General features: G+C 66.4%; 58 protein-coding genes (1 of these 58 running past the window's edge). 15 read left to right on the top strand and 43 right to left on the bottom strand.

The features are described 5' to 3' along the window. The 9 genes from BLW02_RS11360 to BLW02_RS11310 all read right to left on the bottom strand — a co-directional run. Nucleotides 1–1716 carry the 5' portion of a relaxase/mobilization nuclease domain-containing protein gene (locus tag BLW02_RS11360; RefSeq protein ID WP_092698639.1) on the bottom strand. It extends 270 nt beyond the left edge of the window, so the window shows 1716 of its 1986 coding nt (coding positions 1–1716); its start codon is at nt 1714–1716; its stop codon lies beyond the left edge, outside the window. 448 nt (nt 1717–2164) lie between these two features. Continuing rightward, nucleotides 2165–2764, bottom strand: a complete 600-nt coding sequence (locus BLW02_RS11350; RefSeq protein ID WP_092698635.1) for a S26 family signal peptidase — start codon at nt 2762–2764, stop codon at nt 2165–2167. After that, complete coding sequence (locus BLW02_RS11345; RefSeq protein ID WP_092698633.1) at nt 2761–3285, bottom strand: DUF2840 domain-containing protein; 525 nt, start codon at nt 3283–3285, stop codon at nt 2761–2763. Before BLW02_RS11345 ends, BLW02_RS11350 begins: the two co-directional genes overlap by 4 nt. Further along, complete coding sequence (locus BLW02_RS11340) at nt 3282–3566, bottom strand: chromosome partitioning protein ParB (RefSeq protein ID WP_092698631.1); 285 nt, start codon at nt 3564–3566, stop codon at nt 3282–3284. The genes BLW02_RS11345 and BLW02_RS11340 overlap by 4 nt, the downstream gene beginning before the upstream one ends. Further along, nucleotides 3563–4201 (bottom strand): ParA family partition ATPase, encoded by a 639-nt coding sequence (gene parA, locus BLW02_RS11335; RefSeq protein ID WP_092698629.1) that lies wholly within the window; start codon nt 4199–4201, stop codon nt 3563–3565. Before parA ends, BLW02_RS11340 begins: the two co-directional genes overlap by 4 nt. Nucleotides 4202–4454: 253 nt before the next feature. Then, a complete protein-coding gene (locus tag BLW02_RS11325) occupies nt 4455–5312 on the bottom strand; it encodes a replication initiator protein A (protein ID WP_092698625.1) in 858 nt (285 codons plus the stop codon). A gap of 26 nt (nt 5313–5338) precedes the next feature. After that, nucleotides 5339–5620: a helix-turn-helix transcriptional regulator gene (locus BLW02_RS11320; RefSeq protein ID WP_092698702.1), complete on the bottom strand. Its 282-nt coding sequence runs from the start codon at nt 5618–5620 to the stop codon at nt 5339–5341. Nucleotides 5621–5703: 83 nt separating this feature from the next. After that, nucleotides 5704–6462, bottom strand: coding sequence for a DUF2285 domain-containing protein (locus tag BLW02_RS11315; RefSeq protein WP_092698623.1), 759 nt, complete (start codon nt 6460–6462; stop codon nt 5704–5706). Nucleotides 6463–6791: 329 nt separating this feature from the next. Beyond that, a complete protein-coding gene (locus BLW02_RS11310) occupies nt 6792–7142 on the bottom strand; it encodes a DUF2958 domain-containing protein (RefSeq protein WP_092698621.1) in 351 nt (116 codons plus the stop codon). 257 nt (nt 7143–7399) lie between these two features. Between BLW02_RS11310 and BLW02_RS11305 the strand changes: the two genes are divergently transcribed. Continuing rightward, entirely contained in the window at nt 7400–7690 is a 291-nt protein-coding gene (locus tag BLW02_RS11305; RefSeq protein ID WP_009523267.1) for a helix-turn-helix domain-containing protein, read from the top strand. A gap of 390 nt (nt 7691–8080) precedes the next feature. Here the strand turns inward: BLW02_RS11305 and BLW02_RS11300 are convergent, their stop codons facing one another. The 5 genes from BLW02_RS11300 to BLW02_RS11270 form a co-directional block, all read right to left on the bottom strand. After that, the gene (locus BLW02_RS11300) at nt 8081–8395 is read right to left on the bottom strand and encodes a DUF736 domain-containing protein (RefSeq protein WP_092698619.1); all 315 of its coding nucleotides are present in this window, start codon (nt 8393–8395) and stop codon (nt 8081–8083) included. An 870-nt stretch (nt 8396–9265) separates the two neighbouring features. Beyond that, complete coding sequence (locus BLW02_RS11290; protein WP_009523265.1) at nt 9266–9478, bottom strand: hypothetical protein; 213 nt, start codon at nt 9476–9478, stop codon at nt 9266–9268. A 61-nt stretch (nt 9479–9539) separates the two neighbouring features. Further along, a complete protein-coding gene (locus BLW02_RS11285; RefSeq protein WP_092698617.1) occupies nt 9540–11582 on the bottom strand; it encodes a ParB/RepB/Spo0J family partition protein in 2043 nt (680 codons plus the stop codon). A 65-nt stretch (nt 11583–11647) separates the two neighbouring features. Then, nucleotides 11648–12478 carry a DUF932 domain-containing protein gene (locus tag BLW02_RS11280; RefSeq protein WP_092698615.1) on the bottom strand — a complete coding sequence of 277 codons (831 nt, stop codon included), beginning with the start codon at nt 12476–12478 and terminating at the stop codon, nt 11648–11650. 741 nt (nt 12479–13219) lie between these two features. Further along, nucleotides 13220–13570, bottom strand: a complete 351-nt coding sequence (locus tag BLW02_RS11270; protein WP_092698611.1) for a DUF2958 domain-containing protein — start codon at nt 13568–13570, stop codon at nt 13220–13222. 445 nt (nt 13571–14015) lie between these two features. On the opposite strand from BLW02_RS11270, the gene BLW02_RS11260 reads away from it, so the two are divergent. Beyond that, on the top strand, nt 14016–14447 hold the full coding sequence (locus tag BLW02_RS11260) for a hypothetical protein (RefSeq protein WP_092698607.1): 432 nt from the start codon (nt 14016–14018) through the stop codon (nt 14445–14447). An 88-nt stretch (nt 14448–14535) separates the two neighbouring features. Here BLW02_RS11260 and BLW02_RS11255 read toward each other — a convergent pair whose 3' ends face one another. From BLW02_RS11255 to BLW02_RS11245, 3 genes are all read right to left on the bottom strand, one after another. Beyond that, nucleotides 14536–14853: a helix-turn-helix domain-containing transcriptional regulator gene (locus BLW02_RS11255; protein ID WP_092698605.1), complete on the bottom strand. Its 318-nt coding sequence runs from the start codon at nt 14851–14853 to the stop codon at nt 14536–14538. Next, nucleotides 14834–15178, bottom strand: coding sequence for a type II toxin-antitoxin system RelE/ParE family toxin (locus tag BLW02_RS11250; RefSeq protein ID WP_208859725.1), 345 nt, complete (start codon nt 15176–15178; stop codon nt 14834–14836). The genes BLW02_RS11255 and BLW02_RS11250 overlap by 20 nt, the downstream gene beginning before the upstream one ends. Before the next feature lie 105 nt (nt 15179–15283). Further along, nucleotides 15284–16648, bottom strand: a complete 1365-nt coding sequence (locus BLW02_RS11245) for a tyrosine-type recombinase/integrase (protein ID WP_092698601.1) — start codon at nt 16646–16648, stop codon at nt 15284–15286. 486 nt (nt 16649–17134) lie between these two features. Between BLW02_RS11245 and BLW02_RS11240 the strand changes: the two genes are divergently transcribed. Beyond that, complete coding sequence (locus BLW02_RS11240; RefSeq protein ID WP_092698700.1) at nt 17135–17449, top strand: hypothetical protein; 315 nt, start codon at nt 17135–17137, stop codon at nt 17447–17449. Nucleotides 17450–17511: 62 nt separating this feature from the next. Here BLW02_RS11240 and BLW02_RS19660 read toward each other — a convergent pair whose 3' ends face one another. The 12 genes from BLW02_RS19660 to BLW02_RS11185 all read right to left on the bottom strand — a co-directional run bounded on the left by BLW02_RS19660 (nt 17512) and on the right by BLW02_RS11185 (nt 28409). Further along, nucleotides 17512–17766 (bottom strand): restriction endonuclease subunit S domain-containing protein, encoded by a 255-nt coding sequence (locus BLW02_RS19660; RefSeq protein WP_139285363.1) that lies wholly within the window; start codon nt 17764–17766, stop codon nt 17512–17514. 17 nt (nt 17767–17783) lie between these two features. Beyond that, on the bottom strand, nt 17784–18200 hold the full coding sequence (locus BLW02_RS11235) for a hypothetical protein (protein WP_092698599.1): 417 nt from the start codon (nt 18198–18200) through the stop codon (nt 17784–17786). Nucleotides 18201–18214: 14 nt separating this feature from the next. Next, entirely contained in the window at nt 18215–18784 is a 570-nt protein-coding gene (locus tag BLW02_RS11230; protein ID WP_092698597.1) for a type II toxin-antitoxin system MqsA family antitoxin, read from the bottom strand. 13 nt (nt 18785–18797) lie between these two features. Beyond that, a complete protein-coding gene (locus BLW02_RS11225) occupies nt 18798–19211 on the bottom strand; it encodes a hypothetical protein (RefSeq protein ID WP_092698595.1) in 414 nt (137 codons plus the stop codon). Between the two features lie 29 nt (nt 19212–19240). Beyond that, nucleotides 19241–20899, bottom strand: a complete 1659-nt coding sequence (locus BLW02_RS11220; RefSeq protein ID WP_092698593.1) for a restriction endonuclease subunit S — start codon at nt 20897–20899, stop codon at nt 19241–19243. A gap of 11 nt (nt 20900–20910) precedes the next feature. Beyond that, nucleotides 20911–21369, bottom strand: a complete 459-nt coding sequence (locus tag BLW02_RS11215; RefSeq protein ID WP_092698591.1) for a hypothetical protein — start codon at nt 21367–21369, stop codon at nt 20911–20913. Further along, complete coding sequence (locus BLW02_RS11210; RefSeq protein ID WP_092698589.1) at nt 21362–21949, bottom strand: nucleotidyltransferase domain-containing protein; 588 nt, start codon at nt 21947–21949, stop codon at nt 21362–21364. The genes BLW02_RS11215 and BLW02_RS11210 overlap by 8 nt, the downstream gene beginning before the upstream one ends. A gap of 129 nt (nt 21950–22078) precedes the next feature. Continuing rightward, complete coding sequence (locus tag BLW02_RS11205) at nt 22079–23563, bottom strand: type I restriction-modification system subunit M (RefSeq protein ID WP_092698587.1); 1485 nt, start codon at nt 23561–23563, stop codon at nt 22079–22081. 87 nt (nt 23564–23650) lie between these two features. Beyond that, nucleotides 23651–26116, bottom strand: coding sequence for an EcoAI/FtnUII family type I restriction enzme subunit R (hsdR, locus tag BLW02_RS11200; protein ID WP_092698585.1), 2466 nt, complete (start codon nt 26114–26116; stop codon nt 23651–23653). 110 nt (nt 26117–26226) lie between these two features. Beyond that, nucleotides 26227–26832, bottom strand: a complete 606-nt coding sequence (gene gstA, locus BLW02_RS11195) for a glutathione transferase GstA (RefSeq protein ID WP_092698583.1) — start codon at nt 26830–26832, stop codon at nt 26227–26229. A gap of 266 nt (nt 26833–27098) precedes the next feature. Next, nucleotides 27099–27317 (bottom strand): hypothetical protein, encoded by a 219-nt coding sequence (locus BLW02_RS11190; RefSeq protein WP_026434562.1) that lies wholly within the window; start codon nt 27315–27317, stop codon nt 27099–27101. A 141-nt stretch (nt 27318–27458) separates the two neighbouring features. Next, the gene (locus BLW02_RS11185) at nt 27459–28409 is read right to left on the bottom strand and encodes a LysR substrate-binding domain-containing protein (protein WP_092698698.1); all 951 of its coding nucleotides are present in this window, start codon (nt 28407–28409) and stop codon (nt 27459–27461) included. A gap of 187 nt (nt 28410–28596) precedes the next feature. Here BLW02_RS11185 and BLW02_RS11180 point away from each other — a divergent pair, with 187 nt between their 5' ends. From BLW02_RS11180 to BLW02_RS11170, 3 genes are all read left to right on the top strand, one after another. Continuing rightward, nucleotides 28597–29793 carry an acyl-CoA dehydrogenase gene (locus BLW02_RS11180; RefSeq protein ID WP_092698581.1) on the top strand — a complete coding sequence of 399 codons (1197 nt, stop codon included), beginning with the start codon at nt 28597–28599 and terminating at the stop codon, nt 29791–29793. A 104-nt stretch (nt 29794–29897) separates the two neighbouring features. Further along, a complete protein-coding gene (locus BLW02_RS11175; RefSeq protein ID WP_092698579.1) occupies nt 29898–31157 on the top strand; it encodes a CaiB/BaiF CoA transferase family protein in 1260 nt (419 codons plus the stop codon). A 71-nt stretch (nt 31158–31228) separates the two neighbouring features. Then, nucleotides 31229–32194 carry a tripartite tricarboxylate transporter substrate binding protein BugE gene (locus BLW02_RS11170; RefSeq protein WP_092698577.1) on the top strand — a complete coding sequence of 322 codons (966 nt, stop codon included), beginning with the start codon at nt 31229–31231 and terminating at the stop codon, nt 32192–32194. A 194-nt stretch (nt 32195–32388) separates the two neighbouring features. Here BLW02_RS11170 and BLW02_RS11165 read toward each other — a convergent pair whose 3' ends face one another. After that, nucleotides 32389–32871 carry a hypothetical protein gene (locus BLW02_RS11165; protein ID WP_092698575.1) on the bottom strand — a complete coding sequence of 161 codons (483 nt, stop codon included), beginning with the start codon at nt 32869–32871 and terminating at the stop codon, nt 32389–32391. A gap of 512 nt (nt 32872–33383) precedes the next feature. Here BLW02_RS11165 and BLW02_RS11160 point away from each other — a divergent pair. Together BLW02_RS11160 and BLW02_RS11155 are read left to right on the top strand one after the other, a co-directional pair. Next, nucleotides 33384–33911 (top strand): hypothetical protein, encoded by a 528-nt coding sequence (locus BLW02_RS11160; protein WP_092698573.1) that lies wholly within the window; start codon nt 33384–33386, stop codon nt 33909–33911. 13 nt (nt 33912–33924) lie between these two features. Further along, on the top strand, nt 33925–34590 hold the full coding sequence (locus BLW02_RS11155) for a DUF4124 domain-containing protein (RefSeq protein ID WP_342029667.1): 666 nt from the start codon (nt 33925–33927) through the stop codon (nt 34588–34590). Between the two features lie 18 nt (nt 34591–34608). Here the strand turns inward: BLW02_RS11155 and BLW02_RS11150 are convergent, their stop codons facing one another. Beyond that, nucleotides 34609–35559: an NAD-dependent epimerase/dehydratase family protein gene (locus tag BLW02_RS11150; RefSeq protein WP_092698568.1), complete on the bottom strand. Its 951-nt coding sequence runs from the start codon at nt 35557–35559 to the stop codon at nt 34609–34611. A 172-nt stretch (nt 35560–35731) separates the two neighbouring features. Here BLW02_RS11150 and BLW02_RS11145 point away from each other — a divergent pair, with 172 nt between their 5' ends. Both BLW02_RS11145 and BLW02_RS11140 read left to right on the top strand, forming a co-directional pair. Continuing rightward, nucleotides 35732–36790, top strand: coding sequence for a CDP-6-deoxy-delta-3,4-glucoseen reductase (locus BLW02_RS11145; RefSeq protein ID WP_092698566.1), 1059 nt, complete (start codon nt 35732–35734; stop codon nt 36788–36790). A gap of 105 nt (nt 36791–36895) precedes the next feature. Beyond that, nucleotides 36896–37873 (top strand): tripartite tricarboxylate transporter substrate binding protein, encoded by a 978-nt coding sequence (locus BLW02_RS11140; RefSeq protein ID WP_092698564.1) that lies wholly within the window; start codon nt 36896–36898, stop codon nt 37871–37873. A 111-nt stretch (nt 37874–37984) separates the two neighbouring features. On the opposite strand, the gene BLW02_RS11135 is transcribed toward BLW02_RS11140, so the two are convergent. Further along, nucleotides 37985–38785 (bottom strand): ChbG/HpnK family deacetylase, encoded by an 801-nt coding sequence (locus tag BLW02_RS11135; RefSeq protein ID WP_244273676.1) that lies wholly within the window; start codon nt 38783–38785, stop codon nt 37985–37987. A gap of 42 nt (nt 38786–38827) precedes the next feature. Between BLW02_RS11135 and BLW02_RS11130 the strand changes: the two genes are divergently transcribed. Further along, nucleotides 38828–39262, top strand: coding sequence for a GtrA family protein (locus BLW02_RS11130; protein ID WP_092698561.1), 435 nt, complete (start codon nt 38828–38830; stop codon nt 39260–39262). On the opposite strand, the gene BLW02_RS11125 is transcribed toward BLW02_RS11130, so the two are convergent. The 6 genes from BLW02_RS11125 to hda all read right to left on the bottom strand — a co-directional run bounded on the left by BLW02_RS11125 (nt 39222) and on the right by hda (nt 45586). Continuing rightward, the gene (locus BLW02_RS11125) at nt 39222–40787 is read right to left on the bottom strand and encodes an ArnT family glycosyltransferase (protein ID WP_092698559.1); all 1566 of its coding nucleotides are present in this window, start codon (nt 40785–40787) and stop codon (nt 39222–39224) included. The genes BLW02_RS11130 and BLW02_RS11125 overlap by 41 nt on opposite strands. Next, complete coding sequence (locus tag BLW02_RS11120; protein ID WP_425285660.1) at nt 40784–41818, bottom strand: glycosyltransferase family 2 protein; 1035 nt, start codon at nt 41816–41818, stop codon at nt 40784–40786. Before BLW02_RS11120 ends, BLW02_RS11125 begins: the two co-directional genes overlap by 4 nt. A gap of 147 nt (nt 41819–41965) precedes the next feature. Next, nucleotides 41966–42493, bottom strand: a complete 528-nt coding sequence (gene folK / locus BLW02_RS11115; RefSeq protein WP_092698555.1) for a 2-amino-4-hydroxy-6-hydroxymethyldihydropteridine diphosphokinase — start codon at nt 42491–42493, stop codon at nt 41966–41968. 9 nt (nt 42494–42502) lie between these two features. After that, entirely contained in the window at nt 42503–44092 is a 1590-nt protein-coding gene (gene pcnB / locus BLW02_RS11110) for a polynucleotide adenylyltransferase PcnB (RefSeq protein ID WP_092698553.1), read from the bottom strand. A gap of 37 nt (nt 44093–44129) precedes the next feature. Continuing rightward, a complete protein-coding gene (locus BLW02_RS11105) occupies nt 44130–44840 on the bottom strand; it encodes a histidinol-phosphatase (RefSeq protein ID WP_092698551.1) in 711 nt (236 codons plus the stop codon). Nucleotides 44841–44887: 47 nt separating this feature from the next. Further along, nucleotides 44888–45586 (bottom strand): DnaA regulatory inactivator Hda, encoded by a 699-nt coding sequence (hda, locus tag BLW02_RS11100; RefSeq protein WP_092698549.1) that lies wholly within the window; start codon nt 45584–45586, stop codon nt 44888–44890. A 175-nt stretch (nt 45587–45761) separates the two neighbouring features. On the opposite strand from hda, the gene purM reads away from it, so the two are divergent. Then, nucleotides 45762–46808, top strand: coding sequence for a phosphoribosylformylglycinamidine cyclo-ligase (gene purM, locus BLW02_RS11095; RefSeq protein ID WP_092698547.1), 1047 nt, complete (start codon nt 45762–45764; stop codon nt 46806–46808). Between the two features lie 34 nt (nt 46809–46842). Continuing rightward, nucleotides 46843–47949, top strand: coding sequence for an AI-2E family transporter (locus tag BLW02_RS11090; protein WP_092698545.1), 1107 nt, complete (start codon nt 46843–46845; stop codon nt 47947–47949). A 98-nt stretch (nt 47950–48047) separates the two neighbouring features. Here the strand turns inward: BLW02_RS11090 and BLW02_RS11085 are convergent, their stop codons facing one another. From BLW02_RS11085 to BLW02_RS11075, 3 genes are all read right to left on the bottom strand, one after another. Next, nucleotides 48048–49103 (bottom strand): extracellular catalytic domain type 1 short-chain-length polyhydroxyalkanoate depolymerase, encoded by a 1056-nt coding sequence (locus tag BLW02_RS11085; RefSeq protein ID WP_092698696.1) that lies wholly within the window; start codon nt 49101–49103, stop codon nt 48048–48050. A 273-nt stretch (nt 49104–49376) separates the two neighbouring features. Continuing rightward, on the bottom strand, nt 49377–50327 hold the full coding sequence (locus tag BLW02_RS11080; protein WP_092698544.1) for a PA2778 family cysteine peptidase: 951 nt from the start codon (nt 50325–50327) through the stop codon (nt 49377–49379). Next, nucleotides 50327–50716, bottom strand: a complete 390-nt coding sequence (locus BLW02_RS11075; RefSeq protein ID WP_092698542.1) for a PA2779 family protein — start codon at nt 50714–50716, stop codon at nt 50327–50329. The genes BLW02_RS11080 and BLW02_RS11075 overlap by 1 nt, the downstream gene beginning before the upstream one ends. Nucleotides 50717–51075: 359 nt before the next feature. Here BLW02_RS11075 and BLW02_RS11070 point away from each other — a divergent pair, with 359 nt between their 5' ends. Continuing rightward, nucleotides 51076–51474 carry a universal stress protein gene (locus BLW02_RS11070; RefSeq protein ID WP_026434586.1) on the top strand — a complete coding sequence of 133 codons (399 nt, stop codon included), beginning with the start codon at nt 51076–51078 and terminating at the stop codon, nt 51472–51474. Nucleotides 51475–51649: 175 nt separating this feature from the next. Here the strand turns inward: BLW02_RS11070 and BLW02_RS11065 are convergent, their stop codons facing one another. Then, the gene (locus BLW02_RS11065; RefSeq protein ID WP_092698540.1) at nt 51650–52501 is read right to left on the bottom strand and encodes a SirB1 family protein; all 852 of its coding nucleotides are present in this window, start codon (nt 52499–52501) and stop codon (nt 51650–51652) included. A 90-nt stretch (nt 52502–52591) separates the two neighbouring features. Then, entirely contained in the window at nt 52592–54157 is a 1566-nt protein-coding gene (murJ, locus tag BLW02_RS11060; protein WP_092698538.1) for a murein biosynthesis integral membrane protein MurJ, read from the bottom strand. Between the two features lie 199 nt (nt 54158–54356). Here murJ and rpsT point away from each other — a divergent pair, with 199 nt between their 5' ends. Continuing rightward, nucleotides 54357–54659: a 30S ribosomal protein S20 gene (gene rpsT / locus BLW02_RS11055; protein ID WP_015015385.1), complete on the top strand. Its 303-nt coding sequence runs from the start codon at nt 54357–54359 to the stop codon at nt 54657–54659. The last annotated feature ends 195 nt before the right edge of the window (nt 54660–54854 follow it).

Genomic DNA, 54854 nt, shown 5'->3' with positions numbered 1-54854 from the left:
ACGGCCGCGCAGCGTGCCCAGCAGGTTGCGCGCCAGGATCACGCGCGGCCCGCGCCGCTCAGCCAATCCCTGCTCGGCCAGGAAGTCGGCGCGCTGCTGCATCGCCTGCTTGGCCTCGCTGCCAAAGCCCAGGTCGCCCAGGCCCTTGCCGCCGCCGATGAGCTGCTGGTCGAGCCAGGTAGCACCGACCACGCGCGCCTGCCGCTCGATGGGCAGGTGTGATTTCAGCTCCACCGCCACGCCGCCCAGGCGCTGCGCGTCGTATTGGCGGCCTTGCTCGGGCAGGTCGGCCGGCACCTTCCATAGCCCCTCGGCCACGCGCTCCACGATGCCCGCGCGACGCAAGGCTTCGAGGCGGCGAACGTGAGTCGCTACCACCTCTTGCGGATCGCGGCCGGGCACGGCCTGGCCCTGCGCCACGGCAAGGTGATGGTCGGTGCGGTACAGGCCACCGCTCGCCAGCGCGGCGATATTGCGGTCGGCGGCGCGCACCTCGGCCGAACCCTTCACCTCCACCACGGCACCGGTCGGATAGTTCGCCAGCTCGTCGCGGGCATTGAGCGCGACGTAGTGGGCCTTGCCGTCCACGCCGTCGATGACCAGATAGCCGCGGTCGCGCAGCTCGTCGGCCAGTCCTTTCGCAGCGACACGCCCGATGATCGTGCGGCCGTCGTCCCCTGGCTCGAACACCGCCAACTCGCGCGGTTCGCCACGCATGGCCCACTGCATGGTGCGGATGATGTCGCCACGCTCGCCCAGGGCGCGCAAGGTCTTCTCCGCATCGGCATGAACGGCCCAGGTGCCGGGCTGCACCTCGTCGGCCAGTCCAAGGTGCTGCAAGTGCTGCAGGCGGCCGATCAGCAGCAGGCGCTGGCGTTGCAGCTTCGGCTCATTGAAGCGCTCGATCCGCACCCGGTCATCGTCGCCGGCCTCGCGCTTCAGCGTGCGATCCAGGCTCGTCCACCGTTCCTGCTCCACCTCGCGCCGCAAGGTCTGCTGGATCTCCAGCTCGGTGCGCGGCCCCAGCCATTCGGTCGCCAGCTCTGCCGCGCGATGCCGGAAGCCATCGGCGATGTAGTCGCCCGCGATGATGAGGTCTTTGCCGGTGTCGTCGCGCCCGCGCACGATCAGGTGGGTGTGCGGGTTGTCGGTGTTCCAGTGATCGACCGCCACCCATTCCAGCCGCGTGCCCAGGTCGGCTTCCATCCGATTCATCAGGTGCCGCGTGTAGGTGCGCAGGTCTTCCAACTCGGCGCCATCCTCGGGCGAGACGATAAAGCGGAAATGGTGCCGGTCGTCAGCGCAGCGTTCCTTGAAGGCGTCAAGGTCGGCGTCGTCGATCTGCGGCCCATAGGCCCGGCCAGGCTCACCATCACGGCCCACGCCATCGCGCTCGATGTAGCGCAGGTGCTTGGCGAGCGACTGCGGGCTAGACCGCTGCTGGTTGACCAGCAAGGTCTTGATGGTCGCGCGCCGCGACATGGGCGTGAGCTTTGCACCCGCGAAGCGCGCCGCCGTATGGCCCCGCCCCAGGCGTGAGCCGGGCCGCTGGCCGGTGCTGCCAGCCGACCCAGGACGGCGCACCGAGGATTTGCCGCTGCTGGCTTTGCCCGCCTGCTTGAGTACCTTGGAAACGAAGCTCTGGCCTTGGCCCTTGCCCCGGTTCTTCGTGGCGCTGGGACGGATGCGGAAATCGTCATCGCGGCGATTGGTCATGACGGCTCTCCCTGAAAGCTCCAGCGTGTCCGGTCGTGCAAAGCACGCGGACATGCCCGTATCGGCGCGGGCCACGCACCCCCAGCGGCACGGCGGCGAAGCCGCTGCGTGCCGCGCCACCCCCACGTGCAGACTGGCTTGGCGGGCCGACAGGTGCCGCCCCCTTTTGTCTTGCCTTCCGCCTTTGCCCCTCGCTGACGCTCCGGGCAGCGGCGGCCCGGCGGCGCTGCTGCGCGAGCAGTCAGCGCGCTGGCGAACACGGCGATGGCCACAGGCCAGCCGCGTTCGAGGCAAGACGCCTGCACGTGGGACGGCTGCGCCGAAGGCCGCGCGAAGTGCGGCGCGGATGCGCTCGCACTGCACGCGCGACGACACGGCGATGGGCAGCAGCACGACACGCCCGATGGCACGATGAGATGCACGGCAGCGTGCAGCGAATCGGCGGCCATCATGGGCGTGACTCCAGCCAGACCGGGCGCGCAACGCCGATCACGGCGGCGGCGCTGATCGGCCCGAAATACCGGCTGTCGAATGACGCCGGATTGGTGACGCTGAGCAGGAACAGCTCGCCAGGCCGAAGCTGCCGGCACTGCTGCCAGGACGGCAGTGGCCGGCCCAGCCGATCAGCGGGCAGCACGGCGGCCGAAGGCACGCCGTCGATGCGGACTTTGCCGTCCGCGACGCACACCTCTTGCGGCGCCACCGCGCCTACGCGCTTGAGCAACGGGATGCGCGTCGGCAGGTAGCCGCGCTGCGCAGCGAGCGCGGCTGCCTCGGCGGGCAGCGGCACCAGCACAATGCTGCCCACGGACAACGGACGTGGCAGCGAGCTGGCGCGCTGGTAGAGCGGATCGACGCGATACCAGCCGACCGCCACGCTGTCGGACGGGTTGTAGGTCAGGCGCGGCAGCGGATGCACGAAAGACGCCCAGGCCAGCGCAGCGAGGCCGCAGGCGGACAGGCCCGCCAGCACGAGGCGAGCGCGCAGGCGCGAACGAGAACGCGGCGGGATGCAGGTTGCGCTGGCGACAGTGGATGGGAGCGTCATGGCAACGCCCTCCCGGCCAGCCAGGCGGCGTGCCGCTCGGCGCTGTATTCGGGCAGTGGCAGGCGCGCAGCGAGCCGGTTGGCGAGCGTGCGCCAGTACGCGGGCGAGACGCCGACCGGCGCGATGCCCAGTGCCTCGATGTCGTCGATGCGTTCCAGCACGGCGCGCACCTGGTTTTCCCCCTCGGCGTGCAGCAACAGGCGCGCGCCCGGCTGCACGCCGGGGATGCGCTGTGCCGCGTCCAGCGGCGTGCAAGCCTGCATCACCATGAGCTGCCAGCGGATCGTGCCGTAGTCGTTGGCCTGCCACCGGATGCGGCACAACATGGCGCCCGGCAGGAACACCGCGCAGCGCCGCCAGCGGTCGAGCCGGAGCGTGCGCGCGGGTTCGCCGAAGCGCAGATAGAGCTTGAAACGTGCCTCGATGTAGGCCAGCGCCACGCGCGTCAGCGGCGCGCTGGCAGGCTGGCCAGCGAGCGCAGCCGTGGCCGCGCCAGCGGCAGGCAAAGCGGATGCGGTCATGGTGCGTTCTCCCTGCGTTGCTCTGGAAACTCCCGCTCCAGCAGGCCGCGCAGCAGGTCGGCCACCGTCACGCCTTGCGTGAAGGCCGATACCTTGATGCGCGCCCGCATTGCGGGCGTGATGTCGAGGGTCAGGCGGGCCGTGTAGAGGTCGCCCTTGCCCAGCGCATCGGCATCGCCCTGGCGAATCCACGCCTCGGCGTGCGGATTCGCGGGCGGACGCGCGCCGATGCCGACGCGCTTTGCCGAGCGTTCGCTGTTCGGTGGCGGCTTCGCTGTCATGACGGCCACCGCAGCAGCTCATCGACCAGCACGGTGATTTCGCGCGCGGCGGCGCTGTCGGGCGCCGTCTCGCGTGCCAGCCGGCCAGCGGCCACGCTGTCGGCGAAGACGATGCGCTGGCGCACCTCGGCGCGCAGCGCAGGCAGCGGCTGCTCAGCCAGAGCGCCGCGCGCTTCACGCCCGATGACCGTGGTACTGACGCGCCGGTTGATGACGAAGGCCGCGCGCAGCGCAGGCCGAAAGACCTGCGCCTCGCGGATCAGCGCCACCATCTCGGCGCTGGCCCACAGGTCGTAGGGACTCGGCTGTACCGGAATCAGCACCCGCTCGGCCGCCAGCAGCGCAGAGCGCGCCAAGGCCGCGATCCTGGGTGGGCCATCAATGACGACGTGATCAGCCCGCCTGGCGAGTTCTGGCGCTTCCTGGTGCAGGGTTTCGCGTGCGAGGCCCACGGCGCTGAACAGCCGTGGCAAACCTTGCTGGCTACGGCGCTGCGTCCAGTCCAGCGCGGAGCCTTGCGGGTCGGCGTCCAGCAACACGACGTGCTGGCCGCGCATCGCCAGTTCGCCGGCGATGTGCGTGGCGAGCGTGGTCTTGCCCACGCCGCCTTTCTGGTTGAGCAGCGCGACGATCATGGCCTGGCCCTCCGTGTTGGAAAGCCCGGCTGTTGCTGCTGCTTTTCGTGCCGCGCGGTGGTTGTCCACCGAGGCGCGGCGCTTCTACTAAAAGTTAGAGAATTTAAGTTAGGTAAGTTAGGAGAGGCCGAAACCCGCGCCAGCATTGGCTTTGCAGCCGATTTTGTTGCCTGATAGCACGAGGATTCGTTGCCTGATAGCACGATACCTCTGTTGCCTGATAGCACGAGTCCGTCCACAGGCTGCACAGCAGTTATCCCCGTGCCGTGGACGGCACGGGCCGGAACGTCAACAGCGGCGAGGCAATGCCCGAGACGTGCTCGATGCCCAACTGGTAGCCCGGCAAGGCTTGCCGCGCCACCAGCGCCCGCAGGTCGGCGGCGAAGTCGTAGTACCGCGCCACGCTGCCCGATTTGCGGTGCAGGTGCCGGAAGTCGAACTGCCAGCCGCCAGGCTGTCGCCCGCCGTGCTTTCGCACCAGCCGGTACAGCCAGCGCTCGATCCCGCCCGTCAGCCGGAAATACGCCGGGTCGATGGTCAGCACCAGGGCCGCATCCATCACGCCGGCATAGAACCAGTCCGGCAGGATCAACTCGATCCCCAGCGGCGTGCCACGGGCATCGGCCAGCTCTTTCCACTCGTTGATCCACGAGAAGCGGTGCAGCCGTCTTCCCGTGGTCTCCCGAATGGACGTGGCCACGGTCGTGGATTGCAGGCGATCCAGCGCGGCCTTGAGGCGCTGGTAGTCGCGCAGCGACGTACCGCGCCCGATGAAGCGCAGGATCTCGTAGGGCGTGGCCTGCATCAGCCGCGAGGGGCGCAGCCCCGCATCGCGCGCTTCCACAATCTGGCTGGCCGCCCAGATCAGCACGTCGGCATCCCAGATCGTGGCGATGCCGTGCTCCTGCGTACCCTCCACGCGGATGGTGACGTTCCCGCTGCGAAAGTCGATCGGCGCCGTGCGCCGCGACTTCGCCAGCGAGAAGAACGGAAAGGCCATCAAGTCCTGGCTGTCGCGCGGCGCCATGTCGCCCGGTAGGGCGCGAAACAGGTCGAGCTGTTCGCGCTCTGGCACGGGCCGCTGCCGGGACGGCAGCGCAGGGCTGGACATGGCGAAGGCCACCCGCGCGCAAGCGATCAGCGCGCACGGCTGTCCGCCGAGTGGTGCTCGGCGTATTCGGGGTCGGAAGTCGTCTCGAAGCTGCGGTCGGCGGCCCAGGCATCGAGGTCGGCCACGGCGTACATCACGCGGCGGCCGAACTTGCGGAACTTGGGGCCGCCACCCAGCACGCGCTGCTTCTCCAGCGTGCGTGGCGACAGGCGCAGGTAGTCGGCGGCTTCGTCGTTGGTGAGATAACGCTGCGGTTGCGCAGCAGGATTCATGGGAGCGGCGGCAGGCCGCAAGGGAGCGGGACGCATGGTGTGAACCTCCATAGCTTTCAAAGCTCCGGCCACACAGCGCAACCGGATGGAGGCAGTCTCAGAAAACACGGCCCTCCTGCTCAGGGACGTTTTGCGTCCCCTTCAAAACGTCCCTTCTCAAGCGACGGCAGTTGTGCTAAGTGGCGGTAGCCGCCGCGCATCAACGCATTGCCACGCCGCGCCAAACGGCGCACGCGGGCGCGCAAGTCGCCATCGGCGTGCCAGTCGGCGGCCACGGCATCGGCGCCGAACAGCCCTTCGGCCACGTCGCGCAAGGACGCACCCGTCAGGGTTGCGTCGAGCGCCTGCAAGGTGTGCAGCTCCAATAGCGCGGCCGGTGTCGGCCTGGGCTTGGTCTGCACGGCGCTGGGCGCGTGGCCGAGCGCAGGCGCGGCAGCGCCGCCGCGCCGGGCATAGGCGACAGCCATGCCGTCCTCCAGGCCGGGCGCCAGCGCGAAGCGCAGGCACTGGCCGGGGCTGCGCGCGATCAGCGCCAGCCGCTTGCCATCGTGGAGCAGTTGCTTGTGGCCGGGGATGCGCCAGAAGTCGAATGCAGCAGCGTCGGGTGGCGGATCGGCATCAGGGTAGAGCTGCACCACGGCCGCATGGCCGGGCAGCCAGGCCGGATGCGCGTCACGTGCATCCAGCGCCGGGTCTTCCAGCAGGCGCAAGCCCCAGCGATGCCCAGCATCGGAGCGACGCGCACGGCGCAGCCAGTCGAGCCGGTAATCAGGATGGCGGCGCAGGTACTCCCAGGCCAGCGCGAGCGTGTCCAGCCCGAGGACGTAGAGGTAAGCGGCCGTGGGATACCAGTGCGCGAAATGGTGAGGGCTGACCATGACGAAAGCTCCTGTCGAACAGCAGGAACGTCGCCACGGCGGCAAACATGCGGGAGCCTCAAATCAAGGTGGAAATCCGGTTAAACTGTAACTTCTAGTGTCAAGACCGATAGGCTCCGGCGTGTTGCGAAATCCGTCTGAATGCGACGGCCGCCTGACCCAAAAATGTCACGCGGCACAAAACACCGTGCCGCAAGCCGCGCGAAAGATCGTGACTGTTTCAGTCACAGATATTCGGGTTTGAAGCAGAGTGCGGATTCAGACCGTGCAGGTCTGGATCAAGACCGAAATAGTCCGAATGCGCCCGGCTTGGCTGGAGCGCGAACGGTTCAATCAACGATGGAACCGTTCTCCTGCGCCAGTCGCAGATATTCCGACAGCGGGCGCACCGCCTGGAAATACAAATCCCGCGTCACGGGCTGTTTGTTCGGGCCAACGATGGAGGCCAGGTCGGACAGCTTGATGCGGCCCACCTCGGGCATGCCGATGCCCACGTCCATGATGCCGAACGCCGTATCGCCATCGGCAGGATCGAGCGAGGCCAGCAGCCAGATAGCGTGCGCGTCGGGGGTGAACAGCCGCACGACCGGCAACGGGTCGTCCGGCTCACCGGCGGCGGCCCGCCGCCCGTTCTCCAGCAGCGCGGCGCGCTGCTCCTCGGTGATCAGGGGAGCGCTCATTGGGATGCTCCTGTTCCAACGTGGAATTCCGGCTTTGCGATTCCTCTCGCAAGCGTGGATGCGTATTCCATCCAAACCGTGGAAGCACGAAAGCGCAAAAACAGAATTGTAGAAATCTGGAAAGGCACGTAGGCGGTTCTCCGGTTCTGTCGGAATCCGCAAAAGCGGATTTCCGTAAAAGCACGAATAAGGCCAGAGCCGCGAAAGAGTTAAAGATAACGTGGTTTTAATTGTGCTGCGACTTGACGCTTCTGTCCATGCAGAAGCGATCCATCCAGCGCGGCCGGCCAGCGGGCGCCACCACCTTCGACGCCGAATTGGCTCAAGCCTTCGGCGCGGCGGTGCGCGCGCTGCGGACGGAGCGCGGGATCGCGCAGGAATCGCTGGCGCACCTCGCCGGCATCGAGCGTTCGCACATGGGCAAGGTCGAGCGCGGCGAGCACATGCCCACGCTGGCGATCATCTTCAAGATCGCCAGCGCACTCGAATGCAGCACGGCAGTGCTGATGAGCAAGGCCGAAGAACTGCTGGCGGTCGCTCAGGCATAGCCGCCGGAGCCCCGCCGTCATGGCGGGGCGTGCCAGGCCGATCCGGTGCCAGCCGGTTCGGCGGTATCGAGGGGGCGCCAAGCACCGCGCGGCGGGGATGGGCCTGGCGCCGATCCCCTGGAGGCAAGTAAAGCGCGCAGCGCCGCAGGCGCGAAGGCGGGAGGGATTGGAGCCGAATGGCCGTGACGGCGTAGTCGGCACGGGGCGGAGCCCGCAAAGCCCGGTGGTGCGCAGCACCGACCCGCCCCGCATGTACCTCTACCAATTCAAGCCATTGCTTGGTGGCCAGGCAAGACACATCCCGCACACTGCCAAGCCGTTCTGCTTGCCGATACAGCGCAGCATTCGCAGCACAGCGCCCCGCCGCGTGGGCGAGGCGCCGGCGGCCCGTCAGGCCGCCTGGGGCTTGCTGCGCGACCAGATCAGGTCGTGCGTGCCGTTCTCGCCTTCGATCAGGCGGGCGTAGACCGTGGCCGGGAACGAAGGATCGTCGAGGGTCACGGAGATGTAGTCCCGCCCGGCCTCGCTGGTCTTCTTCCACGCCGCGCCGATGTCGTGACTGGCGGCCTGCAGACGGAAGTCCGGGGCTTTCTCGTTGTCCCCCTTGTCGTTGGGCACCAGCTTGACCTTGACGTTGAGCGTCAGGGTGCGAAGCGTGCCGGTGAAGCCGTCTTTGTCTGTGGTGAAGGTGCCGATGTTGGCCATGATGGATCTCCTTTAGGTGGAACAAGGTTCGCGCCCATCGCGTCCTTGTTGTGATCCGGCCGGCGGGGGACGGGCGGGCTGCACCGCTTGCGGTCGCAACGCAGTGGAGAGCCGGGAGGCGAAAAGAATTTGTCCCGCGAGGAATGCGCCGAACGCAGTGACAAAGCAGGGGAAATTGTTTTCGCTGGACGGTTGCAGCCATGAAGCCCGAGGCGCAGCCGCGCCACCGCCAGGATTCACAACAACACAAGGACGCCTTGGGCCGAACCGCTCCGAAAGGAGACAGGGCCGGCTCGGCATCCCCGCATGAAGGCTGCACCGGCTCGCTCCCGGACGCGGGCCAGGTCAACCACCCGACGACAGGCGAGAACGCCCCGGCCGCACCTTGCGGCGCCGGTCTTGAGGCGTGGCGTGGAAGCTCCATGGCGATGCCGGGCGGGATGTCCGTGAACCGTCCTTCGTGACGTGATGGGCGAGAACCACCAGCGTTGAGGACGGCACGCATTCGCACAACCCGCCGCAGCAAGCCTCGGCGCACCCGCCGAGCACTGCCCAGCGGCGGGGCGTTGACCTTGGCCGATCCGGCGCTGCCGGTTCGGTGGTATCGAGGGGCACCAAGCCACGCGCGGCGGGGATAGCCCGCAGGGCTTTCCCCCGGAGGCAAGCGTAGCGCGCAGTGCCGCAGGCGCGAAGGCAGTTGGATGAGGAATCGGGCGTGCCGCCCGCATATTGCAACGCCGCCGCCTGAGTGCCAGCGAAGGCGGCGGCGTGATGTTCGGCTTCAACACCGGGCGTGGCCACCGCCGCGCCCGGATTTTTGAAGTTCACCGCGCCCAGGGCGGAACGGCCTGGGCGCGGTGCTGACGATGGCTATTCCTTCGTCTCGATGATCCACCATACGGCACGCGGCAAGGCGCGGCCCGTGACGGGGTGAATGTCGGTGAGGTCGGCGCGGGCCGTCCAGCCCGAAGGCGGACGGTAGCCGCGCACGTCGCCATCGCCGTGCCAGCGGCGGGCGCGCACTGTGCCGGGGGCGTAGATTGCCGCCATGCGCGGGCGGCTGGTGGTGTTGATGGTGGGCATCATTCGGCTCCCTGCGGCGAAGCGCCCCGGCCTGAACCGGGGCGCTTCGCTGCGGTGAGGGTCAAGCGGCCAATGCCTCGGCGGGTTCATCCGCCACGGCGGCGGCGTCCTCCGCCCCGTCTTCGGGCACGTCCTCCGGTGTCACCTCCTGCGGTCCAGCGGCCTTGAATATGGCGGGCATCCATCCCGTGCCATCGGCCAGTCGCTCCGCTTCGCTGGCAATGTCGGCCTTCTTCAACTTTGCCAGCCGCGTGACGTGCTCGGGCGCGTATTCGCCCACAGCCTCCAGAATCACGGCCTTCGGCACATGCCGGAAATACCCCTCGGCGGTCGGCTGCCACCATGCGGCCATGTCGAGGCCCACGGCCTGCGCCAGTTCCACGCCGGGCTGGTGCGGCGTAGCGCGTGGCGTCACCACGTCCACCGCCCCCGCCACACACACGGCCAGCAGCTTGACCAGTTCGGCTTGCTCCATCGCCAGCAGCGCGGCGAACAGTTCGGCGCTGTCCTCGGGCAGCTTGCCGCCCCACGCCTGCTGCAATTCGCGCAGCGCCACGGCGGCGGGTGACTCGGGCCAGTCCGGGGCCATGCCTTCCAGCCGGTCTTGCACTTTCAGGCTCACGCCCAACGGTAGATCATGGCCGTAGTAGCGGCCCTGCAAGACGGTCTGCACCATGCCATGCACCAGCGCGGCCAGCGCCACCTGTGGATGCCGGGCTATCTCGATTTGCAGTGCAGAGGTGCGGTGCGCGCTTAGGCGCTGAGCCAGTCGGTCGGAAATCGCTGCGGCCTTCGGCTGCATGTCTTCCTCGCCTTCGTCATCGTTCGCGGCATCTGGGTCGCTGAACCCTTGGCGCAGCTTCTCCAGTGTGCGCAGCGCCTTGGCCTCGGCTTCTCGCAGCAGCCCGCGATGAATCACGGCCTGCCCGTTGCGGTCGATGGTGACGATGGCACCGGCTGCGGCCTTCACGTTCGCGGCATATCCCTGCAAGCCATCTTCCAGCGCCTGCAACTGCTCGCCCAGGACTTCGCCTTCCTCTTGCAAGGCATCGGCTTTGTCCTCGTCCTCGGCGTCCATCGCCGCATCAATGGCTTCGGCTACCTCCTGCATCCTGGCTTGCAGTTTCTCAAGGCGTTGCGCTTCGCGCTTGTTGGGTTCGCGCCGCTCCCTCGGCGCACGCTGGAAGGCGTGCAGGTCGGCATGAGTCGTGCCCGGCGTGGCATCGGCCCAAGCCCAGCCCTCGGCCTTCACCTTGGCAGCGATGCCCGCCAGCTTGTCTTGTGCCAGCCGCTCCAACAGCGCGGCATCGGTCAGGTACACGCCCGCATCGCCCTCCGCGAACAGATCGCGGCGAACCCCTCCGCCCGCCTGCTCGTAGGCTTCCAGTCCGACGAAACGCACCAGCGGATGCCGGTACGCATCAATCTCGCGCTCGGTCAGGCGTTCGCGCAAATGCGAAGGGTGGCGCTGCCATTGCGGGGCGTCGTAGAAAGCGGCTTCCTGCGCGGCATGGTCGTCGGTGATGGAAAGGGCCATCAACTGGTCAAGGCTCACGGCATCGGCCCGGTAGTCGCCCATCAGGCGCGGCGAGACATTCGCCAGCTTCAAACGGCGCTGCACCACCAGGGGCGTGACGGAGAAATCCGCCGCAATGTCCTCGATGGGCCGACCTTCGGCCACCAGCGCCGCGAAGGCTTCAAACTGGTCAGCGGGGTGCATGGCTTCGCGCTGCACATTCTCGGTAAGGCTGGCGGTGCGGGCCGTGCCATCGGCCACCTGCAGGCACGGCACCTCCCAATCCTTGGCGATACGGTGTTTCTTTGCCAGCAGCTTGAGGGCTGCGAGGCGACGGCCACCGGCCACCACCTCGTAATGCTCGCCATCGGCGGCGGGAATCACGATGAGGTTTTGCAGCAGGCCCACGCGCTGGATGCTCGCGGCCAGCTCGGGAATGGACATGCGCGGGGTCTTGCGCACGTTGCGGCCCGTGGCGCGCAGCACCAGCCGCGACAGCGGAACCAAAATCAGGTTCTTGGTCGGGTCGGCGGCTTCCAGCGCAGGGGCTTGGATGGCGCGGGCTTCGGTTTGGGTAACGGCGTTCATGGTGAATCTCCAATCAAGTGAAACAAGGGAATGGAGGGGAACTGCCCCTCCGGCGGGGGAACGGTTCAGGCTTTCAACTGGCGCAGGCCATCGGCCAGCATCCAGAGGGCGCGATTCAGGCGCACATCGGAATCAATGCCCTGCACGGGTCGGGTTTGCTGGCGGCGTCCGTTGGCGCTGCGACCATGCAGTCCGCCTTTGGTCAAGTTCTCCTGCGTGCGGTTGAACACGCTCCACAGGTCGGGGCGGCGGTCATCGAACCGGCGCGGCATCAGGATTTGCGATTCGGTGATGGGCGCGGGCTTGCTGTCGGTGGGGTCGTACTTGAGCGCCAGCGCGGAACGGGCGAACACTTCGGCTTCGCCTTCGTCCAGCGTGATCGCGCGCATGGCATCGCGGGATTCCTTCACCCGCTCGAAGCCGTTCAACACCTCGAAAGCGCCTTCGATGACGGAACCGGCCACGTCGCCTTTGTGGGGCACGCGCACATCGGCCACGGTGTCACCGCATACAAGGCCATTGCTGCAAACGAAACGGAACATCCCGGCCAGCATCTGATAGCTGCTGGTGCCATCGTGCGAATTCAGCAGCACGATTTCGTTAGCCTCCGCGCCGTTGATCTGGCTGGCGTGGCGCAGGCGCAGCATGTGTTTGGTGTGCTCGCGCTTGCCTTCATCGCGCACGCGGGTTTGCGTCACCATGAAGGGCTGAAACCCCTCCTTCCGCAATTCGGTCAGCACGGCGGCGGTGGGGATGTAGGCGTACCGCTCGGAACGGCTCTCGTGCGGGGCGTCCGCGAAAATGGACGGGGCCACGTTGCGAATCTGGTCATCGGACAGCGGGTAGTCGCTGCGCAACGAAGGGGAACGGGAAGCGAAACGGGATGCGAGTTGCATGGTCTTTCTCCTGACAAAAAGAGGTTTGCTGTTCACACCGCACACCGGATTCCTAGATTCGGAGCCCAGCCTTCCGGCTGTTCGGTGCGGTCGGCACGAGGAACCCGGTTGGCCCTGTTGCCACCGTCTTTCCTGAGTTCATCGCCCGCGACGAAAGGGAGCCCGTGGACGGGGGCCGTCAAGGAAACAAGCGCAGGGTGGGTGCGGCCCGCAGGCGCAGCCGAGGACACGGCCCTGCGCGCCTTGATGGCACACGGCCGCGGGCTACAGTCGCGGACAAGGTGATGAAGTCAGGGGAGACGGCTGGACAAGGCAACGGCCCCTCAACACGCCGCCCGCACGGCAAGCGAAGCGCGCAGGCCCGAAGCTGGAAGCCGGGCCGGAGGCGTCAGCCGAGCGGAGTGAGGGGACGATGGAAGCCCGACAGGGGCGAAACCCCGCAGGGGGTTCGATGCGCAGCACGACAGCGCGACCGGCCATCTCCCAGGTGGCCGGGGACGCCCAGCCTTCAAAGTCGAAGAATCAACAGAATCAGGGCGAGCACAGGCAAGGCATCGCGGATCTGCCGCGAATGCGGTCTGGCCGATCCGGCGCAGCCGGGTCGGCGGTGTTCAGGGGTGCCAAGCCTGCGCGGCGGGGATAGCCCGCAGGGCTTTCCCCTGGAGGGCAAGCCGAAGGCGCGCAGACATCGCGCCAGGTGGGCGCGATGCGAAGGGCGTCCCGCGACGCCCCAAGGCCGGGTCAGACAACGATCCGCCCAGCCAGCCGCGCATCGCGCGCATAGGCGCTCAACCGCTTCTCGGCGCGAAACGACAGATCGCGCTCGATGGGCAGGCCCAGCCCGCCGCGCACCGTCGCCAGCTCGCCCAGGCTGACCCAGCCGATTTCCGGCGTACCCAGGCCCAGGTCGCAAAGACCAAAGGCGTGGTCGTGGTCGTCGGGATCAATCTCGGTCAGCAGCCAGGTCGCGCCGGCGTCCGGCGTGAACAGCTTGACCACGGGCGCCGGATCGAAGTCCGGGTTCTCCAAGGATTCGCGGCCATTGGCCAGCAGCACGATGCGCTGCTCGTCAGTGATGAGTGGGTTGTTCATGGTGAACTCCTGAAAGGTTGCCGGGCGGAATTGCCCGACCCTTCCAGGGCACGGCGTAGCGCAAGCAGTCAAAGATCGAAGACGGCCGCCAGGCCGCAAGCGTGCCCGCACGCGCAGTCATTGACCGCGAGAACGCCGTGGTACGGTGAAGGGAGCAGCAAGACCGCCCACACCCCGCCCGCTGCACACACCCACCTTTGGGCAAGCGCAGCGCGCAGGCCCGGATCAGCGAGCCGGGCCGGAGGCGTCAGCGATGGAAGCCCGACGGGGGCGAGACTCGCGTAGCGAGGCTCGATGCGGAGCACGAGAGCGCGGCCGGCCATGTTCCCTTGGCCGGGATCGCCCCGCATTAACAGCGGGGCAACACACACGCACTTCACTCAATGCCCCGTCGTGACGCTAATCTGACACGCCATCAGCGACAGCAGCAGATCGGAGAGAAAAAATGACAATTCCCAGCAGAAAAGCCTACAAGCAGGCCGATGAGGCCGCAGCGTTTGCGCATATCAAGGCGCTTGCGGAAAAGGAGCCTGTTGATGACGAAGCGGCTTCGGAATTGTGGCTTGATGCCGAAGCTACCGTGGACGCCTACATCGACGCCGCCGAATCGCGGTCAATGGACTTGCTGCCTTCCAGGCAAGAACTGGGCGAATCCTGCTTTTGGCTGTTGTTCCAGACCAAAATTTTGCGGGATGACGAACATTACCGATTGATCGTCGAACTGCTGTCGCCACAGCTCGGGCTCTCGATGTTCGATTTGCTGCCCCGCGTGCGAAAGCTCCGCGAGGCGGCCCTTGACGCTCTGGAGGCTATGGTCAAGAAGCCACCAATGGATCGTCCGATAGCACCGCAGGCGTGCGAGGACGACCTTTTCTAGAGGGGGAACCGGGGCACCTCCGGGCCGCAATTGTCGTATCAGCGATACGAGAATCTCCACACTCGGCCGGCATCGGCAATGCTTCGCATCAGACAGCGTGCGCCGGCGCGGAATCAGCCAACGGCGCCACCGCCAGCCGCAGGCCCATCACCTTGAGGATGGCGGTCAAGCTGTTCAAGGCGGGATTGCCCTTCGGCGACAGCGTGCGGTAAAGCTGTGTCGGGTTCAGATGCGCCTGTGCAGCCACCGTCTGCACACCACCGACCGCCTGCGCGAGCTGGCGCAGCACGGTCATCAGCTCGGCCTGGTCGCCATCAGCCAGGATGCTGTTGATGACTTCGAGCGCGAGCGCCGGATCGCTGCGGTACAGCTCGGCCATCGCTTCGTCATGGGGTCTGCTTCTCATCATCCACTCTCCGTTGCCAGTCCTGCCAGTAGCCCACCACTCGGTCTATGTCCGCGTCCTGCGTGCGCTTGTCGCCACCACACAGCAGCAGCACCAACCGCTGGCCCGCCAAGCCGTAATACACCCGATAGCCCGGCCCCACGTCGATGCGCAGCTCCCACACGCCATCACGGCAAAACTTGTGATCGCCGAAGTTGCCCTGCTCGACACGGGCTACGCGCCGGATGGTCGCCACCTTGGCCTGGGTGTCGCGCAATCGCTTCAGCCAGTCGAGGTAAAGATCCTTCTGGCCGTCAGCCGTCAGGTAATGCTCGATGCGGTACATGGTAATTTTCGTTTATTGACGAATTCAAGTCAAGGGACAAAGGAACAGCGGGGCGGGATGCCCGGCCTGTCGCGACAGCGCGGCGGCAGGCCTGACGCCCGCGATTCACGCGATGGACGTTTCCGGCGCCTTCGTTGGCGGCGATCCGGCCCGCTTCGTACCGGGCGGCACAGCGCGCGTTGGACTCTTGCGATGGCGATACGGGCGATAGTTGCCCTGGCTTGTACGGGTCTTTTCTCCGTCCGCGATAGCCGGAGCTGAGGCGGTCGGCGCCAGGATCGGCGCAGCTTGGGCCTGGCCGTCGATGGCGCCCCGGCGCAGGGTGGCCACCTTCTCGGCAGCGGCCCGCACCGGGTCATCCTCCGCATGGACATACGCCATGAACTGCGTGACGGTCTTGTGCGCAGTCAGCGCCATGCCGACCTTGATGGGAATACCGGAGTTGGCAATGTCGGTCGCTGCGCGATGGCGGATGCCGTGCGTCCCGACATGCGCTACCTCTGCGCGGCCCAGGATGCGCTTCCAGCCGTTGTAGTACGTACTGTCCGGCAATGGCTTCTTGGCATCAAAGATGGCCGGACACACGTAAGGCGAGCTGTCGATGCGGGGCGCATTGAGCAGCAACTGGTACGCCGCCTCGCTCATCGGCTTGGACATATCGCCCGTTTTGCTGTCAGGCCAGACGACTCGGCGATTCTCGAAATCGACCCAAGCCCATTCGAGCGTGCGGATTTCGGTCATCCGCGCGGAAAACTCGAATTGCAGGCGAACCGCCAGCGTCACGGTCGGATGCTCCAGCCCCTGGGCATCCGCACGGTCGAGGTAAGCATAGAGCCGCCCCAGTTCCTCGTTGTTGATGTACCGCGTCTCGCCGTCCTCGCGGTACTTGGGGACGTGACGGCACGGATTGGAGCCGTCGGGCCTATAGCCCCACACCTCGGCCATATTGAACATCTTGCGCAGACAGGCCAGAACCCGATTGGCCGTGACGCCGATCTTCGCCTTGTCCTTCATCAGCGTGGTGATGTGCGTCCGCGCTACGTCCGGCACCTTGAGCTTGCCCAGGGCGGGCAGGATGTGGCGGTCGATGTAGCCTTGGTAGGAATCGACCGTCCGGGGCTTGTTGCGCGGCTTGGAGTATTCCTCGATGAACTGCCCGCACAGTTCCTTGACCGTCGGGGCCATGCGCGCGGCCAGCTTGGCGGCGCTGGGGTCGTCGCCCTTGCGCACGTCGGCCAGCCAGTCCTGTGCGATCGACCGCGCCTGCTCGACGGTCAGCTCGCCGAACTGGCCGATCTTCGGCTTGCGGCGCTCGCCCCAGTTCGTGCGGTACTGGAGCATGAAGACCTTGCGGCCGTGGGCAGTGACTTTGCAGAGAAAGCCGGGGACAATGGTGTCCCGCAATTCGTAGTCCTTGCCGGTGACTTCTGCCGTATCGACAGCGGATTTGGTGAGTTTGATCTTGGCCATGACGCCTCCTAGTTCGGGATCGAACGCAGGAACCAGCCAGGAGCCACGGCATCGGAATGTCTGCCGCAATCGGTCTGGTCTAGGCGTAAGGCTAAACGGGACTAACTCCCCGGAAAACCAAGCGCAGCAAGCCTTTGCGGGTTCCAGCGTAGTCTCATGCTAGTCTCGGGACTCAATCTCAAAATCCCCCGCCGCAAGGCGTGCCGGTTCGATTCCGGCCCCGGGCACCATCTGACCTTGTCAGATGGCTCTGGCCGTCAGCGCCATGAGCCCCAGCAACCCGCATGCCCGCCGGCATTGCGGGTTTTTTCGCGCCCGCGCGCAGCTGTGCAGTTGGTTACACCCCGCGCGTCAACGCGGCCCTTCGGCCCGCCGTTGTTCAGTTATGGTCCCAGGACGGCTGGGGGCGCGGATGCGTCCGCAGCATCGACGTGCTGATTGACTGACGCTGCGGTTTCCCGCACAAGAATGAAAGAGCGAATGAAAATGAATCGAATCTCTGCCAGCGGCCTGATCGGCGGCGCCCTGTTCCTCCTCAGTGCCGCCGCCAGCGCCGGCACCAATGTCAGCGTGGGTATCGGTGTGAACTTGCCCGGCGTGGCGGTCGTACCGGTGGCCCCCGTGTATGCCCCCGCGCCGGTCTATGTCCAGCCGGCCCCGGTGTATGCGCCGCAACCCGTCTACGTGGCCCCGCGGCCCGTCTACATCCAGCGCGAGCGTGACGACGATGACGACCAAGGCAACCGCGGCTGGCGCGGCCGCGGCCATGGGGGCAAGCACGGGAAGCGGCACGACGACTGAGCAGTCGGTGCCGGGCCGCATGCACCTGCGCGCGGCGCACAGCCGCCGCGCGTGCCAGGCCTTCAGGCGGCCTGAAGCAGCGCCTCGGCCAGACGCGCCTGCGTGGCCTGCCCGGCGCTCAGCCGCTGACGCAGGTCGGCGCACAGGCGGCGCAGGGCTTCGACGCGGGCGACGATGCGGACTTGTTCGGCGAGGGGAGGCAATGCAAAGACAAGCCCCGCAACCTGTTTGGTGGAAATGTGAGGAACGCCGTTGCTGCGGCCGGGATCGATAGTACCGACAAACAAGTCGGACTGGAGCCAACAGGTTGCCGTCATGCGATGTTCAAGAGAACCTAGGCCAACCCCAGCGGCAACTCCCGTGCATCCAGTCCCATGGCCTGAAGCTCTCGCCGGAAATGCGTCATTGCCAGCGGATATGCCTGGGCCACAAGTACGTACTGGTAATCGTTGTCTTCCAGCAGAGGCGCAACCGACTTTTCCGAAACCTCGCTCGAATAGAAAAACTTTGCTTCGTACTCACCGGAAAATGTGGCCACATCGGTGACGTCCTGCGGATTCGCTGCCGTGGCCTGCAGCTTGATCATGACTCCCAACATCAGCCCCGCCCCTGCAACGATGGGTACGGCCAAGGCCAAGTCAATTTCCTGTTGCAAGTTCATCTGCATCTGCATCTGCATCTGCATCTGCATGCCGGCAGCATCCCCCTTGTTCTGGCCTGAGAAGGCCAGAACGCGGAAGGTCCGTAGCACGGGGCGAGGTACGCTTAGTTCTGACATGACGCCTCACCATGGGTGAATCGGCGGAATGGCCTAGGGCTGTAGCGCGGTTCGGTCCGCTCCAACTCTGCACGAACGGCCGTCAGACTGACCAGCTTGGCGCCCACGTGCACCGGCTTGCGCTGCTGCGTGAACTCGCCCTGCATACCCTTCTCTTCGACCAGCGCCCAAAAAGTTTCAGGGCTGCGGCGCACAAGACGCAGCAAGGTGTCCATCGCCTCTGACTGGGCCACATCGCCGTTTTCGTACTTGCTGAACGCCACTGGGCCGCCGCCAAACAGCCTGGCCGCCTGGGCCTGGGTGAGTTGGTACTGTTTGCGTAGCGCGGTGATCTCCTCACCGGTCAGCAACCCATCCACCTGCTTGCGAAATGCCATCAGGACACGCTTGTTCAGCTTGCTTTCGGCCATCCCAGCAAAATCAGACGTGCAGGTGTCGCACTGCTTGTAATGCAAGGGCAGGTTTGCCTTGTGGCCCTTGTACTCACTCTCCACCATCTGCACCGATGCGAAGACATGGCCTTCACCGCAAATGGGGCACAGTTCTTGTGCGCTCATCGAGGCACTCCTTTCAAGCGTGGCAAGACACGATCAGGACCAAGGCCCCGGTCTTGCTCACAGCAAACTTCAAAAAATATTCCATCCGAACAGGCCGCCCCGTCGCCGGAGCGGTCTCTACCAAGCTGATGCTATAGGCGTCACAGGCCGCCCAGGCACCCTTGCCGTTTTCGCACCATTCCGAGTCGATGTAATCCCCCGGCTTCAGCACCGAGATCAAATCACCCACGCGCTCCAAGTCATCGTCAAACCACTTGCGCACATCCTTGCGGCACTTCTCCGTCCAGGCGTTGATTCGGCTCTCATCACGTGCCAAGGTCTGCACCAGCTGCAGCTCGTACAGCGGCCCGTTCGCGATCTTGACGCGCCCCTGCCCGTCCTCGGGAGGATTCAGACTGTACTCCGAAAGGACGAAAATTTTTACCATTATGGTAATTTATATGGAGGATGGGATCGTCACGCCACAGAAGCCACCAGCGCCTCGGCCAGACGGGCCTGCACGGACTGGCGTTCGGCCAGGCGCTGGCGCAGGTCGGAGCACAGGCGGCGCAGGGCAGTGACACGGTTGACGATGCGGGACTGTTCGGAGAGAGGAGGAAGAGCAACCACGGATGAGCGAAGTTGCCCCAACGAAATGAAAGATTGCACGCCACCAGCAGCACGTTCTTTCATCCCCGCCGCTTCAGCCTGCAACACAAGCAAAAGGTACTTGGGGCAGGACAAGGCGGCCGCGTAATACTTGAATAGCGCGACGTTTTTTACGCTGAACTCTGTATCTATATCAACAATGACGGGATTTCCAATGCTGCCAATCATTGCAAAGAGAATATCGTCGCGATCAACTCTGGAACGAGCAGATATCTGTTCGTGATCAGCAGGCGAAATCAGCTTTACGTCTGATAAATCAAGCACCCCCCCATAGAGATTCTTGCTTGTTACAAGCGGAAATCCCGTGGACTGATATTTGGGGGTATCGTGCGTTCCGTCGCGTACGTCATACGCCTGTTGCAGCCTCACCCACTCCCACCCCACCGGCAACTCAAACGGTTTTTCCTCGTCGGTGATGGGCGGCAGGGGCTTGTCGCGTTTGATCTGGCCTGCGGCGATGAGGCGGTCTTTTTCGGCGCGGATCTTTTGCAGCAGAACGCTGGCGGGTTCATCGGTGGGGTCTTGGGGCACGAGCAGGCCGCGCACGGCCAGTTGCAGCAGGGTTTGATCCAGAGCGTCGATGGCTTCGGGGCGGTCCAGCAGCAGGTCGAAGTGCTGGGCCACGCGCTGCCAGTTGGCGGCCAGCTCCTCGGGCGTGGTGCTGGCGGTGAGCGTGCCCAGCAGGGTGCTGACCAGCTGGGCGTGTTGCGTGGCCTCCAGCTGGGCCTTGGCCTGCAGCGCATCGCACAGGCGCATGAGTTCTTCGACGCGGGCGACGATGCGGGATTGTTCGGCTTCAGACGGAAGTGGCACGACGAAGCCGAGCAACTCATCCTGCTTGATTCCAGCGACGGTCATTCCAGAACCAACCACCGATAGCGTTTTGAAATAGTTGATGAAGTACTGCTTGTGAACGCCGGCTCCAAGCTGCACAGCTTTCAAATCTTGGTTGATAGCAACGTCAATCAGTGCCTCGCCAATTTTCCCAAGCCCCATGCGCGTACAAATCAAAATCGAACCAGCCGTTGCCAGTTGCGAACCGGCTTGAAGGCCTTCACCGGTTATCCGGTCTTGGGTATCCGTAAGCGTCTCACCGAATCCCAAGTCTTTAACGCTCGCCCATGGGATATCTCCGTCCCAGTAGGCGGGGTTTTGTTTGCTTGGTGTGCCGCCGCTTCGAATGGAAAGCAGCAAATCACCAAGTCGGCAAAACGACCACCCCACCGGCAACTCAAACGGCTTTTCCTCCTCCCCAATCTCCGCCAGCGGCTTGTCCCGCTTGATCTTGCCCTCGGCAATCAACCGGTCCTTCTCCGCCCGAATCTTCTGCAGCAGCACGCTCGCAGGCTCATCCGCCGGGTCTTGCGGCACCAGCTTGCCTTGCACGGCCAGGGTCAGAATCAGCTCGCGCAGGCGGGCGACGCCACCGGGTGCGGTGGCCAGCAGGTCCAAATTGGATAGCAGCATGCGCCTGCTCCTCAAGCGCCAGAGGCGGTTTTGTTCATCAATGGGGCCAGCTGTTGCTCCGCCCGTTGCAACAGGGTTTGGGCCTGTTGCAGGCACTCGTGCAGGGCCTGTTCGGTGACCAGTTCGCCGTCGTAGTCGCTCAGGTTGCGCTGCTTGCGCAGGGCGTCGAGCACGCGCACGGTGGCGGGGCTGACGCCCAGGGTGTGCGTGAGGCACTGCAGGGTGGTCTGGTGGTGGCCGGGCTTGCTGGTGGAGGTGCGCCAGCCCTGGGCGTGCAAGGCGGCATCGGCCACGGCGCGGATGGCGGTGTAGGCGCAGTCGAAGCGCGTCTCGGGGCTGTTGCCCACGCGCTGCGCGTCTTGCAGGCGGGTGCGGGCGGTGGCCAGCATTTTGTGCAGCAGGGCGGCGGAAAACGGCACTTTGTCGAGCATGCCGATGCGCGCCAGGTTGTTCAGTTCTTCTTCAGGCATCGAGGGTTCCGATCAGCATCACTTTCGGCTTGGCCAGCAGCTCTTGCACAAAGGGCTGGCCTTCGGCGCGTTGGCGGGCCCATTCGGCAGCGGTCATGACCTTGGGGTTGATCTCGCGCCCCAGCGGGGCCTGGGCGGCGTAGGTGGCCTCGACCACCTGGGCAAAGCTGGCGCGGCCCACCACCAGCAAATCGACATCGCTGCCCGCGTGGGCGCTGCCGCTGGCCATGGAGCCGAACACAAAGGCCAGCTCTACCTGCTCGCCCAGCGGCTGCAGGGCCTGGCGCAGCACATCGGCCAGGCCGGTGGTTTTGCGGATGAGGGCCTGCAGCTCGGCAAACACGGGGTGGCCCTGGTTGGCCTGAAACTGCACCTGGTTGCCCACGCGCTCGCTGGTGAGCAGGCCGACATGGCACAGCGCGTCCAGCTCTTTTTTCAGGGTGCCGGGGGCGGCCTGCGTCTGGCGGGCCAGCTCGCGCAGGTGCCTTTTCTGTTCGGGCTGCATCAAGAGCAGCGCCAGCACCTTGCGCCGGTACTGGTTGGGGAACAGCAGTTCTGCAAGTGTGGAATGTGTTTTCAAAGAAGAAACGATTGTTTTCTATTGGAAAACGTATTGTGCACTTCAACAGATGAATGTCCAGTGCTCCACGTTGCCAACCGTGGCCTGAGGTGCCGTGAAAATTGCTCTATTTTTTATAGCTATTAGCGCTTAGTCGGCAGCACCATCGGCCGTTTTGGTCAAAGACTGGGCGAGGATGCCCTTGAGCTCGTCGCGCAGGGCCTGGGCCTCGGCCTGCAGGCGGGCGTAGTCGGCCAGCAGCACCTCGGGGTCGTGGCTCTGCTGCTCGCCCACATGCGGGTTCTTCTGGTCGAGGTTCCAGTTGGCGGCGCGGATGGTGTCGATGCTGACCTTCCAGGCGCGTTCGTTTTCCACGCGGGCGGCAAAGCCGTCGGCCTCGCTGCCCCACCAGGCTTTCTCGGCGTCGAACTCTTCGATGCGGATGGGCTTGGTCTTGTTGTAGTTTTTGACGCCCGGCGGATAGGGGTGCTCGTAGTACCAGACATGCTGCGTGGGCTGGCCCTTGGTGAAGAACAGCAGGTTGGTCTTGATGCCGGTGTAGGGCGCGAACACGCCGTTGGGCAGGCGCACGATGGTGTGCAGGTTGCACTCGGCCAGCAGTTGCTCTTTGATGCGGCTTTTGACGCCTTCGCCAAACAGGGTGCCGTCGGGCAGCACCAGGGCGGCGCGGCCGTTGGTCTTGAGGATGTGCTTGATGAGCACGAGGAACAGGTCGGCCGTTTCCTTGGTGCGCACGTCGGCGGGGTAGCCTTGCTCGATGCCGGGCTCTTCCACGCCGCCAAAGGGCGGGTTGGTGAGCACCACGTCCACGCGGTCGGCGGCGGTGTAATCGCGCAGGGGGCGTGCCAGGGTGTTGTCGTGGCGGATGTTGCTGGGCACCTCGATGCCATGCAGCAGCAGGTTGGTCACGCAGAGCATGTGGGGCATCTGCTTTTTCTCGACGCCACGAATGCTGTTTTGCAGCACGGCCTCCTGGCCTGCGTTGTGGACCTGCTTGCGCAGGTGCTCGATGGCGCAGACGAGGAAGCCGCCGGTACCGGTGGCGGGGTCGAGCACCACCTCGCCCAGCTGCGGGTTGAGCATGTCCACCATGAACTGGGTGACGGCGCGGGGGGTGTAGAACTCGCCCGCGTTGCCTGCGCTCTGCAGATCCTTGAGGATTTTTTCGTACAGGTCGTTGAACTGGTGGCGCTCGGCCTGGCGGTTGAAGTCGATGCCGTTGAGCTTGTTGACCACCTGGCGCAGCAGGTGGCCGCTTTTCATGTAGTTGTAGGCGTCTTCAAACACGCCGCGCACCACGTAGCCGCGCGGGTTGCGCACAGGGTCGGCGCTGAGGCTCTTGAGGGTGGCGAAGAGCTGGTTGTCCACAAAGTCGAGCAGCACCTCGCCGGTGATGCCCTCGGGGTCCGCCGCCCAGTGGCGCCAGCGCATGGCCTCGGGGATGGGGCTTTGGTAGTGGTCGCGCGTCAGCTCCAGCTCTTCTTCGAGCGCATCAAACACCTTGAGGAACAGCAGCCAGGTGAGCTGGCTGATGCGCTGGGCGTCACCATCGACGCCGGAGTCCTGGCGCATGATGTCCTGGATGGATTTGATGACGGGGGTGAGGTTGGACATGGGGTGCAGAATTTGAACAAAAATGGCTCTAGCGCTTACAAATCAAGCGCTAACAGCTATCAAAAAAGAAGTTTTTGGCAGCCACAGTCAGGCGGCCGGGTGCGTAGCGTACAGCTCGCGCTCCAGGGTTTGCAGAGCGCTCAGGTATTGGGGACGGCCGCCAAAGCTGCGCACCAGCTCCACGGGGCTGCCCAGGTCGGTGAAGGGCTGGAGCTTGAAGACTTCGTTGCTCTCGATGGTGGCGATGCCTTCATCGGCATATTTGTCGAGCAGGGCCTCCAGCACCTTGCGGGCCACGGGGCCGTATTGGGTGAAGACGTTGCGCTTTTGCACGCGGCGGGCGCGCTCGCTGCGGGTGAGCGGGGGCTGGTCGTAGGCGACATGCAGCAGCAGGTCGAACGGGTCGAGGTCCACCATGCCTGTGTGTGCCACCTCGTCGGCCAGGGCTTCCAGCAGCACGCCCTGCCCTTCGAGCTCTTGCAGCAGTGCGGCCTTGCGGTCGGCCTGCTGCCAGGCCTGCAGGAACTGGTCGAGCGATTCGTATTGCTTGCGCAGGTTGATGCGGGTGTAGTCGCGCAGGCTTTCGGTGATGAGCTGGCCCTGGGCGTTGAGGTACTGCACGCGCTCACGGGCCACGGCCACGGTGACGTTGTTGCCGAGGATGTATTTTTTGGGGCCGTCGGCGGCGCCGTTGCCGGCAAAGGGCCCCAGGGGCTGGCCTTCGGCAAGCTCAGGCGGAACGGGGTGGGATAGGTCTGAGCCCAAGGGTGGCTCGGGCGGCGCCACGGGCTCGCCGCTGCCGGGTTCGTAGATTTGCACGGGCTCGCCGTCAAAGTCTTTATCGGCAAACAGTTCGGTGGCGCGCTTGAAGTCGAGGATGGTGAACCAGGTCTTGCCCAGGTCTTCGCGCAGGCGGGTGCCCCGGCCGATGATCTGCTTGAACAGCGTCATGGATTGGATGCCCTGGTCCAGCACGATGAGCTTGCAGGTCTGGGCATCGACCCCGGTGCTCATGAGCTTGGAGGTGGTGGCAATCACTGGGTAGGTTTTCTCGGGGTCGATGAAGTTGTCGAGCTCCAGCTTGCCCTCGGTGTTGTCGCCGGTGATCTGCACCACGTATTTGGGCTGGGTGGCGCACAGGTCGGCGTTGGCGTTGGCGAGCGCCTGGCGCATGCGCGCGGCGTGGTCGATGTCTTCGCAAAAGACGATGGTCCTGGCGTAGCGGTCGGTGGCCTTGAGGTATTCGGTGATCTTGGCGGCCACGGCCACGTCGCGCTGCTCCAGCACCAGCTTGCGGTTCATGTCGGCGCCGGTGTAGATGCGGTCTTCGATGGCGTGGCCGTGCTTGTCGGCCATGCCTGCCGTGGGGCGCCAGCCGAAGGTGTCCTTATCCAAATCGACGCGGATGACCTTGTACGGGGCCAGGTAGCCGTCTTCGATGCCTTGCTTGAGGCTGTAGGTATAGACGGGCTCACCGAAATAGTCGGTGCTGGAAACGTCCTTGGTTTCCTTGGGCGTGGCGGTGAGGCCGATCTGCGTGGCGCTGCCGAAGTAGGTGAGGATGTCGCGCCACGCGGAGTCTTCGGCCGCGCTGCCCCGGTGGCATTCGTCCACCACGATGAGGTCGAAGAAGTCGGGGCTGAACTGCTTGTAGATGTTGCGCTCTTCCTCGGTGCCGGTGACGGCCTGGTAGAGCGACAGGTAAATCTCGTAGCTCTTGTCCACCAGCTTGGTGGTTTTGTGGACGGCCAGGGCCACGTCTTCGACCGACACCACGCCCTGCGCATCGACCCGCTCCACGCCCTTGGCGTTAGGGCTGAGCTTGGCCATGGCGCCCTTGAAGGGGCGAAAGTCGTTGACCATGGTCTGGTCGATGAGGATGTTGCGGTCGGCCAGGAACAGGATGCGCTTTTTGGCGCCGCTCTTCCACAGACGCCAGATGATCTGGAACGCGGTGTAGGTTTTGCCGGTGCCGGTGGCCATGACCAGCAGCACGCGGTTTTGCCCGGCAGCGATGGCCTCGACCGCGCGGTTGACGGCGTTGAGCTGGTAGTAGCGCGGGGTCTTGTGGGGGGCATAGTCAAAACCAGCCACGCGGCTTTCTTCGGCGGACCAGCCCTTCCAGGCGCAGTAGCGGTTCCACAGCTCTTGTGGCGAGGGGAATTCTTCGAGGGTGAGATTCTTCTCCAGCACGCCGGTGGCCAGGGTCGCATCGCGGAACACGAAGCCGTCGCCATTGCTGGCAAAGCTGAACGGCACATCCAGCAGCTGGGCGTAGTTCAGCGCCTGGCTTATGCCCGCGCCGACGGCGTGCTGGTTGTCTTTGGCCTCGACCACCGCCAGGGGAATGTTGGCCTTGTAGAACAGGGCGTAGTCGGCGCGCAGCACCGAGCTTTTGTCGCGGTAGGCCTTGCTGCCGCGCACCACCACGCGCCCTGCCCGCAACGGGTACTCCCGAAAGATCTGGTCCAGACCGTTCCACCCGGCGCGCTCCATGGCCGGGCGGATGAACTTGTCGCAGATGTCGCTTTCGGAGAGGTTTTTCTTGTCCATTCGGCAGGTTGCACCCACCTTGGGCATGCAGGGGTGGCGTGTAGTTGTTACCGGATACTACCGCCGCCCCGTGTCACCCCGACAAAGCCTTGCCGGTGGCGGCATATCCGTCAGGCCAGGCCTTCGTCCTTCAGCACGGCCTGCACCGCTGGACGCGCTGCCACCCGCGCGCGAAAGGCGACCAGGTTGGGCCAGGGCGCCAGGTCGAGGCCGATGTGGCCGGTCCAACCGAGAACGGTGAAGAGGTAGGCGTCGGCCACGCTGAAGTCGGCGCCCATCAGGTGGTCGCGGCCCGCGAGCTGGTCGTTGACATAGGCAAAACGCCGCTGCAGGTTGCTGCGCGAGACCTCTTTCCATTCGGGCGTGCCGGCGGGGTTGAAGAAGGCGCCGAAGTTGCGGTGCAGCTCGGTGCCGATGAACGTGAGCCAGCCCTGCAGCTGGTAGCGGGCCAGCGTGCCGTTGGCCGGGGCCAGGGGTTTGGCGGGCACCTGGTCGGCCAGGTACTGGACGATGGCCGGGCCTTCGGTGAGCAGGGTACCGTCGTCCAGCTGCAGTGCGGGCACGTAACCCTTGGGGTTGATGGCCCAGAAGTCCTGGCCGCTGGCGGTCTGCTTGGTCTGGAGGTTAACCACCTCGGTCGTGTACGGCAGGCCGGTTTCTTCGAGCACGATGTGCGATGCCAGGGAACAGGCGCCGGGCTTGATGAACAGTTTCATGAAGGATTTTCCTTGGTGGACGGGTTGGAAAGAACGGAGCGATTGTGCAGCGCACAGCCATCGCATGCCGCCCGTGCTCCTGACCGCTTCGGCGATCCGCAAGTCGATGCGCGGAAAGATCCGCCCACCAAACTGTGCGCACCCCACCGCTGTACCGCAGGGCCGCACACACCACATCCCACCTGGCCGACAACCCGACACCGCGGGCGCTGGTGCTGCGCCGCACACCCGGCATCTGCGCCGCGCCGGCGCAACGGCTCCTGGCGCTAATTGTCCTGGCGCCGGATCAATTGCCGCCCCGAGGGGGTGATGGCCATTTCACCGCCCGCGTTCTTGCTGATGAGACCCCACTCCAGCAGCCGCCCCGACAGGTGCTCCCTGAGCGCGCCGTCCTGGGTGATGAGTTCACCCATCTCCAGCCGCTTGAGTACATCGATTTCGTCCACGGTGGGGTCGAAATGCGCTGCGTGGTAAGTGTTCGTCATGGTCGTTCTCCAACTGGCAGTTCCACATGCCACTGACGCCGCCAGATTAGACCGATGGCCAGCGCAGCGCAAGCGCCCCCGCTGAAAACCTGGTGTGCAGCACCGGGGCGCCTGCCAGCAAGCGCAGCGGCGCTGCACACATCATGGCGCGGGCCCATCACCCGGCGCAATCCCCTGCGCCATGCCCAGCAACCACTGCGCAAACGCCGCCAGTACCGGTGGCTGGGCCTGCGCGGGGCTGATGAGGTAGTAGCCGCGCTCGCCGCGCAGCGGACGCGCGCAGGCCACCACCAGTTCGCCGCTGGCCAGCTCGGCCTCGATCAGCAGGGGCGGTATCAGCGCCACGCCCATGCCATGCGTGGCGGCCACGGCAAGCATGGAGAACAGCTCGTAGCGCGGGCCGTCCAGCGCATGGGGCGCGTCCACCCCCATGGCGTCGAACCACTGCCGCCAGCCATAGGGCCGGGTGCTTTGCTGCAGCAGCGGCAGCCCGGCCAGCGCCTCGGCCGACACGGGCTGGTGCGCGCGGCCGCGGCCGCGCGGCGCGGCGGATTCCAGCAGGCGCGGGCAGCACACCGGAACCACATCCTCGTGCATGAGCAGCAGCGCCTGCACGCCAGGCCAGTTGGCCACCTGCTCGGGTGTGCCGGCATACAGCGCGGCATCGAACGTGGTGTCGGCAAACAGGAAGGGCCGCGTTTGGGTTTCGATGTGCACCACGATGTCGGGGTGCTGCCGGGCCAGTTGCGGCAGGCGCGGGATGAGCCAGCGCGTGGCAAACGTGGGCACGGCTGCCAGCGTGATCGTGCCGCCCTCGCCCTGGTGCGCCATCACGTCGAGGGTGTCGCGCTCCAGCCCCTGCAGCCAGCGCGCGACCTGGCGGCCATAGTGCGCACCCGCAGGCGTCAGCACCACGCCGTGGCGTGTGCGGCGGAACAGCTGCACGCCCAAGAACTCTTCAAGCGCCTGGATCTGGCGCGAGACAGCGCTTTGCGTGAGCGACAGCTCCTGCGCGGCGCGCGTGTAGCTCTCGTGGCGGGCTGCGACTTCGAAACAGGCCAGTGCCTGGGTGGAGGGGATGTTGCGGCGCATGATGAACAGGAACTTTTCAAGGGCCATTCCGGTGCGGCGGTCGTTTAGTGGAGTATTCCATATATTCAAAAAACGCATTTCTGGATGAAAAGAACTCGCTTGCCGCACACCGGGCCGCACCCTACGATGCGTTCCCATCAATTCTGCTTTTCCTCTCTTCTTTCTTGTTTGATCTGGAGACACGCACATGGCACGCACCGCTTTCCAATGGGATGACCCTTTCCTGCTCGACCAGCAGCTCACCGACGACGAGCGCGCCATCCGTGACGCCGCCCGCGCCTACTGCCAGGACAAGCTGGCCCCGCGCGTGCTGGACATGTTCCGCCACGAAAAGACCGACGTAACCATCTTCCGCGAGATGGGCGAGCTGGGCCTGCTGGGCCCCACCATTCCCACGCAGTACGGCGGCGCCGGCCTGAACTACGTGAGCTACGGCCTGGTGGCGCGCGAGATCGAGCGCGTGGACTCGGGCTACCGCTCCATGGCCAGCGTGCAAAGCTCGCTGGTGATGGTGCCCATCAACGAATTCGGCACCGAAGCGCAAAAGCAGAAATACCTGCCCAAGCTGGCCAGCGGCGAGTGGATTGGCTGCTTCGGCCTGACCGAGCCCGACCACGGCTCCGACCCCGGCAGCATGGCCACGCGCGCCTACAAGACGGCCGGCGGCTACAAGCTCAAGGGCAGCAAGATGTGGATCACCAACAGCCCCGTGGCCGACGTGTTCGTGGTCTGGGCCAAGGAAGTGTCCGAAGGCGGCACCGTGGGCCCCATCCGCGGCTTTGTGCTCGAAAAGGGCATGAAGGGCCTGACGGCCCCCGCCATCCACGGCAAGGTGGGCCTGCGCGCCTCGATCACCGGCGAAATCGTGATGGACGACGTGTTCGTGCCCGAAGAAAACGCCTTCCCCGAAGTGCAAGGCCTCAAGGGCCCCTTCACCTGCCTGAACAGCGCACGCTTCGGCATCGCCTGGGGCGCGCTGGGTGCCGCCGAGTTCTGCTGGCACACGGCCCGCCAGTACACGCTGGACCGCAAGCAGTTTGGCCGGCCTCTCGCCGCCAACCAGCTCATCCAGAAAAAGCTGGCCGACATGCAGACCGAAATCACCCTGGGCCTGCAGGCCGCACTGCGCGTGGGCCGCATGAAGGATGAGCACCAGAACGTGGTGGAGATCACCTCGCTGATCAAGCGCAACAACTGCGGCAAGGCGCTGGACATTGCCCGCCTGGCACGCGACATGATGGGCGGCAACGGCATCAGCGACGAGTTCGGCGTGGCACGCCACCTGGTGAACCTCGAGGTGGTGAACACCTATGAAGGCACGCACGATGTGCACGCGCTCATCCTGGGCCGCGCGCAGACGGGCATCGCAGCGTTCGCCAACTGAGCGTTTGCAGTCCGGCACAAAAACACCGCACTTGCGGTGTTTTTGCCTTTTGGCGATTGGTCAGCAAGCGCTGACAGCTATTCATTTCATAGTAACTGACACCCATGACCACCATCCCCTCCCCTCAAGGCGCCCTGGCAGGCATCCAGGTGCTCGACCTTTCCCGCGTGCTCGCCGGCCCCTGGTGCACCCAGATGCTGGCCGACCTGGGTGCGGACGTGGTCAAGGTGGAGCGCCCCGGCCTGGGCGATGACACACGCCAGTGGGGTCCGCCCTTCCTGAAGGACGAAGCCGGCAACGACACCAACCAGGCCAGCTATTTCACGGCCTGCAACCGCAACAAGCGCTCGGTAACCATCGACATGGCCACGCCTGAAGGCCAGGCACTCATCAAGCAGATGGCACTGCAGGCCGACATCGTGGTCGAGAACTTCAAGGTCGGCGGTTTGAAGCAGTACGGCCTGGACCATGAGAGCCTGCGCGCGCTGAACCCGCGCCTCATCTACTGCTCGGTCACCGGCTTCGGGCAGGACGGGCCGTATGCCGAACGCGCCGGCTACGACCTCATGGTGCAGGCCATGACGGGCCTCATGAGCATCACCGGACAGGCCGACGACCAGCCCGGCGGCGGCCCCATGCGCGTGGGCGTGGCGGTGATCGACCTGTTCACCGGCCTGTATGCGAGCAACGCCATCCTGGCAGCGCTGCATGTGCGCGACAACGCCACCAACGGCACCGGCCAGGGCCAGCACATCGACATGGCGCTGCTCGACGTGGGCATGGCCGTGCTGGCCAACCAGGCCTCGGGCTTCCTGGCCACCGGCAGGGCGCCCGGCCGCATGGGCAACAGCCACCCCAGCCTCGCGCCCTACCAGGACTTCCCCACCGCCGACGGCAACATGTTGCTGGCCATCGGCAACGACGGCCAGTTCCAGCGCTTTTGCGCGGCGGCCGAGCAGCCCCAGTGGGCCGCCGACCCGCGCTTTGCCACCAACACGCTGCGCGTGCAGCACCGCGCCGACCTCATCCCCGCCATGGAGGCCGTGACCCGCACACGCACCACGGCCGCGTGGATCACACTGCTCGAAGACAAGGCCGTGCCCTGCGGCCCCATCAACACCATTGCCCAGGCGTTTGACGATGCGCAGGTGAAGGCACGCGGCCTGCGCGTGAGCCTGCCGCGCGACGCGGGCGACGGCATCGCGCAGGTGGCCACGGTGGCCAGCCCGCTGCGCCTCTCGCGCAACCCGCCCGTGCTGCGCAACGCCCCACCGGCCCTGGGCCAGCACACCGATGAGGTGCTGGCCGAACTCGGTCTGGGCGCGCAGGCCATTGCCGTCCTGCGCGAGAAAAAGGTTCTCTGAATACGGCGCAGCCGCGCCCCTCTTCGCCACCCCTGCTTCACCATTTCATTTCAACAACAGGAGATAAAAGCATGATCCGTCGCAGCGCCCTGGTCCTGGGCATCCTCGCCATTTTCGGCACTACCGCCCACGCACAGGGCTACCCGCAAAAGCCCATCCGCCTGCTCGTGCCCTTTGCCGCAGGCGGCACCACCGACCTGATCGCGCGCATCGTGGCCGAACCGCTGGGCCGCGAGCTGGGACAGCCCGTGGTGGTGGAGAACAAGGGCGGCGGCGGCGGCAGCATTGGCGCAGCCGAAACCGCACGCGCCAACCCCGACGGCTACAACCTGGGCATGGCCACCGTGTCCACCACGGCCACCAATCCGGCCATCAACCCCAAGATCCCGTACAACGTCGCCACCGACTTCGCGCCCATCATCAACATTGCCGCCACGCCCAATGTGATCGCCGCCCACCCCAACCTGCCCTTCCGCGACTACAAGGGCATGCTGGCCGCCGTGAAGAAGGAGCCCGGCAAGTACGCCTACGCCTCGCCGGGCAACGGCAGCATCACGCACCTGATGATGGAGATGTTCAAGCTGAGCACCCAGACCTTCATGGTGCATGTGCCCTACCGCGGCTCGGGCCCCGCCCTCAACGACGCCGTGGCCGGCCAGGTGCCGCTGATTTTCGACAACCTGCCCTCGGCCCTGCCCTTCATCAAGGAAAAGCGCCTCACGGCCCTGGTAGTGGCCGCACCGCAGCGCGTGCCTGCGCTGCCCGACGTGCCCACCTTCAAGGAAGTGGGCCTGGAGAGCGTGAATCGCATGGCCTACTACGGCCTCATCGGCCCCAAGGGCCTGCCCAGGGACATCGTGGACAAGGTCAATGCCGCCACCCGCAAGGTGCTGCAGGACCCCGCGATCCGCAAGCGCATCGAGGAAACCGGCTCCATCATCATGGCCGACACCCCCGAAGCCTTCGCCCGCCAGATGCGCGAGGAACTGGCGGTGTACAAGGATGTGGTGGCCAAGCAAAAGCTCAGCCTGGACTGAGGATGTGAAAGAACCGGCCATGCCCTCCGTTGCCTGCATGGCCCGGCCAAGCACACATTCGCAAGGAAACAATCTGTAGCGCCATCAGATTTTTCATGCAACCAAGGCGCCGCCACGCGCTGCAAAACAGCGTGGGTGGATGCGGCACCAAGCTGCCGCGAACACCCCTGGTTGACCGGCAACAAAAACAATTTTCAGCGCGGCCGCTCAAACCCGCTCTCGGCCCAGGCCGTGGCGCGGGCGGCGGTGAGCTGGAAACTGGGCGGCACCGGCACCCGTGCCAGTTCTTCGCCCAAGGCGTTCTGCGCGCTCAGGGTGGCGGTGGCGCCCTCCTCGTCGGGCACGATGGCCAGGGCCACTCGCAGGCGCTCGCCCTGCACGGTGATGATGACGCTCTTGTTGAGCTGTGCATGCAGCTGCTGCTCGTGGCGGCGCAGCACCTCGCTGGCCGTTTTCACCAGGGTGTTGAAGGCCGATACATCCAGCGGCTTGGGATTCTTCTTGTCGCGCCCCATTGTCCACGGCCCCACCAGCGCGGGCTCGGCCTCGCCGTGCAGCGTCATGGCCACGGCCCAGCCATCGTCGTCCTCGTTCTTGATGACGCGCGCCGTCCAGCGGCCGTCGCTCCACAGACGGGGTTCTTGAACGGGGGTGGGCGTGTCGGAGGTGTCGGTCATGGGCGCTGCGGCGGATCGGTGAAAAGGCGCAGAGCATAAGGCCGGTGGGTCCGGCCCAGACCACCCGGGGGCAACCAGCCGATCATCCCGCCCGCTATCGGGCTCGGCCAACGAAGACCATGCGCGCGGCCTCGGCACGGACGGCCATGTAGCCCGGTTCATGGTGGAAGACCTGGCGGATGCCATCCGGCGGGTGTTGCCCGCAGAGTTGGGGAATCGAGCCGATGCGCCATAAAATCGACTCCAGCGCTTATCGCAAAAGCGCTGACAGCTATATAAAACAGAGCTTTTTCCAGGCTGTTTCTGGCTCCCCGACCGGGATCGCCCGGGTTTCACCACGCCATGCAGGCGGGCGGTACCGGCGGGACCGCGGTGCCAGGTCAACCAAATGGCGTCCTCGGGCGTCTAATGGAGAGTACCGGCCCGCCAATTTGTAACGTTCCGCCGGGGCGCTTTTCAAGGGCTTTACGCAGCGCACGGAACGCGTTGCGCACCGCCAGAGTCTGATCACCATGACACACCTACCTGCCCGCCTTGTTTCCGCCCTGGCGCTCACCGCGCTGGCCACGGGCTGCGCCGTGGTTCCTGGCGACCCCTACTACACGCCGCAGCCCATCGGCTACGGCGTGTACGAACAGTCCACCTACATCTATGGCAGTCCTGCTGCCGTGTACGGCTACCCGGTGGCCCCGCCGCCCGGCTACTACGGACGCAGGTACGACGACCGCAATGACTGGCGCGAACGCGAGCGGGCCCAGCGCGAGCGCGAAGCCCTGCGCGACCGGGATGCCCGTCGCGAACAGGACGCCCGCCGGGACCGCGAACGCGACCAGGCACGCCGTGAACAAGCCCAGCGCGACCAGGCCCAGCGCGACCAGTACCAACGTGGTGTGCAGGCCCAGCGCGATGAGCCCCGCCGTGACCAGGCTCAGCGCCAGCGCCGCAATGACGAGCGCCAACCACCGGATGGCAACCCGCGGCAAAATCGCCCGGACCACCCCCGCGGGAGAAGCGACGCCCCGCGCGGACAGGACAACTGAAAACGGAGAACCTGTGAAAGAACCTGCCATGCCGCTGGTGCGCAACTGCCTGGTCGCCGGTGTGGCGCTGCTGTGTCTCGCCGCGCAGGCCCAGGTGCTGCGCTGCACCGATGCGCGCACCGGGCAGGTCACCTACACCGACGGTGCCTGCGCGGGCGCCGCCACGGTGCGCGAGGTCGAGCCGCGCAAGACCGCACAGGAAATCCAGCTGGAGCGCGACCAGGCGGCCGAGGCCCTGGCACGCAAACAGCAGCAACGGCAGGCCGAAGCGGCCGCCCTGCAGATCGATGCCGACCGCGACGCGCGGCGTGAACGCGATCTGGCCGAGCGCGCAAATCGCCGGGCCACACGCCCGCAGGACTACGCACGGTCGGCCGACTGCGCCCGCTCGCGCCGCAACCTCGATGTGGTCGTCAGCAGCGCCAGCGGCAGCTATGACCAGAACCTGCGCGTCGAAACCGCGCAGCGCCAGGTGGACCTGGACTGCCTGGGCCCCGAGGCCTATGCCGAGCTGGAAAAGGCCCGCGCGGCCCGGGTGGAGACATCCCCTGCGGTGGTGCTGGTGCCGCCGCGCCATCCGGTCTACACCCGGCCCGCACCACCGCCGCCACCGCGCAGAATCACGCAGTGCAACGTGTTCCGCTGCTACGACAGCCAGGGCAACAGCTACCCGCGCTGAACGCCACCCCGGCGCAGGTCAGGCGCGCAGCCCCGCTGCCACGGTGGGATAGCGCAGCCGCAGGCCCAGTTCGCCCAGCAGTCGCTGGTTGTCGAGCCTGCGTGATTCGCTCATGAAACTCAGCAGCATCACCGGCAGCGCATCCTGCGCGGTGCTGCGCGGCACCCTGGGCGGGCGCGGCAGGCCATACAGGTCGGCCGCCAGGTCGAAATAGTCGCCCATCTTCATGTCGCTGGCATCGCTGGCGTTGTAGACCCGCTGCGGCCGGCCCCGCCACAGTGCCGCCAGGCAGGCGCGCGCCAGGTCGTCCGCGTGGATGTGGTTGGTGTACACGTCGTCCTGCGCCACCAGCACGGGCGTGCCCTTGCGCAGCCGCGCCTCGGGCGTCCCGCCCTCGCGGTCGGGCGCATAGATGCCGGGGATGCGCAGGATGCTGGTACGCACCCCGGCGCGCCCCAGGTGGCGCACGGCACGTTCGGCATCCACGCGGCGCTGGGCCCGGGGCGTGCCGGGTGCCACGGTGCGGGTTTCGGGCACGCGGGCGCCCGCACAGTCGCCATACACGCCGCTGGTCGAGGCATACACCAGCGACATGGGCAGGCTTCGCAACCGCAAGGCCCGGGCCAGGGCCAGGGTGCGCGGATCGCGCCACCAGGCTGCGCCCCCACCGCCCTCGCCCGGCGGCGGAGCCAGGTGCAGCACCCGCGTGGCCAGGCCCGACAGGCGGCGCAGCGTGGCAGCGTGGTCCAGATTGCCCACCAGCGGCATCACCCCCTGCGCGCGCAGACTGCCCACGCGTTCGGGCTGGGAGGTGAGCGCCAGCACACGCAGGCGCTGCGCCCCCGGGCCGGTGAGCAGATTGCACGCCACGCGCTGGCCCACATCGCCATAGCCCACGATCAGCAGGCGCTCGCGGCGAAACCGGGACGGCAGCGCGCCCAGGCCGCTGGTCAGGGCAACGGTGCTCATGCAACCCCCTGCCAGGAAAGGGGGTTGCGCACACCGTGGCGCGGGCACGCAGCAGGCATGCACGGCAGCCACACGGGGCGGCAGGCCTTAATGGGACGATCAGGTACTAAAGGCAAAATCGGGGCCATTCGCTTGAAGACAATTGCAAGAATAGCCCAAGGATACCCACCCCATGACCAGCACCGAGACTGCCAACGCAGCATTCCAGATCACCGTACAACCCAGTGGCCGCGCTTTCAGCACCCATGCCGGCGAAGCCATCCTGGCGGCGGCCATCCGCAGCGGCGTGGGCCTGCCCTACGGCTGCAAGGACGGTGCCTGTGGCTCGTGCAAGTGCAAGAAGATCAGCGGCGCCGTGCACCATGGCGGGCACCAGTCCAAGGCCCTGACGGCCGACGAGGAAGCCGCGGGCTTCGTGCTGACCTGCTGCGCCCATCCGCTGACCGACGTGGTGCTCGAATCGCGCCAGGTCACCGACGAAAGCGCCTACCCCGTCAAGAAGTTGCCCGTGCGCGTGACCAGCTTCGAGAAAAAATCGCACGATGTCATGCAGCTGCGCCTGCAGCTGCCCGCCGCCGACACCTTCCGCTACCACGCGGGGCAATACATCGAGTTCATCCTGCGTGATGGCGCGCGCCGGGCCTACTCCATGGCCAATGCCCCGCACACCCAGGCCGAGGCACCGGGGCTGGAGCTGCACATCCGCCACATGCCGGGCGGCAAATTCACCGACCATGTGTTCGGCGCCCTGAAGGAAAAGGAAATCCTGCGCGTCGAAGGCCCGTTCGGCAGCTTCTTCCTGCGCGAGGATGTGGACAAGCCCATCGTGCTGCTGGCATCGGGCACCGGCTTTGCCCCCATCAAGGCTCTGGTGGAGCACATGCAGTTCAAGGGCATCACGCGCCCCACCACGCTGTACTGGGGTGGCCGTCGGCCGGGCGATCTGTACCTGCACGACTGGATGCTGGCGCGCGCCGCGCAAATGCCCCACCTCACCTACGTGCCCGTGGTGTCCGATGCCCTGCCCGAGGACGGCTGGACGGGCCGCACCGGCTTTGTGCACCAGGCCGTGCTGCAGGACTTTGCCGACCTCTCGGGCCACCAGGTCTATGCTTGCGGCGCGCCCATCGTGGTGGACTCGGCGCGCGCCGCCTACAGCGCAGAGCGCGGCCTGCCGCCCGAGGAATTCTTTGCCGATTCGTTCACCTCCGAGGCCGACAAGCACGGCTGAACACCCCCCGGTGCGCGCCAATGCAGGCCGCTGGCAGGGTGCACACCGCACCGGCCTGCGGCCATTTTTGCGCAATGGCGGTTCCATTTTTTGCACAATGGAGCCATGAACCGCCGAAACATCCTCCTCGCAAGTGCCGCTGCCGCAGCGGTTTTCTCTTCTTCCCTGGCCCTGGCGCAGGACACGGGCGCGCCCATCCGCCTGATCGTTCCCTACGCCCCTGGCGGCCCGCTGGACATCACGGCGCGCGCGCTGGCCGAGCGGGTGCGCGAGTCGCTGGGCACGGTGATCATCGACAACAAGGGCGGCGCCGGGGGCAACATCGGCGCCGACGCCATCGCCAAGGCGGCTCCCGATGGCCTGACCATCGGCATCGCCGCTACCGCCACGCACGCCGTGAACCCCTGGCTGTATGCCCGCATGCCTTACGACGCTGGCAAGGACTTTGCCGGCATCACCCAGATGGTGCGTGTACCCAATGTGCTGGTGATGAATGCCGAGAAGGCAGCGCAACTGAAGATCAACAGCGTGGCCGACCTGATCGCCTACGCCAAGGCCAATCCGGCCAAGCTCAACTACGGCAGTGGCGGCAACGGCAGCGCGGGCCACCTGGCGGGCGAGATGTTCAAGCAGCGTGCCGGCATCTTTGCCCTGCACATCCCCTACCGGGGCGGCAACCCGGCCCAGCTGGCCCTGCTGAGCGGCGAGGTGGACTTCAACATCGACAACCTCGCCACCGCCGCGCCCAACATCCGCGCCGGCAAGCTCAAGGCCCTGGCCGTGACCAGCCTGCAGGCCAGCCCCGCCCTGCCTGGCGTGCCGCCGCTGTCCAGCACCTTCAAGGGCTTTGCTATCGACACCTGGTGGGGCCTGGTGGCCCCCGCCGGCACGCCCAAACCGGTGATCGCCAAGCTGAACAAGGCCTTCGTGGCCGCCCTCAATGCGCCCGAAACCAAGACCCGCTTTGGCGCCCTGCTGGCAGAACCCGTGCCCACCACGCCCGAGCAGTTCGACGCCTTCATGGCCAGCGAGCGCGCCAAGTACCAGCAACTGGTGAAGGCCTCGGGCGCCAAGGTGGATTGACCGCGATTCGTTCAGCCCGGAGCCGCCAACGGCAATACCCCGAAAACTCTGGGCCAAATATGCCGCCAGCGCTTAGCAGCGAAGCGGCACAAGCTGTTTATTGAATAGCAGTCACCCCAAAATCTGGCCCATGGGCTGCAGGCGCACGCCTGCGGCGGCCAATGCATCCGCCCATCCCGGGGCGCTGAGCACGGCCCACTCATCCTGCCGCGCGGCCGCCAGCACATCGGGGGCCTGTGTTGGCAGGCCTGGGTGGCACATGAGCAGGTCGCCATCGCGCGCGGCATGCAGCCAGCGCTCCAGCCGCGCCCGGTATGCCGGCGCTCCCCCGGTGAAGTCGTACACCCCCAGCAAGCGTGCGTTTTGCCGCAGCCCCTGGCGCCGGGCCAGCGCAGACAACGCCCGCCCTCCCAGAGACGCAATCACATGGCTTTTGAAGCCCGTGCGGGCATCGGCATGCGCCACGCCCTGCGGGCTGCGGGTGGCGCGCAGCCACAGCCCGCCCGCCGGGTAGCGACGCCCCAGCTCTTGCAGCAGCAGGGTGCGCACCATGGGCAACTGGTGCACATGCTGGTGGCCGTCCACATACGCGGGCGCACGGCCCATGGCCTGCTCAAAGGCATCCAGCTGGGCACGGATTTCGGTGCGCAGCGCCGGAACATCCAGCCGGTGCAAATAGGCCCGCACAATCAGGCGCCCCAGGGGCTGGCGCAACGCGGGCTGCAGCGGGCATTCGGTCAGATCCAGATGCAGGCCCGCCTCCACGCGGCAGCGGTCCAGGGCACGCAGTGCCTGTGCGCCCTCGGCCCAGGCAGGCCCGCCCACCATGCAGGACACCGCCTGTACGCGCCCCTGGTGTGCGAGCGCCAGCACCGCCTGGTTGATGCCCTGATTCAGGCCAAAATCGTCCACGCACACACTGATGCGGCGCCAGCTGCTATGCTGCTGCGCCCCATGCATCGCCTGACCCACTCCCGCCCCATCCTGCACCGCCGCCATCGACAACGGGGCCACGTCGGCTGGTTCGTCGTGGTCGGTTGCGCCGCCGCCGCCGTGCATTGGAGCGTGGCCACCGCTTTGGTGGCCCTGGGTGGCTGGGCACCGCTGCTGGCCAACGTGGTCGGCTGGCTTGTGGCCCTGGGCGTGTCGTTCACCGGCCACCACCGGCTCAGCTTTCGCGGGCATGGCAACTCCGTGGGCCGCGCAGGCTTGCGCTTTTTCAGCATTTCGGCGGGCGGCTTCCTGATCAACGAAACCCTCTACGCCTTGTTGCTGCACTGGACCAGCGCCCGCTACGACGTTCTGCTGGCCGGCGTGCTGATCGGCGTGGCCGGGGCGACTTACCTGCTCAGCCGCCATTGGGCGTTCCTGCACAGTTCAGGGCCGTGAATTGCGCGCCTTGGCGCGAATCGACGCGCCAGAGCGTTTCGCCGCTTGCCGTGTACACCGCCTCGGCCTGCGCCAGAAAAGGGTAGCGCCCGCGCTGATCCTGCGCCGCTATCACCCAGCTCACGGATTGGCGACACAGGGCCTGGGGTAAAGCCTCGGGTGTCAACAGCAGCCGCGCCGCCACATCGGGGGCGAACTTGCCCGCGTCGGCAATCTCTTTGCGCCAGTTGTCGCGCCGTGCGATCTCGGGGTTGCTCCAGTCATCCACCACGTGCACAGGCTCCTGCAGGCGCGCGTAGAACGGCACGTCATAAAGGTAGGTATTGAGCATGAAGACCGGCACCCCGGGCTGATGCTGCGCGCGCAGCGCAAGGCCCAGGCTGCGCCTGGAATGGCGCTGGTCCAGCGCGAGCCCGACCACCACCGCCAGCCCCAGCAGGGCGCTGAGCACCAGCGTGGCCCACCACCAGCGCCGGCGCACGCTGGAATCGCCAGAGACCACGCTGGCATCGGCGATCAGCCACGCCAGCGGTGGCACAGCGGGCAGGATGTAGCCCACCAGCTTGGACTGCGGTAGCGAGAAGAACAGCAGCACACAGCCCACCGCCAGCACCATGAGCCATCGCACTTCACTGCGCGGCGCACTGGCCGTGAAATAGCCACGCGCCAACAGCGGGCGCGCCCACAAGATGCCCGGCAGGCTGCACACCACCACCACCACGGGGTAGAACCAGAACGGTTGCACGTTGTTGAATCCGTCCGCGGCGAAGCGCTGGAAATGCTGCACCACAAAAAAGTAATGCACGAAGCCGTCAAAACGCTGCTGCATGGCCACGAACCAGGGTGCGGCCACCAGCAGGAACACCACCAGACCCGGCAGGGACAGCAACGCCACCACCGTGCGCCAGCGCCAGCGCAGGACGAGCCAGAGGCCCACGACCATGGACGGGATCACAAAGCCGATCAGCCCCTTGGCCAGCACACCCAGCGCCGCCAGGCCATAGGCCAGCAGCAGCACACGGCGGTGCGGCTGCCCCTGTTCGAAACACAATGCCGCGTGCGCCAGCGCCAGGATGGTGGCCGTGATGCAGCCCGCCACAAGCATGTCGAGGTTGGCAAACTGGCCGCCGACATAGAACAGCGGTTGCACCAGCAGCACCCACAAAGCCCGGCGCGCGGCCTGCGGGCCGCACCAGCGGCGCGTGAAGAGATACAGCGACAACGCCCCCAGCGTGGCCCCCGCCAGTGACGCAGCACGCGCAGCCATCTCGGAGGGCCCCAGCACGGACAGCGCTGCGCCCGTGATCCAGTAAAAAAGCGGCGGCTTGTGAAAGAACGGCAGCCCATCGAGCGTGGGCGTCAACCAGTCGCCCGAACGCAGCATTTCCCAGGCCACGGTGGCATAGCGGCCCTCGTCGGGCAGCATCAATGGGCGCATCCAGGCCGTGGCAGCCAGCCAGGCCAGGATGAGCGCCAGCACGGCCAGGCCGTCGCGCCAGGCCGGTCGCCGGGCCTGCACGGTCATGCGTCCTCCCGCAGGCCCTGTCCGAGTTCGCGCTGGACCACGTACAGCGGCCGCCGCTTGACCTCTTCGTAGATGCGGCCCACGTACTCGCCCACCACGCCCAGCGACACGAGCTGGATGCCCGCGAACAGCATCAGGCTCACGACGATGGTGGTCCAGCCACTCACGTCGTGGCCGTACAGCAGATAGTCCAAGCTGAGGTAAGCGCCATAGCCAAACGCCGCCAGTGCCAGCACAAAGCCCAATCCGCTCACCGCGCGCAGCGGCCAGACCGTGAAGGCCGTGAGGCCATCCAGCGCCAGGCTCACCATCCGCAGCGGGTTGAAATGGCTCTGGCCATGGGCGCGCTCGTCCGGCACATAGGGCACGGCCACCGCCTCGAAGCCCACCCAGGCGTACAGCCCCTTCATGAAACGGTTGCGCTCGGGCAGTGCGAGCAGCGCCTTGACCACCTTGCGGTCCATGAGCCGGAAATCGCCAGCGCCGGGCGGCACTTCGAAGCGATCAGCCCCGTTGAGGAGGCGGTAGAACCAGTACACGCCCAGGCGCTTGAAGCCGCTCTCATCTTCGCGGTGCTCGCGCACGGCGTACACCACATCGGCCCCCGCGCGCCAGTGCCGCACAAAGGTATCGAGCAAGGCGGGCGAATGCTGCAGATCGGAATCCATCATCACGACGACCTGACCGGCCGCCGCCTGCAGGCCCGCCGTGAGTGCAGCCTCCTTGCCGAAATTGCGCGACAGCTGCAATCCACGCACGCCCGGCTGGCGTGTCCATTGGGTCATGCGCGCGCTGGTGGCGTCGGTGCTGCCGTCGTCCACCAGCACGATTTCCCATTGCGGCGCGAGCATGGCCAAGGCAGCGCTCAATCGCGGCAGCAGGCGCTCCAGGTTGTCGGCTTCGTTGTAGCAAGGCACGACGCAGGAGATCGACGTCAGCGTGCGCGGCCCCTCCCCCCTGTCAGCAGCCGCGACCTCGGCAGAACTGCCCGGCGGTGCGGCCGACTCCTGGGCGAGAAAAAAATGATTCACAAGACATTCCTGGCCCATGGAAATTGGGCAACCCGAAAGTTTGCCGCACCATCACTTAAGCCGACCTTAACGCTGCAAGCCAGGCGCGCAAAAATGCATCAACACCCCATGGATTTCGCCTGGATGCGTCAACGCGCCCACAGCACGTCACGCCTGGGCATTCACCCAGGCGGACTCCGCGATGCGTTCGATGCGCTGCGCTGCCACGGCCGCCAGCAGGTGCGCCGGCACCCGCTCGGGCGCCAGTTCGGCCAGGGGGCGCAGCACAAAGGCACGCTCGGGCATGCGCGGGTGCGGCACCGTGAGCGTGGGGGTGTCGATCACCTGATCGCCATAGAGCAGGATGTCCAGGTCCAGCGTGCGCGGGGCGTTGCGGTAGGGACGCTCGCGCCCGGCCGCCTGCTCGATCGCCTGCAGCTGCGCCAGCAAGGCATGGGGCGCCAGGGTGGTCTCCACCTGCACCACGGCGTTCAGATAGTCGGGCCCGCCCGCATCCACGGGCGCGCTGCGGTAAAGGGACGAGGTGCGCTGCAGGCGCGTGCCCGGCAAGCCTGCCATGGCCGCCAGCGCGGCGCGCAAGGTGGCCTGCCGATCGCCCAGGTTGGCCCCGAGTCCGATCCAGGCAGACACGGCCGCAGGAATCGCAGGGGCCACAGGCGGGCCAGCAGCCTGCATCAGCAACGCTTATTCGCCAGCGGCGGCGGAGGCAGCGCCCTCGCCATTGCCGCCACCCGGCTTGCGACGGCGGCGGCGGCGCTTCTTGGGCGCATCGCCATCGGCCAGCGGCGCAGCATCGTCGGGCAACGGTGCAGCGCCAGCCGTCGCAGCACGGGGCGCCGCCCCGGCTGCCGGTGCAGCGCGCGGCACCCGCTTGACCACGGGCTGGGCCTTCTGGCGCGCCTTCTGCTCTTCGCGGGCCTGGTCCATCAGGTCGTCGCGGCGGTCATCGCTGGCGTTCTGGAAGTCCTGCCACCATTCGGCCAGGGCTTCCTCGACTTCGCCCACGTCGGCACGCAGGCGCAAGAAGTCGAATCCGGCGCGAAAGCGCAGCTGGGCGACCATGCCAAAGGGGCCGTTGCCCACACGCTTTTCAAAGCGCGGCTGCATGACCCAGATCTCGCGCATGTCGGCGGCCAGCTTGCCGCGGCCCGACACGTCGCCGATGCGCTTGTCGAACACGTCGTCGATCGCATCCTGCAAGGCCGGCAGCGGGTGCTGGCGCTGGTTCTGGCGCTCCGTCCAGCCCTTGTGCACGTCGTCCCACAGCACGCAGGCCAGCAGGAAGCTGGGGGCCACTGGCTTGCCCTCGCCCACGCGGCGGTCGGTGTCGGTGAGGGCTGCTCTCACGAAAGGCGTGTCGGCGCGCTCCACCACCACGTCCAGCAGCGGGTAGATGCCTGTGGCCATGCCCAGCTTCTTGAGCTGCTCGATGGTGGCGATGGCATGGCCGGTTTGCAGCAGCTTGAGCATTTCATCGAACATGCGGCTTTGCGGCACCTCGGCCAGCAAGGCCTGCGACTGCACCAGGGGCGCTGCGGTCTTGGCGTCGATGGTGAAGCCCAGCGGGCTGAGCTTGGCCGCGAAGCGCACGGCGCGGATGATGCGCACGGGGTCTTCGCGGTAGCGCGTGGCCGGGTCGCCAATCATGCGCAGCGTCTTTTTCTTGGCGTCCTGCAGGCCCTTGTGGTAGTCCACCACCACCTGGCTGACCGGGTCGTAGTACATGGCGTTCACGGTGAAGTCGCGGCGCGTGGCGTCTTCGTCCTGCGGGCCCCAGACGTTGTCGCGCAACACGCGGCCGCTGGCGTCCACGGCATGCTGCATGCCCGACAGCTGGGCCTTGCTGGTCTTCTCGTTGCCACTGACCTGGCCTGCCGCAGCGTTGTCGAGGTAGGCGCGGAAGGTGGACACCTCGATCACCTCGTGCTCGCGCCCCCGGCCATGCACCACGTGCACGATGCGAAAGCGCTTGCCGATGATGAAGGCGCGCCGGAACAGCCCCTTGACCTGCTCGGGCGTGGCGTTGGTGGCCACGTCAAAGTCCTTGGGGCGCAGGCCCAGCAGCAGGTCGCGCACGGCGCCGCCCACGATGTAGGCCTCAAAACCCGCCTGCTTGAGCGTGGCCACCACGTCGGCGGCGCGGCGGTCCACCAGCTCGGGGTTGATGCCGTGGACCGATGCCGGAACCTCTTCGCGCTTGCCAAAATGGGGCTTGCCGCCCGAGGTGCCGGGCGTGGACTTGCCGAGCAGTTTGTCGATGAACTTCTTGATCATGGGTAATGGGTAATCAGGGGGTGCCGGAGCACAGGTGTCAGGAGGCAGCCTGGCTGGCAGAGGCCGTGAACAGGTCCAGTATGCGCCAGCCGCGCTCCTGGGCCAGCGCACGCAGGCGCGGGTCGGGGTTGGTGGCGACGGGGTGGTTCACCTTCTCCAGCAGCGGCACGTCATTCATGGAGTCGCTGTAGAAAGTGCTCTCGACATCGCTCCAGGAAAGCCGCCGCTCGGCCAGCCATTGTTCCATGCGCCGCACCTTGCCTTCGCGCATGGTGGGAATACCGTCGATTTCGCCCGTGTACCAGCCCTGCGCATCCCGGGCCAGCCGCATGGCCAGCAATTCTTGCACGCCCAGGGCCTGCGCGATGGGCCGCGTCACGAACTCGTTGGTGGCGGTGATGATGAGCACGTCATCGCCGGCCGCCTGGTGCTGGCGCAGCAGCTCGCGTGCCTGCGGGTGGATGGCCGGCTCGATCACCTCGCGCATGAACTGTGCATGGGCGGCGGCGGCGGCCTCGGGGCCGCGCTGGCGCACGGCCTCGGTGGCAAACCGCACATAGTCGTGCACATCGAGCGTGCCTGCCTGGTAGTGGGCATAGAACTCGTCGTTGCGGCGCGCGAACTCCACGGGATCGTTCCAGCCGATGCGGATGGTGAACTCGCCCCACTCGTAGTCGGAGTCAATGGGCAGCAGCGTATGGTCCAGGTCGAACAGCGCAAGCCGCGGGCGGCGGGGATCAGAGGTCATTCAGATTCACAAAAAGGGCAAAAGGGGAGGCACACCGGGTGGCGGCATCATTCCGATTCGAGCATGGCCTTGAGCAAGGGGATGGTGATGGCGCGCTGGGTGCGCAACGCATAGGCATCGAGCTGGTCCAGCAACTGCATGAGACTGCCCAGGTCGCGCGAAAAACGGTTGAGCATGAAATCCATCACCTCGTCGCCCAGGAACACGCCCCGGGCATCGGCTTCCTGGCGCAGCACCGCGCGGCGGGCGGTTTCATCGAGCAGCTGCAGCTGGAACACATGGCCCCAGCCCAAACGGGTGCGCAGGTCGTCGCGCAGTGGCAGGTCGGCCGGCGGCAGGTTGCCCGCAGCAAGCACCCCGCGTGGCATGCCGCTGGCGGGGCTGATGGCGTTCACAAACCAGTTGAAGGCCATGGCCTGCTGGGCGGTGCTGTACAGGTGCACATCGTCCATGACCACGGCGGTCCAGCGCTCGTCAAACTCCGCGGGCGCGGCCACCGACGCATCGAGCCAGCCGACGCTGGCCCCCTGGTCGCCCAAGGCCTGGTGCACCGCCCGGAGCAGGTGGGTCTTGCCGCTGCCGGCCTCGCCCCACAGGTAAGTGGGGACCGGCGAACGGGTGCCCGGCTGGTGGCCCTCCCCCACCCACAGCCGCAGATGCTGCAGCGCGGCCTCGTTGGGGCCGGCAAAGAAACGCGCCAGGGTCGGGCCCGTCGCCAGGCCAATGTCCAGGGCCAGCTGCTTCATGGCTGCAGCCCGCGGGCACGCAGGCCGGCGCGGGGGAGAATGACAGGAAACGGCATGGGCTGGAAAAGCAAAACAGGGCGGGAAGAAAGGGTGAACGGACGGCGTGCGGTGCACAACCCGTAAAATCTGCGCAAATTTTAGTCTGCCGCGCACGCTGGTCCGTGCCATCCCTGCCATGAGTTCCTCTGCATCCACCCCCACCCCCCTGTCCTACAAAGACGCTGGCGTTGACATTGACGCGGGCGACGCCCTGGTCGAGCGCATCAAGCCGCTGGCCAAAAAGACCATGCGCGAGGGCGTTCTGGCCGGCATCGGCGGCTTTGGCGCACTGTTCGAGGTGCCCAAGCGCTACCAGGAACCCGTGCTGGTCTCCGGCACCGACGGCGTGGGCACCAAGCTCAAGCTGGCGTTTGAATGGAACATGCACGACACGGTGGGCATCGACCTGGTGGCCATGAGCGTCAACGACGTGCTGGTGCAGGGCGCCGAGCCGCTGTTTTTCCTGGACTACTTCGCCTGCGGCAAGCTCGATGTGGACACCGCCGCTGCCGTGGTGGGCGGCATCGCCAAGGGCTGCGAACTCTCGGGCTGTGCGCTGATCGGCGGAGAAACCGCCGAGATGCCCGGCATGTACCCGGCGGGCGAATACGACCTGGCCGGTTTTGCCGTGGGCGCCGTCGAAAAATCCAGGATCCTCACCGGCAAGGATGTGAAGCCCGGCGACGTGGTGCTGGGTCTGGCGTCCAGCGGCGTGCATTCCAACGGCTTCTCGCTGGTGCGCAAGTGCATCGAGCGCGCGGGCGCCAATCTGCCCGCCACGCTGGACGGCAAACCCTTCAGGCAGGCGGTCATGGAGCCCACGCGCCTGTATGTGAAGAACGTGCTGGCCGCGCTGGCGCAACATCCCATCAAGGCCCTGGCCCACATCACCGGCGGTGGCCTGCTGGAGAACATCCCCCGCGTGCTGCCCGAGGGTGCTGCCGCCCACCTGCAAAAAGGCAGCTGGCCCCAGACCGAGCTGTTTGCCTGGCTGCAGAAGACGGCCGGCATCGACGACATCGAGATGAACCGCACCTTCAACAACGGCATCGGCATGGTGGTGGTGGTGGACGCCGCAGCCGCAGAAGCCACGGCCGCCACGCTGCGCGCTGCGGGCGAGCAGGTGTACGCCATTGGCACGATTGCTGCGCGCGGTGAAGGTGCCGCCGTGGTGGTGGCCTGATCGACACTGGCCCCGCTCCGTTCCGTCGCCCTGCATGGCGCAGCGCCCCTCCCCGGCTCCCATCGCCTCCACCTCGGCTGAGGCCACACCCACCCAATTGCCAGCACGACCCTTGAGCCAGGGCGTCGTGGTGGCCAGCTACCTGCTGGTGGCGGCCACATTGCTGCTGGTGATGTGGCGCGGCCTGCTGCCGGGTCTTTTGTGCGTGTGCCTGGGTTTTCTGCTGACGCGGGCGTTGACCCGCTGGTTTGCACAAGGTCTGGGCCGCATGCGGCGCCCGTCCCATCCGTCCGTCTCTGGCCTGCGGGCTGCGCAGATGACCGCTGCCGCCCTGGTGATGCTGCTGCCGCTGGCGCTGCTGGCAGTGGGCCTCACGCACTCGCGCGGCTACCTGGTGAACGCCCCGCAGCAATACCAGGAACTGCTGAACTACATGGCCCGCACGGTGCTGGAGCTGCGCCTGAAATTGCCGGCGGACATGGCCTCCCACCTGCCGGAAGGGGCGGCGGAGATCCAGCGCACCATTGCCAGCTACCTGGGAGCCAAGGCCGGTGCACTGGCCATGGCCGGGCGCGCCTGGCTGGCTGGCGTGCTGTTTGCGTATGTGGGCCTGCTGATTGGCGCGCTGGCCGCCGTGCGCCCTGCGGTGCTGGCGCGTGGCCCGCTGGCACAGCAGCTCAGGCTGCGCATCGCCCTGTTTGGCGAGGCCTTCCGCCAGATCGTGGCGGCGCAGTTCTGGATTGCGGCGTTCAACACGCTGCTCACCGCGCTGTTCCTGCTTTTTCTGTTGCCGCTGTGGGGCCTGGAGCTGCCCTACACGCCGGTACTGATCACGTTCACGTTTGTCGCGGGGCTGGTGCCCATCGTGGGCAATCTGGTGTGCAACGTGGTCATCACCATCGTGGGGCTGTCGGTGTCGCCGCTGGCAGCAGCGGCCTGCCTGGGGTTTCTGATCCTCATCCACAAGGCCGAATACGTGATCAATGCCAAGGTGGTGGGCCGGCGCACGCAGATGGGGGTGTGGGAACTGCTGTCGGTGATGTTCGTGGCCGAGGCCGTTTTCGGTCCGGCGGGGCTGGTGGCAGCGCCGCTGTTTTACGCCTACCTCAAGAAAGAGCTGGTGGCGGCGCGGCTGGTTTAGCCGCCACCGGGCGGCCCGGCGCGCACTGCGAGGTCACTCAGACGCTTGGATCACAATAGCTTTCTGCCCTAAAAACAAGGGGCAACGGCTATTTCCCTTCATTGCTTGAACTGCCGCGCGACAAACGCCCACACCAGTGCGGATGCATCGGGCCCCACCGGATCGCTGTAGGGCATGCCGGACGCACCGCCGCTCCAGGCGTGGCCCAGGCCCACGATTTCGCGCAGGGTGACCTGCGCGCGGCCGCGTGCCTTGTACTCGGTCACCCGCATCGCATGGCGTTTGCCGCGCTGCAGGGTGCGCACCGTGCCGGCGCGCGCGCCCGATGCCGCGGCCCACAGCTCGGCCGTGGCCACCGCGTTGCGCGCCGAGACCACGTTGTCGCCATCACCATGCAGGATCAGCAGCGGGGGCAGCGGCGCAGGCACCGGTCCTTCAACAGCCAGCGCCGGTGGTGGATCGGGCAGATGCGCCGCGCGCCGCCCACGCATGGCTGCCATGGCGGTGGCGGCGGAGTCGGCCGAACCGGGTGCCACACCCGAATGCATGGCCACGGCACAGAACCGGCCGGGGTAGCGCGCCGCCAGCAGCGCGGCCATGCTGGCGCCGGCCGACAGCCCTGCCACGCCCACGCGGGCGGTGTCCACCGGGTGGCGCCGCGCCACCCGGTCGATCGCCGCCAGCAGCGTCGCCGCCTCGGCATCGGCCTTGCCGCTTCGGCGGTCAAACCAGTTCCAGCAGCCATGGGCATTGGCCAGGCGCTCCTGCTCGGGATAGAGCACCAGAAAGCGATGACGCACCGCCAGGCGGTTCATGCGCGAACTGGCCGCCAGTTCGCGCCCGGTCTGGCCGCAGCCATGCAGCATCACCAGGAGGGGCCGCTTCTCGCCCGGACGCAGCGCCAGCCCCGGCGGCACATACAGGTGAAACCGCCGCGCACCCGCAGGGCCGGGAGCCATGCCGGCAATCCACTCCCCGCTGGCGGGCAGCGGCTTGCGCGGCGTGCGGGTGACGGCTGCGGCTGGGGACCGCGCGCGCGGCACGGCCGCCGCCTTGGCGCGCACGGGTTGGGTGGCGCGCGCAAAGGCCTTGAGATTGCGCCGGTAAGCGCGCGTCAGAGCGGACAGGGAAAACAGGGGTGAGCGGCGGGGCATGGATGCGGTGGCCATTCATCTGGAACTACCCTGTTCAAGATAACAGCTTACGGGCTAGCGCGTCATTTGCTCTTTATTTGATAGCTATTTGCGCTTATCCATAAGCACAAATTCTCTATTCTTCCGAAATTTCTCTCCAGTTGCAGTGCAACCATGGTGCGGCGGAGCGCACGCCCTGTTCGCGAGCAGACGCAAGCTGCGCGGTACGTTGCCTGGCGATGCGTTCCGGCGCATGGTGGCGACACCATTCCGGAGGGTCGCCTTCAGCACGCTTTATGGTGCCCTGATTTTTTGCTGCAGCTCCTGGTACTGCGCCAGGCGTGGTCCGCCCAGCGCCACGGCACGGTCGATGGCAGCGCGGGCCGCACGTCGCTGCCCTTGTTCCAGCCGCACCTGCGCCAGGTTATTCCACGCATCGGCAAAGTCGGGATGCGCCCGCGTGGCCGCCGCATAAGCCTGCCCGGCGCGCGTCAACTGGCGCTGCGCGTACGCTGCATTGCCTGCCCCCAGCAGGCTGGCCCGATGGTCCGGCCAGCGTGCCAGCGCCGTGGCGTAGGCCGTCTGGGCGGCGCGTGGGTTCACGCGCTCCAGCGCTGCCACGGCCGTTGCCCAGCCATCCGCCTCGGCCGTCACTGGCAAACGCTCCGGCGCCACCGCGCGCATCGCCCAGTACCCGGAACGCGCCCAGGTGTGCTCGAAGGTCGACAGCGCCATCACCATGCGCTCGGTGACACCGGAATGCAGCACCACCTCGTTGCGCGCGCGGTCGTAACCAATCACCACCGCGTAATGCCACAGGGGTGATATCGGCAGCGACAGGTTTTGCAGGATCAGCACCGGCTGCCCGCCCGCCACTTCCTGCAGCAGATCCTGCAGGCGCGGCGCCAGGGGATAGGCCACCAGCCCCTGCCGGCGTGTGGCTGCCAGCATTTCCAGCTGCAGCGCCCCCTGACGCCCTGGCACATAGACCTGCTCGGTGAGTTCGCCCGGCGTCACCCGGATGCCTGCAGCCTGCGCCACCATGGCCAGCGAGGCGGGGCCACACAGGTGGTCATCCTGCGCAAAGAACGGCACATGCTCCAGCAACGCTGCGGGCGGCAAGGCCTGCGGCCAGCGCTGGTCCAGGGCAGTGAGTTGCGGCGATGCACATCCCGACAGCAGCAGGGCGCAAAGAAGAACCCCCGCCGCAGCGGGGGTTCTCCAGCCAGCGCGGCGAGGGCTCATCAGCGAACCGAGCGGGTGAACGGAAACACCTTGGTCAGCCCCAGGATGTCCGTGACCAGCAGGACGATGAAGACCGTGAATACCACCCCCAAGATGTCACCGCCGGCCGGCGCCTGGTCCACGCGGGAGGCCAGCTGGGCCACTTCCGCGTCGGACATGGCCTGCACGCGCGCGATGGCGGCATTGGCATCCACCCCCTGACCCTGCAGGGCGTTGCGCACATCGTCACGGGCCAGGAAAATGCTGACCCGATCACGGTCGGTACTCGATGCGGAAGTTGCCAGTACCTGGTCGGTGCCCACGATGCCCGCCTGGGCTGTGAGCGGCAGGCCCGCCAGCGTCAATCCGGCCACCAGGCAGGAAGCAACCACACGTTTGAATGCAGACATCGAAAACTCCAATCGGTATATTTTGTGAAGCATTGCACCACGATGGCGCAATGCCCTGGCGGCGAATCTACCGGATGCCCTGAAGCACCGTCAACGCGATTTACAAGCCCACACGCCAACCAGCAGATCGTCACATTTCTTCGGCGCGCGCGGCCACGCAAATCGGCTACGCGCCGCGCAATGCCGCCGATACCCTTCTCTGCCCGGCATGGGCCAGCCCGTGATCGCGCCATTGCGCCATTCAGATACGCCGGGGCGCCAGGCGTTACCATTTGCGAGCGCAGACTGCCCCGGTCACGCACGGCCAGCCCAAGCCTTGGGCGAGCCGCCATTCCGACAATAACCAGGAGATACAAGACATGACCATCCTCGTCGCATACGTACCCCGCCCCGAAGGCCGGGCCGCACTGGACAAGGGCATCGAAATCGCCAAGCGCCGCCAGGAACCCCTGATGGTGGTGAACGCCGGCCCCGGTGGCCAGCAGGAAGACACTTCGCTGGCCGCCGGCTTCGAGGTCGAGCAGGTGGAAGAATTGCTGGCCGCGCAAGGCATCACCGCCGAGTTCAAGCAGTTTGTGCGCGGCAAGAGCGCCGTGGACGAGATCAACGACCTGGTGGAGTCGCGTGACATCTCCGTGCTGGTGATCGGCCTGCGCAGGCGCACCGCCGTGGGCAAGCTGATTCTGGGCAGCGTGGCCCAGGAACTGCTGATGACGGTGTCCTGCCCCGTCCTTTGCGTCAAGGCTGCGGGCGCCTGACAATTCGCCATTCAAGCCATAGCAAAAAGCGCTTGCCTGGCAAGCGCTTTTTTCATTTCAGACACCCATTCACAGGGGTTTGCATTCAGCGGGAGAGCCAGGCGGGAAGCCGCAGGCAGTGCGGCAGCACGGCAAGGCGACCCCACCACGCCGTACGGTGAAAGGCCCATCCGTATCAGCGGCCCGCGCTGCGCAGGGTGCTGATGCGCTCGGCGATGGCATCCACATCCAGCGCGTCTTCGACATGCGCCAGATAGGCCTGCAGATCCGCCACGGCCTGCGCCGTGTTGCCGCGCTCGGCATGCGCCAGGCCCCGGTCACGCCATTCACTCCAGGCCTGGGGCAGCAGCACGATCAGGCGGTCCTGCACGGCGATCAGGCGCTGCCAGTCCTCCTGCGTGCGATGCACTTCCTTGAGGTTGCGCAGCATGCGCGCAATGATGTCGCGCGGCGTGGCCGCCTGCAGGTACAGGCCCAGCGGCACGTCGTAGTCGTCCACCAGGCCGCTCTGGCGTTTGTAGGGCTCCAGCCGCTCGGACAGTTCTTCCCGGCTGAGCGACTGCCCCGATACGGGGTCCATCACCACCTGCCCCTTGGGCAGCAGCACCTTGACCATGAAATGCCCCGGAAAGGCGATGCCCCGCGCGTGCAGGCCCAGGCCCTGGGCAAGTTCCATCCACAGCACGGCCAGCGATATCGGGATGCCGCGGCGCGTGCGCAGCACGGCGTTGAGATAGCTGTTTTCGGGGTCGTAGTAATTGTTGACGTTGCCGGCAAAACCCAGGTCGGCAAAGAAAAACTGGTTGAGCATGCGCAAGCGCTGCAGCGCGGGCGCGTCGGCCGGCATGCGGCGCTGCAGGCGCACCGCCAGCTGGTCCACGTCGCCCAGCAGCTGCTGCACATCCAGGTCGATGTATTCGTCCTGCGCCAGGCTGGCAGCGGCTTCGAGCAGCGGGAAATGCTCGTCGCTTTGCACCAGCGCGGCAAAGTACTCCAGCGCAGTGGGAACGGAATAGCTCAGGGACATGGAAGCGTTGTACGGTGGGCGCCCTGTGGCGTCAAGCCACACCAGGCGCGGATTGCAGGGTCATTTCGGCGCACTCGCGGCGCAGCGGCATCAGCGCCGCAGCATCTGCCGCAGCTGGAGTCCGGCGGCCCACAGCGCGCCAAAATACAGCGCCACCGACGCGCCCAGCACCAGGGCCAGCAAACCCGCACGCTGGCCGCTGTGCGCGCGCATCTGCACCCACGGAAAATACTGCGCGGCCCACACCAGCAGCACCGCCAGCAAGGCGCTGGCAGCCACCACCTGCAAGGCAAAGCGTGCCCATCCAGGCTGCGGCTGGTAACTGCCGCGGCGCAGCAGGCCTACCAGCAGCCACAGCGCATTGACCAGTGCACCCAACCCGATCGACAGCGCCAGCCCCGCATGGGCCATGAACGGCACCAGGGCCACATTGAGCAGCTGCGTGATGACCAGCACCGCCACGGCGATCTTCACGGGCGTACGGATGTCCTGGCTGGCGTAATAGCCTGGCGCCAGCACCTTGATGGCCACCAGCCCCAGCAGGCCGGCCCCGTAGCCGGCCAGGGCGATGGCGATGTTCCCCACGTCGCTGTCCAGCAGCGCGCCGTGGTGGAACAGCGTGGCCACCAGGGGCGTGGCAAAGGTCAGCAGCGCCACGGCACAGGGCACGGCCAGCAGCACCACGATGCGCAGGCCCCAGTCGAGCATGGCCGAATAGCGCAGTGCGTCGCCAGCGGCCTTGGCAGCGGCCAGCTGGGGCGTGAGCACCACCCCCAGCGCCACGCCGAGCAAGGCGGTGGGAAATTCCATCAACCGATCGGCGTAAAACAGCCAGGTGACGCTGCCCGGCGCCAGATACGAGGCGATCTGGGTGTTGACCATGAGCGACACCTGCGCCACGCCCACCCCCAGCAGCGCCGGCGCCATGAGGGTGAGGATGCGGCGCACGCCAGGCTCGGCCCAGGCGGCGCGCACGGTGCCCCAGGTCACGCCGATGCGCGGCAACAGGCCCAGGCGGTACAGCACGGGCACCTGCACCGCCAGCTGCAGCATGCCGCCCAGCATCACACCGCCGGCCATGGCGTAGATGGGCTCGATCCCCCGTGCCGCCAGTTGCGGCGCGCCTAGCCAGGCGGCAGCGATCATGCACAGATTCAGCAGCACCGGCGTGGCGGCCGGCACGGCAAAGCGCTTCCAGGTGTTGAGCACACCCGCCGACAGCGCCACCATCGACATGAAGCCGATGTAGGGAAACATCCAGCGCGTCATCAGCACGGCGGCATCGAAGCTGGCCGGGCTCTGGCGCAGGCCGCTGGCCAGCAGCCACACCAGCAGCGGGGCCCCCAGCACACCCAGCACACAGGTGAGCAGCAGCACCCAGGCCAGCGCCGTCGCCACGCTGGCGATCAGCACGCGCGTGGCAGCCTCGCCATGCTGGGCCTTGGAGGCGGCCAGCACCGGCACGAACGCCTGGCTGAAGGCGCCCTCGGCAAAAAGGCGCCGGAACAGGTTGGGAATGCGGAAGGCAACGTTGAAGGCATCGGTCAGCGCGTTGGCGCCAAACATCGAGGCCATCAGGAGGTCGCGCACCAGGCCCGTCACGCGGGAGGCCAGGGTCAGCAGGGAGACGGTGGAGGCGGCTTTGAACAATGACACCGCAGGGAGTGTATTCGCCCTGCGCCGCTTCGCGTCTTCCCCCAAGGGAGGAAACACCCGGCGGCCCGGCAAAGCCCGTTCCACCGGTGCGCTGGCGATGGCGCAGCGCCGGTTTCTGGCAAGGCAGCGGTGAGGAAGCCGCTCTGGGCTATAATCGCGGGCTTTGCTGGCATCATCCTCAGACTCAAGGAACTAAACCATGGCATCCGCTAAACCCAAGAAGAAGAACCCGCGCCTGGCGTCGGGCCGCAAGCGCGTCCGTCAGGACGTCAAGATCAACGCAGCGAACACCTCGCTGCGCTCCAAATACCGTACCGCTGTCAAGAACGTCGAAAAGGCTGTTCTGGCCGGCGACAAGACCAAGGCGACCGAACTGTTCGCCAAGATGCAAGCCGTGGTGGACACCGTGGCCGACAAGGGCATCTTCCACAAGAACAAGGCAGCTCGCGACAAGAGCCGCCTGTCTGCCAAGGTGAAAGCCCTGGCACCCGCAGCCGCTTAAATCCACCGCCTGCCCCGGCAGGCAAACAGCCCGAACGGGTCATACCGTTCGCCGTTTGTAACGGGTGCGCTGCCAGCAAAGCAAAAAACCGCCTTCGGCCCAATGCCAGTCAGTTAAGCCCTGACTGGCATTTTTTTGGTGGGTACTTGCTGCGTGTCGATCGCTTGACCTCGCGCGGGAAGCTTCGATCAGGTC

This window comes from Acidovorax soli, assembly GCF_900107605.1.
GTDB classification, from domain to species: Bacteria; Pseudomonadota; Gammaproteobacteria; order Burkholderiales; family Burkholderiaceae_C; genus Acidovorax; species Acidovorax soli.
Note: the sequence above shows the minus strand (reverse complement) of the source record. Positions and strands in the feature narration are given on the sequence as shown.

Coding starts and splice junctions, on each gene's coding strand:
- BLW02_RS11350 (WP_092698635.1), bottom strand. CDS start 2,764: ATGACGCTCCCATCCACTGTCGCCAGCGCAACCTGCATCCCGCCGCGT.
- BLW02_RS11345 (WP_092698633.1), bottom strand. CDS start 3,285: ATGACCGCATCCGCTTTGCCTGCCGCTGGCGCGGCCACGGCTGCGCTC.
- BLW02_RS11340 (WP_092698631.1), bottom strand. CDS start 3,566: ATGACAGCGAAGCCGCCACCGAACAGCGAACGCTCGGCAAAGCGCGTC.
- parA (WP_092698629.1), bottom strand. CDS start 4,201: ATGATCGTCGCGCTGCTCAACCAGAAAGGCGGCGTGGGCAAGACCACG.
- BLW02_RS11325 (WP_092698625.1), bottom strand. CDS start 5,312: ATGTCCAGCCCTGCGCTGCCGTCCCGGCAGCGGCCCGTGCCAGAGCGC.
- BLW02_RS11320 (WP_092698702.1), bottom strand. CDS start 5,620: ATGCGTCCCGCTCCCTTGCGGCCTGCCGCCGCTCCCATGAATCCTGCT.
- BLW02_RS11315 (WP_092698623.1), bottom strand. CDS start 6,462: ATGGTCAGCCCTCACCATTTCGCGCACTGGTATCCCACGGCCGCTTAC.
- BLW02_RS11310 (WP_092698621.1), bottom strand. CDS start 7,142: ATGAGCGCTCCCCTGATCACCGAGGAGCAGCGCGCCGCGCTGCTGGAG.
- BLW02_RS11305 (WP_009523267.1), top strand. CDS start 7,400: ATGCAGAAGCGATCCATCCAGCGCGGCCGGCCAGCGGGCGCCACCACC.
- BLW02_RS11300 (WP_092698619.1), bottom strand. CDS start 8,395: ATGGCCAACATCGGCACCTTCACCACAGACAAAGACGGCTTCACCGGC.
- BLW02_RS11290 (WP_009523265.1), bottom strand. CDS start 9,478: ATGCCCACCATCAACACCACCAGCCGCCCGCGCATGGCGGCAATCTAC.
- BLW02_RS11285 (WP_092698617.1), bottom strand. CDS start 11,582: ATGAACGCCGTTACCCAAACCGAAGCCCGCGCCATCCAAGCCCCTGCG.
- BLW02_RS11280 (WP_092698615.1), bottom strand. CDS start 12,478: ATGCAACTCGCATCCCGTTTCGCTTCCCGTTCCCCTTCGTTGCGCAGC.
- BLW02_RS11270 (WP_092698611.1), bottom strand. CDS start 13,570: ATGAACAACCCACTCATCACTGACGAGCAGCGCATCGTGCTGCTGGCC.
- BLW02_RS11260 (WP_092698607.1), top strand. CDS start 14,016: ATGACAATTCCCAGCAGAAAAGCCTACAAGCAGGCCGATGAGGCCGCA.
- BLW02_RS11255 (WP_092698605.1), bottom strand. CDS start 14,853: ATGAGAAGCAGACCCCATGACGAAGCGATGGCCGAGCTGTACCGCAGC.
- BLW02_RS11250 (WP_208859725.1), bottom strand. CDS start 15,178: ATGTACCGCATCGAGCATTACCTGACGGCTGACGGCCAGAAGGATCTT.
- BLW02_RS11245 (WP_092698601.1), bottom strand. CDS start 16,648: ATGGCCAAGATCAAACTCACCAAATCCGCTGTCGATACGGCAGAAGTC.
- BLW02_RS11240 (WP_092698700.1), top strand. CDS start 17,135: ATGAATCGAATCTCTGCCAGCGGCCTGATCGGCGGCGCCCTGTTCCTC.
- BLW02_RS19660 (WP_139285363.1), bottom strand. CDS start 17,766: ATGACGGCAACCTGTTGGCTCCAGTCCGACTTGTTTGTCGGTACTATC.
- BLW02_RS11230 (WP_092698597.1), bottom strand. CDS start 18,784: ATGAGCGCACAAGAACTGTGCCCCATTTGCGGTGAAGGCCATGTCTTC.
- BLW02_RS11225 (WP_092698595.1), bottom strand. CDS start 19,211: ATGGTAAAAATTTTCGTCCTTTCGGAGTACAGTCTGAATCCTCCCGAG.
- BLW02_RS11220 (WP_092698593.1), bottom strand. CDS start 20,899: ATGCTGCTATCCAATTTGGACCTGCTGGCCACCGCACCCGGTGGCGTC.
- BLW02_RS11215 (WP_092698591.1), bottom strand. CDS start 21,369: ATGCCTGAAGAAGAACTGAACAACCTGGCGCGCATCGGCATGCTCGAC.
- BLW02_RS11205 (WP_092698587.1), bottom strand. CDS start 23,563: ATGTCCAACCTCACCCCCGTCATCAAATCCATCCAGGACATCATGCGC.
- hsdR (WP_092698585.1), bottom strand. CDS start 26,116: ATGGACAAGAAAAACCTCTCCGAAAGCGACATCTGCGACAAGTTCATC.
- gstA (WP_092698583.1), bottom strand. CDS start 26,832: ATGAAACTGTTCATCAAGCCCGGCGCCTGTTCCCTGGCATCGCACATC.
- BLW02_RS11190 (WP_026434562.1), bottom strand. CDS start 27,317: ATGACGAACACTTACCACGCAGCGCATTTCGACCCCACCGTGGACGAA.
- BLW02_RS11185 (WP_092698698.1), bottom strand. CDS start 28,409: ATGCGCCGCAACATCCCCTCCACCCAGGCACTGGCCTGTTTCGAAGTC.
- BLW02_RS11180 (WP_092698581.1), top strand. CDS start 28,597: ATGGCACGCACCGCTTTCCAATGGGATGACCCTTTCCTGCTCGACCAG.
- BLW02_RS11175 (WP_092698579.1), top strand. CDS start 29,898: ATGACCACCATCCCCTCCCCTCAAGGCGCCCTGGCAGGCATCCAGGTG.
- BLW02_RS11170 (WP_092698577.1), top strand. CDS start 31,229: ATGATCCGTCGCAGCGCCCTGGTCCTGGGCATCCTCGCCATTTTCGGC.
- BLW02_RS11165 (WP_092698575.1), bottom strand. CDS start 32,871: ATGACCGACACCTCCGACACGCCCACCCCCGTTCAAGAACCCCGTCTG.
- BLW02_RS11160 (WP_092698573.1), top strand. CDS start 33,384: ATGACACACCTACCTGCCCGCCTTGTTTCCGCCCTGGCGCTCACCGCG.
- BLW02_RS11150 (WP_092698568.1), bottom strand. CDS start 35,559: ATGAGCACCGTTGCCCTGACCAGCGGCCTGGGCGCGCTGCCGTCCCGG.
- BLW02_RS11145 (WP_092698566.1), top strand. CDS start 35,732: ATGACCAGCACCGAGACTGCCAACGCAGCATTCCAGATCACCGTACAA.
- BLW02_RS11140 (WP_092698564.1), top strand. CDS start 36,896: ATGAACCGCCGAAACATCCTCCTCGCAAGTGCCGCTGCCGCAGCGGTT.
- BLW02_RS11130 (WP_092698561.1), top strand. CDS start 38,828: ATGCATCGCCTGACCCACTCCCGCCCCATCCTGCACCGCCGCCATCGA.
- BLW02_RS11125 (WP_092698559.1), bottom strand. CDS start 40,787: ATGACCGTGCAGGCCCGGCGACCGGCCTGGCGCGACGGCCTGGCCGTG.
- folK (WP_092698555.1), bottom strand. CDS start 42,493: ATGCAGGCTGCTGGCCCGCCTGTGGCCCCTGCGATTCCTGCGGCCGTG.
- pcnB (WP_092698553.1), bottom strand. CDS start 44,092: ATGATCAAGAAGTTCATCGACAAACTGCTCGGCAAGTCCACGCCCGGC.
- BLW02_RS11105 (WP_092698551.1), bottom strand. CDS start 44,840: ATGACCTCTGATCCCCGCCGCCCGCGGCTTGCGCTGTTCGACCTGGAC.
- hda (WP_092698549.1), bottom strand. CDS start 45,586: ATGAAGCAGCTGGCCCTGGACATTGGCCTGGCGACGGGCCCGACCCTG.
- purM (WP_092698547.1), top strand. CDS start 45,762: ATGAGTTCCTCTGCATCCACCCCCACCCCCCTGTCCTACAAAGACGCT.
- BLW02_RS11090 (WP_092698545.1), top strand. CDS start 46,843: ATGGCGCAGCGCCCCTCCCCGGCTCCCATCGCCTCCACCTCGGCTGAG.
- BLW02_RS11085 (WP_092698696.1), bottom strand. CDS start 49,103: ATGCCCCGCCGCTCACCCCTGTTTTCCCTGTCCGCTCTGACGCGCGCT.
- BLW02_RS11080 (WP_092698544.1), bottom strand. CDS start 50,327: ATGAGCCCTCGCCGCGCTGGCTGGAGAACCCCCGCTGCGGCGGGGGTT.
- BLW02_RS11075 (WP_092698542.1), bottom strand. CDS start 50,716: ATGTCTGCATTCAAACGTGTGGTTGCTTCCTGCCTGGTGGCCGGATTG.
- BLW02_RS11070 (WP_026434586.1), top strand. CDS start 51,076: ATGACCATCCTCGTCGCATACGTACCCCGCCCCGAAGGCCGGGCCGCA.
- BLW02_RS11065 (WP_092698540.1), bottom strand. CDS start 52,501: ATGTCCCTGAGCTATTCCGTTCCCACTGCGCTGGAGTACTTTGCCGCG.
- rpsT (WP_015015385.1), top strand. CDS start 54,357: ATGGCATCCGCTAAACCCAAGAAGAAGAACCCGCGCCTGGCGTCGGGC.